This window comes from Anaerotaenia torta (genome assembly GCF_050433395.1).
In the GTDB taxonomy this organism is placed as follows: domain Bacteria; phylum Bacillota; class Clostridia; order Lachnospirales; family Lachnospiraceae; genus Mobilitalea; species Mobilitalea torta.
In genome coordinates this window covers 57,672-115,342 of sequence record NZ_JBNPXH010000017.1, presented here as the reverse complement: position 1 = coordinate 115,342, position 57,671 = coordinate 57,672, and the positions used below count along the sequence as shown (strand labels likewise).

General features: G+C 47.9%; 48 protein-coding genes and 7 tRNA genes (2 of these 55 cut by a window edge). 44 read left to right on the top strand and 11 right to left on the bottom strand.

Features of this window, described 5'->3' with window-relative positions:
- The 13 genes from HNQ56_RS22570 to HNQ56_RS22510 form a co-directional block, all read left to right on the top strand.
- On the top strand, positions 1–1,248 hold the 3' portion of the coding sequence (locus tag HNQ56_RS22570; protein ID WP_429150627.1) for an N-acetylmuramoyl-L-alanine amidase family protein. It extends 36 nt beyond the left edge of the window; 1,248 of the gene's 1,284 nt are visible here — the last part of the coding sequence; its start codon lies beyond the left edge, outside the window; its stop codon occupies positions 1,246–1,248.
- A gap of 38 nt (positions 1,249–1,286) precedes the next feature.
- On the top strand, positions 1,287–1,880 hold the full coding sequence (locus HNQ56_RS22565; protein ID WP_429150625.1) for an XTP/dITP diphosphatase: 594 nt from the start codon (positions 1,287–1,289) through the stop codon (positions 1,878–1,880).
- 21 nt (positions 1,881–1,901) lie between these two features.
- Entirely contained in the window at positions 1,902–2,384 is a 483-nt protein-coding gene (locus tag HNQ56_RS22560; RefSeq protein WP_429150624.1) for a YfcE family phosphodiesterase, read from the top strand.
- A gap of 174 nt (positions 2,385–2,558) precedes the next feature.
- Positions 2,559–2,633 (top strand) — tRNA-Pro (locus tag HNQ56_RS22555).
- 75 nt (positions 2,634–2,708) lie between these two features.
- Positions 2,709–2,779: transfer RNA gene (locus HNQ56_RS22550), tRNA-Gly, on the top strand.
- Positions 2,780–2,824: 45 nt separating this feature from the next.
- Positions 2,825–2,898, top strand: a tRNA-Arg gene (locus tag HNQ56_RS22545).
- Positions 2,899–2,933: 35 nt separating this feature from the next.
- Positions 2,934–3,007, top strand: a tRNA-His gene (locus HNQ56_RS22540).
- A 60-nt stretch (positions 3,008–3,067) separates the two neighbouring features.
- Positions 3,068–3,140: transfer RNA gene (locus tag HNQ56_RS22535), tRNA-Gln, on the top strand.
- A gap of 13 nt (positions 3,141–3,153) precedes the next feature.
- Positions 3,154–3,226: transfer RNA gene (locus tag HNQ56_RS22530), tRNA-Lys, on the top strand.
- Between the two features lie 25 nt (positions 3,227–3,251).
- Positions 3,252–3,331 (top strand) — tRNA-Leu (locus HNQ56_RS22525).
- A 322-nt stretch (positions 3,332–3,653) separates the two neighbouring features.
- Complete coding sequence (locus HNQ56_RS22520; protein WP_429150622.1) at positions 3,654–4,073, top strand: VOC family protein; 420 nt, start codon at positions 3,654–3,656, stop codon at positions 4,071–4,073.
- A gap of 330 nt (positions 4,074–4,403) precedes the next feature.
- Positions 4,404–6,074: a 2-oxoacid:acceptor oxidoreductase subunit alpha gene (locus HNQ56_RS22515; RefSeq protein ID WP_429150620.1), complete on the top strand. Its 1,671-nt coding sequence runs from the start codon at positions 4,404–4,406 to the stop codon at positions 6,072–6,074.
- On the top strand, positions 6,074–6,925 hold the full coding sequence (locus HNQ56_RS22510; RefSeq protein WP_429150619.1) for a thiamine pyrophosphate-dependent enzyme: 852 nt from the start codon (positions 6,074–6,076) through the stop codon (positions 6,923–6,925). Before HNQ56_RS22515 ends, HNQ56_RS22510 begins: the two co-directional genes overlap by 1 nt.
- A 113-nt stretch (positions 6,926–7,038) precedes the next feature.
- Here HNQ56_RS22510 and HNQ56_RS22505 read toward each other — a convergent pair whose 3' ends face one another.
- Together HNQ56_RS22505 and HNQ56_RS22500 are read right to left on the bottom strand one after the other, a co-directional pair.
- A complete protein-coding gene (locus HNQ56_RS22505; protein WP_429150618.1) occupies positions 7,039–9,360 on the bottom strand; it encodes an ABC transporter permease in 2,322 nt (773 codons plus the stop codon).
- Positions 9,354–10,055: an ABC transporter ATP-binding protein gene (locus tag HNQ56_RS22500; RefSeq protein WP_429150617.1), complete on the bottom strand. Its 702-nt coding sequence runs from the start codon at positions 10,053–10,055 to the stop codon at positions 9,354–9,356. The genes HNQ56_RS22505 and HNQ56_RS22500 overlap by 7 nt, the downstream gene beginning before the upstream one ends.
- A gap of 149 nt (positions 10,056–10,204) precedes the next feature.
- Between HNQ56_RS22500 and HNQ56_RS22495 the strand changes: the two genes are divergently transcribed.
- From HNQ56_RS22495 to HNQ56_RS22455, 9 genes are all read left to right on the top strand, one after another.
- Positions 10,205–10,816, top strand: a complete 612-nt coding sequence (locus HNQ56_RS22495; protein WP_429150616.1) for a TetR/AcrR family transcriptional regulator — start codon at positions 10,205–10,207, stop codon at positions 10,814–10,816.
- A gap of 332 nt (positions 10,817–11,148) precedes the next feature.
- The gene (locus HNQ56_RS22490; protein WP_429150615.1) at positions 11,149–12,120 is read left to right on the top strand and encodes an ROK family protein; all 972 of its coding nucleotides are present in this window, start codon (positions 11,149–11,151) and stop codon (positions 12,118–12,120) included.
- A gap of 10 nt (positions 12,121–12,130) precedes the next feature.
- A complete protein-coding gene (locus HNQ56_RS22485; protein WP_429150614.1) occupies positions 12,131–12,772 on the top strand; it encodes a D-sedoheptulose-7-phosphate isomerase in 642 nt (213 codons plus the stop codon).
- Positions 12,773–12,800: 28 nt separating this feature from the next.
- Positions 12,801–15,116, top strand: a complete 2,316-nt coding sequence (locus HNQ56_RS22480; RefSeq protein ID WP_429150613.1) for a glycoside hydrolase family 2 protein — start codon at positions 12,801–12,803, stop codon at positions 15,114–15,116.
- Positions 15,113–16,783 carry an extracellular solute-binding protein gene (locus tag HNQ56_RS22475; RefSeq protein ID WP_429150611.1) on the top strand — a complete coding sequence of 557 codons (1,671 nt, stop codon included), beginning with the start codon at positions 15,113–15,115 and terminating at the stop codon, positions 16,781–16,783. The genes HNQ56_RS22480 and HNQ56_RS22475 overlap by 4 nt, the downstream gene beginning before the upstream one ends.
- Positions 16,784–17,002: 219 nt before the next feature.
- Positions 17,003–17,812: an ABC transporter permease gene (locus HNQ56_RS22470; RefSeq protein WP_429150609.1), complete on the top strand. Its 810-nt coding sequence runs from the start codon at positions 17,003–17,005 to the stop codon at positions 17,810–17,812.
- Positions 17,806–18,750, top strand: coding sequence for a carbohydrate ABC transporter permease (locus HNQ56_RS22465; protein ID WP_429150608.1), 945 nt, complete (start codon positions 17,806–17,808; stop codon positions 18,748–18,750). The genes HNQ56_RS22470 and HNQ56_RS22465 overlap by 7 nt, the downstream gene beginning before the upstream one ends.
- Before the next feature lie 45 nt (positions 18,751–18,795).
- Entirely contained in the window at positions 18,796–20,937 is a 2,142-nt protein-coding gene (locus HNQ56_RS22460; RefSeq protein WP_429150607.1) for a glycosyl hydrolase, read from the top strand.
- A 15-nt stretch (positions 20,938–20,952) separates the two neighbouring features.
- On the top strand, positions 20,953–22,911 hold the full coding sequence (locus HNQ56_RS22455; RefSeq protein ID WP_429150606.1) for a glycoside hydrolase family 36 protein: 1,959 nt from the start codon (positions 20,953–20,955) through the stop codon (positions 22,909–22,911).
- A gap of 150 nt (positions 22,912–23,061) precedes the next feature.
- Here the strand turns inward: HNQ56_RS22455 and HNQ56_RS22450 are convergent, their stop codons facing one another.
- A complete protein-coding gene (locus HNQ56_RS22450; RefSeq protein ID WP_429150604.1) occupies positions 23,062–23,961 on the bottom strand; it encodes an EamA family transporter in 900 nt (299 codons plus the stop codon).
- A 5-nt stretch (positions 23,962–23,966) separates the two neighbouring features.
- The gene (locus HNQ56_RS22445; RefSeq protein ID WP_429150603.1) at positions 23,967–25,949 is read right to left on the bottom strand and encodes an alpha-galactosidase; all 1,983 of its coding nucleotides are present in this window, start codon (positions 25,947–25,949) and stop codon (positions 23,967–23,969) included.
- A 281-nt stretch (positions 25,950–26,230) separates the two neighbouring features.
- On the opposite strand from HNQ56_RS22445, the gene HNQ56_RS22440 reads away from it, so the two are divergent.
- The 4 genes from HNQ56_RS22440 to HNQ56_RS22425 all read left to right on the top strand — a co-directional run bounded on the left by HNQ56_RS22440 (position 26,231) and on the right by HNQ56_RS22425 (position 30,710).
- The gene (locus HNQ56_RS22440) at positions 26,231–27,250 is read left to right on the top strand and encodes a PHP domain-containing protein (protein ID WP_429150602.1); all 1,020 of its coding nucleotides are present in this window, start codon (positions 26,231–26,233) and stop codon (positions 27,248–27,250) included.
- Between the two features lie 21 nt (positions 27,251–27,271).
- Entirely contained in the window at positions 27,272–28,129 is an 858-nt protein-coding gene (locus HNQ56_RS22435) for a ComEC/Rec2 family competence protein (protein WP_429150600.1), read from the top strand.
- 51 nt (positions 28,130–28,180) lie between these two features.
- Positions 28,181–29,350: a serine hydrolase domain-containing protein gene (locus HNQ56_RS22430; protein ID WP_429150598.1), complete on the top strand. Its 1,170-nt coding sequence runs from the start codon at positions 28,181–28,183 to the stop codon at positions 29,348–29,350.
- Between the two features lie 142 nt (positions 29,351–29,492).
- Complete coding sequence (locus HNQ56_RS22425) at positions 29,493–30,710, top strand: ROK family protein (protein ID WP_429150597.1); 1,218 nt, start codon at positions 29,493–29,495, stop codon at positions 30,708–30,710.
- A gap of 7 nt (positions 30,711–30,717) precedes the next feature.
- Here the strand turns inward: HNQ56_RS22425 and HNQ56_RS22420 are convergent, their stop codons facing one another.
- The gene (locus HNQ56_RS22420) at positions 30,718–31,665 is read right to left on the bottom strand and encodes an AEC family transporter (protein ID WP_429150595.1); all 948 of its coding nucleotides are present in this window, start codon (positions 31,663–31,665) and stop codon (positions 30,718–30,720) included.
- 202 nt (positions 31,666–31,867) lie between these two features.
- Between HNQ56_RS22420 and HNQ56_RS22415 the strand changes: the two genes are divergently transcribed.
- Both HNQ56_RS22415 and HNQ56_RS22410 read left to right on the top strand, forming a co-directional pair.
- Positions 31,868–33,820 carry a collagen-binding domain-containing protein gene (locus HNQ56_RS22415; protein WP_429150594.1) on the top strand — a complete coding sequence of 651 codons (1,953 nt, stop codon included), beginning with the start codon at positions 31,868–31,870 and terminating at the stop codon, positions 33,818–33,820.
- Positions 33,821–33,897: 77 nt separating this feature from the next.
- Positions 33,898–34,461, top strand: a complete 564-nt coding sequence (locus HNQ56_RS22410; protein WP_429150592.1) for a DJ-1 family glyoxalase III — start codon at positions 33,898–33,900, stop codon at positions 34,459–34,461.
- On the opposite strand, the gene HNQ56_RS22405 is transcribed toward HNQ56_RS22410, so the two are convergent.
- The 3 genes from HNQ56_RS22405 to HNQ56_RS22395 all read right to left on the bottom strand — a co-directional run bounded on the left by HNQ56_RS22405 (position 34,446) and on the right by HNQ56_RS22395 (position 38,306).
- Positions 34,446–35,765, bottom strand: a complete 1,320-nt coding sequence (locus tag HNQ56_RS22405) for an alanine/glycine:cation symporter family protein (protein ID WP_429150591.1) — start codon at positions 35,763–35,765, stop codon at positions 34,446–34,448. The two genes, HNQ56_RS22410 and HNQ56_RS22405, sit on opposite strands and share 16 nt — an antisense overlap.
- An 82-nt stretch (positions 35,766–35,847) precedes the next feature.
- On the bottom strand, positions 35,848–37,233 hold the full coding sequence (locus HNQ56_RS22400) for a UDP-N-acetylmuramoyl-tripeptide--D-alanyl-D-alanine ligase (RefSeq protein WP_429150589.1): 1,386 nt from the start codon (positions 37,231–37,233) through the stop codon (positions 35,848–35,850).
- 47 nt (positions 37,234–37,280) lie between these two features.
- Positions 37,281–38,306 (bottom strand): D-alanine--D-alanine ligase family protein, encoded by a 1,026-nt coding sequence (locus HNQ56_RS22395; protein WP_429150587.1) that lies wholly within the window; start codon positions 38,304–38,306, stop codon positions 37,281–37,283.
- Between the two features lie 320 nt (positions 38,307–38,626).
- On the opposite strand from HNQ56_RS22395, the gene HNQ56_RS22390 reads away from it, so the two are divergent.
- From HNQ56_RS22390 to yihA, 6 genes are all read left to right on the top strand, one after another.
- The gene (locus HNQ56_RS22390) at positions 38,627–38,842 is read left to right on the top strand and encodes an alpha/beta-type small acid-soluble spore protein (protein WP_429150585.1); all 216 of its coding nucleotides are present in this window, start codon (positions 38,627–38,629) and stop codon (positions 38,840–38,842) included.
- Between the two features lie 210 nt (positions 38,843–39,052).
- Complete coding sequence (gene glmM / locus HNQ56_RS22385; RefSeq protein WP_429150583.1) at positions 39,053–40,402, top strand: phosphoglucosamine mutase; 1,350 nt, start codon at positions 39,053–39,055, stop codon at positions 40,400–40,402.
- 271 nt (positions 40,403–40,673) lie between these two features.
- The gene (tig, locus tag HNQ56_RS22380) at positions 40,674–41,954 is read left to right on the top strand and encodes a trigger factor (RefSeq protein WP_429150581.1); all 1,281 of its coding nucleotides are present in this window, start codon (positions 40,674–40,676) and stop codon (positions 41,952–41,954) included.
- Positions 41,955–42,079: 125 nt separating this feature from the next.
- On the top strand, positions 42,080–42,682 hold the full coding sequence (gene clpP / locus HNQ56_RS22375; protein WP_429150639.1) for an ATP-dependent Clp endopeptidase proteolytic subunit ClpP: 603 nt from the start codon (positions 42,080–42,082) through the stop codon (positions 42,680–42,682).
- Between the two features lie 51 nt (positions 42,683–42,733).
- A complete protein-coding gene (clpX, locus tag HNQ56_RS22370) occupies positions 42,734–44,029 on the top strand; it encodes an ATP-dependent Clp protease ATP-binding subunit ClpX (RefSeq protein WP_429150579.1) in 1,296 nt (431 codons plus the stop codon).
- A 107-nt stretch (positions 44,030–44,136) separates the two neighbouring features.
- Positions 44,137–44,760, top strand: a complete 624-nt coding sequence (gene yihA / locus HNQ56_RS22365) for a ribosome biogenesis GTP-binding protein YihA/YsxC (protein WP_429150577.1) — start codon at positions 44,137–44,139, stop codon at positions 44,758–44,760.
- Between the two features lie 47 nt (positions 44,761–44,807).
- Here the strand turns inward: yihA and HNQ56_RS22360 are convergent, their stop codons facing one another.
- From HNQ56_RS22360 to HNQ56_RS22350, 3 genes are read right to left on the bottom strand one after another with little or no spacing between them, the layout of a single operon-like run.
- Positions 44,808–45,323, bottom strand: coding sequence for a DUF4364 family protein (locus HNQ56_RS22360; RefSeq protein ID WP_429150575.1), 516 nt, complete (start codon positions 45,321–45,323; stop codon positions 44,808–44,810).
- A gap of 36 nt (positions 45,324–45,359) precedes the next feature.
- A complete protein-coding gene (mnmL, locus tag HNQ56_RS22355; RefSeq protein ID WP_429150574.1) occupies positions 45,360–46,295 on the bottom strand; it encodes a tRNA modification radical SAM protein MnmL/YtqA in 936 nt (311 codons plus the stop codon).
- 5 nt (positions 46,296–46,300) lie between these two features.
- Positions 46,301–47,455 (bottom strand): NAD(P)-dependent malic enzyme, encoded by a 1,155-nt coding sequence (locus HNQ56_RS22350; RefSeq protein WP_429150572.1) that lies wholly within the window; start codon positions 47,453–47,455, stop codon positions 46,301–46,303.
- A gap of 80 nt (positions 47,456–47,535) precedes the next feature.
- Between HNQ56_RS22350 and HNQ56_RS22345 the strand changes: the two genes are divergently transcribed.
- From HNQ56_RS22345 to HNQ56_RS22300, 10 genes are all read left to right on the top strand, one after another.
- Positions 47,536–47,706, top strand: a complete 171-nt coding sequence (locus tag HNQ56_RS22345) for a hypothetical protein (RefSeq protein ID WP_429150571.1) — start codon at positions 47,536–47,538, stop codon at positions 47,704–47,706.
- A gap of 118 nt (positions 47,707–47,824) precedes the next feature.
- Entirely contained in the window at positions 47,825–49,873 is a 2,049-nt protein-coding gene (gene rho, locus HNQ56_RS22340) for a transcription termination factor Rho (protein WP_429150569.1), read from the top strand.
- Positions 49,874–49,978: 105 nt separating this feature from the next.
- On the top strand, positions 49,979–50,188 hold the full coding sequence (gene rpmE / locus HNQ56_RS22335) for a 50S ribosomal protein L31 (protein WP_429150568.1): 210 nt from the start codon (positions 49,979–49,981) through the stop codon (positions 50,186–50,188).
- Between the two features lie 145 nt (positions 50,189–50,333).
- Positions 50,334–51,962: a DUF1385 domain-containing protein gene (locus HNQ56_RS22330; protein WP_429150567.1), complete on the top strand. Its 1,629-nt coding sequence runs from the start codon at positions 50,334–50,336 to the stop codon at positions 51,960–51,962.
- Positions 51,963–51,986: 24 nt separating this feature from the next.
- The gene (gene prmC / locus HNQ56_RS22325; protein ID WP_429150566.1) at positions 51,987–52,835 is read left to right on the top strand and encodes a peptide chain release factor N(5)-glutamine methyltransferase; all 849 of its coding nucleotides are present in this window, start codon (positions 51,987–51,989) and stop codon (positions 52,833–52,835) included.
- Between the two features lie 22 nt (positions 52,836–52,857).
- Entirely contained in the window at positions 52,858–53,931 is a 1,074-nt protein-coding gene (prfA, locus tag HNQ56_RS22320; RefSeq protein WP_429150564.1) for a peptide chain release factor 1, read from the top strand.
- 99 nt (positions 53,932–54,030) lie between these two features.
- A complete protein-coding gene (locus tag HNQ56_RS22315) occupies positions 54,031–54,825 on the top strand; it encodes a TrmH family RNA methyltransferase (RefSeq protein ID WP_429150562.1) in 795 nt (264 codons plus the stop codon).
- A 98-nt stretch (positions 54,826–54,923) separates the two neighbouring features.
- Positions 54,924–55,382, top strand: a complete 459-nt coding sequence (locus HNQ56_RS22310; RefSeq protein ID WP_429150561.1) for an NfeD family protein — start codon at positions 54,924–54,926, stop codon at positions 55,380–55,382.
- A gap of 65 nt (positions 55,383–55,447) precedes the next feature.
- The gene (locus tag HNQ56_RS22305; RefSeq protein ID WP_429150559.1) at positions 55,448–56,386 is read left to right on the top strand and encodes an SPFH domain-containing protein; all 939 of its coding nucleotides are present in this window, start codon (positions 55,448–55,450) and stop codon (positions 56,384–56,386) included.
- Between the two features lie 266 nt (positions 56,387–56,652).
- A protein-coding gene (locus tag HNQ56_RS22300) for an LTA synthase family protein (RefSeq protein WP_429150557.1) crosses the window boundary here: on the top strand, positions 56,653–57,671 show its 5' portion. The gene runs 871 nt beyond the window's last position; 1,019 of the gene's 1,890 nt are visible here — the first part of the coding sequence; it begins with the start codon at positions 56,653–56,655; the stop codon falls past the right edge of the window.

Sequence of the window (57,671 nt, the reverse complement as noted above, 5' to 3'; positions counted from 1 at the left end):
AGCGTAGCACTGATGATTGCGATTATTACGGCCTCTTATGCTTTGCAGCAGTATCGGCTGGAGAGGATTTCTGCCAGTGATATAATCAATACGGATACTTATCAAAAGAATGATATTGTGGTTGAGACAGTAAATAAAGCGGTTGCTATGCCGATAGAGGAGGAGCAGGCGCCTGAGCCTGCTGCTGAGTCCTTTAAAATGGATCAGTCCCTGGCGGAGCTGGAGTCACAGGTGGAGGAAAGCCTGATGAACCAGCTGGGGGATCGTTATCTGGTGATTGAAAAGCCGGAATCCGGGGAGAGTACCCTATCACTGGAGGATCTTTATATGGAGCACAGCATCAGACTGCATATTACAGGGTTGTCCGATGACAGCTTTGACTGCTCCGGCATTATGAGAGTACGTGGCAGCGATGTTTTTCTTGGAGAGCCGCGCTATCAGGAGATTGTGACCCTGGAGACGGATGAGGAGGATGGCACGGTTACCCAGGTGGTTACCCGGGATTATGGGAAGGACCTCAGTCATGGGGCGACCCTTCATCTGGAGAAGAACGAGACTACAGGGCTGTTTGACTGTGATATGCTGATGGTGCTGGATCAGGTATATGCCTATATTATCCATGAGGATGAGAATTACTATTTCATTGATCTGAGAAAGCCCTCCGAGGTCTATGATAAGGTGCTTGTCATTGACCCGGGACATGGGGGTAAGGATGCAGGAGCTGTTTCCAAAGATGAAAAGTATTATGAGAAAAATATTAATCTTAATGTTGCTCTGGCGTTAAAGGAGATGCTTGACAAGGAGAATATCAAGGTGTATTATACGCGTACTGCAGATTCCAAGGTGTTTTTAAGACCCAGGGTAACGATGGGCAATGCGGTGGACTGTGACTATTATATCAGTATTCATTGTAATTCCAGTACGGTAACCTCTCCCAACGGAGCCGAGGTGCTGTATTATGACAGAGAGTATTATGGGGTATCCAATAAGAAACTGGCACAGCTTTTCTCTGATGAGCTGGGGGAAATAACGGACATAAAGCAGAGGGGCGTAGTCTTAAAGAGGGATAAGGAGATTTTTATCATGGACAAGGCACAGGTGCCCATGATATTAATTGAAATTGGATATCTGTCCAATCAGAAGGATTTGGATTATCTGATCGATGCTGGCAACCAGCAGCTGATTGCCAGGGGAATCTATAATGGCATCATGCGGGCCTTTGAGGAATTGCCCGCTGTAAGAGAATGATATACGGCAGAACGAATGGAATACTTGCGGAGGTTTTCATGAAGAAGGTAATATTTGCCACCTCGAATGAGGGCAAAATGGGAGAAATAAGAGAGATACTAAAAGATCTGGATATTGAATTGCTGTCCATGAAGGAGGCGGGGGTCAATACAGAGATTGAGGAAAATGGTAAGACTTTTGAGGAAAATGCGGTAATTAAGGCCAGGGCCGTGATGGAGCTGACCGGTGAAATTGTTTTGGCAGACGATTCAGGCTTGGAGGTGGACTATCTGGATAAGGCTCCGGGAGTCTATTCGGCCAGATTTATGGGAGAGGATACCTCCTACGATATTAAAAATCAGTATATCATCGACCAGCTCAGGAATGCCCGGGAAGAAGAGCGCAGAGCCAGGTTTGTATGCGTGATTGCCTGTGCCTTTCCCCACGGGGAGATCATAACAAGAAGAGCTGATATCGAGGGACTTATTGCAGAGAAGATCGCCGGCTCCAATGGCTTTGGCTATGACCCCATCTTCTATGTTCCCGAATATGGCTGTACTACAGCCCAGATGTCCGGTGAGCAAAAGAACAGGATCAGCCACAGAGGGAAGGCATTGAAGGCCATAAAAGAAGCAATAAGGGATTATTTATAGAAGCAGGAATGGTGATATAGGATGAAGATACTGATTGTTAGTGACACCCATGGCAGAAACCAGTGCTTAATTGATACGGTTAACCGGATCGGCCCCATTGACCTGCTGATTCATCTCGGCGATTTTGAGGGCGGGGAGGAATATATCCGTTCCAGTATGACCTGCCCGGTAGAGTTTGTATCGGGAAATAACGATTTTTTCAATGGTCTGCCGGGAGAAAAGCTTATCACCATCGGCAAATACAGAGTACTGCTGACCCATGGACATCGCTATGGTGTGAATTTTGGCAGGAACGGAGTGCTGGAGGCGGCAAAGAAACACAATGCGGATATCGTAATGTTTGGACATACCCATGTTCCGCTGATCGATGTCACCGGCAGCATATGGACCATTAACCCGGGGAGTCTGGCACTGCCAAGACAGAATGGCAGGATTCCTACCTTTATTATTATGGAGATAGACGCCAAGGGGGAGGCTCATTTTACATTGAATTACCGGAAATAAAAAAGTTATAAAAATGTGTTGACAATAACGGAATGCTATTATATAATAAATCTTGCGTCACGGCTGGAACGAGTAGAAAACCTTGAAAGTACAGATTACAGGGCATGTTCGGAACGTGTAGTCAATAACAGTCAATACATTGACAGCCAGTGTGTGATTTGGAAATTGCCAATTCGGGGTGTGGCGCAGCTTGGCTAGCGCGCTTGATTTGGGATCAAGAGGTCGCAGGTTCAAATCCTGTCACCCCGATGAAGAACCAATGAAGCCCTGGCATAACACCCGGTCCCATCGGCCGTTTGTACAAATTAATATAGTAATCCTTATGCGGGTGTAGTTCAATGGTAGAACACTAGCCTTCCAAGCTAGATACGTGGGTTCGATTCCCATCACCCGCTTGATATTTGGAATTATGCAGAACATAAGACCGTATCACACCATATGTGCTAGTAGCTCAGTTGGATAGAGCAATGGCCTTCTAAGCCATGTGTCGGGGGTTCGAATCCCTTCTGGCACATTTTTCATCTTAAGGATGAAGACAAGGTGTTTATGGTGGGTATAGCGCAGTTGGTTAGCGCGCCAGATTGTGGCTCTGGAGGCCAAGGGTTCGAATCCCTTTACCCACCCTATATTGAACCTACAGAAAAGTCTGAAAAGACTTTTCGTTTTCAATAGGGGCAATTTAATGGGCTATCGCCAAGCGGTAAGGCACAGGACTTTGACTCCTGCATTACGGTGGTTCGAATCCACCTAGCCCAGTAGTTTTATTTATGGGATATTAGCTCAGTCGGTAGAGCACATGACTTTTAATCATGGTGTCCCGGGTTCGAATCCCGGATATCTCATTGCTTTAGAAAGAATTGCAAATCAGCGGATGTGGCGGAATTGGCAGACGCGCCAGATTTAGGTTCTGGTTCGAGAGAGTGGGGGTTCAAGTCCCTTCATCCGCATCAAAAAGATATAGCTTCTCCATCAAGGAGAAGCTATATCTTTTTTTATGCAATAAAACATGGTACTATGAGGATATATATTATTTATGCTATACAGGTGAACAGGAATTTGTATATTGGTTTTTGAGGTAGTAGGCCAATCAGAGGCAAAGTTTGATTATAATTAAACTTTAATTTGTTTTGATATTTTCTGTATGCTATAATGTAAATCAAAAAAATCTATATTATAAGTATTAGTAAAGCTAATATAGAGCATGGAACGATTGTCCGTTATGGGATATAAAAATGCAGATAATTTGTTGATTATGAAGGATGGGCAGATATGATTTATGTAACCCCGAATTTTCACTTTCCAGGAAATTGCAAACAGGCAATAGAATTATATAAAGTAGCTTTTGGAGCAGAAATCAAAATATTATTGTGTAACTCGGATGCAAACCCAGAGGATTGCATATCTGATGATGGTGATAATAATTTGGTTTACCATGCGGAAATAATAATTGGAAACCAACGTATTATGATGACTGACGATACCGGTAATGCTGCACCAGAAGGCAATACGGTATCCTTGGTACTTACTTTTGAAACAGCTGATGAGGTTAAAGCAGCATACGAAATAGTGTCAAGAGGATGTAAAATTATTCATCCAATGCAGAGTACATCGTATAGTTCGTGCTTTGTTTCATTGATTGATAAGTTTGGTATGCGATGGGAATTGATGACAGAACAAACCGAAAAATAAAGAAGGTCTGGGCTTTTCGTCTTCCGCCAACAGTATTTTCACGGTTTGCCACCTCCTTTAATATCTCAAAACCGCACAGCTATTGTGCGGCTTTGAGACGATTATATCCTTTTTTTGTAGCTTGGCTGCATCCTGAGTATAACGAAACGAAAGTTAGATGAAAGTTAGATTGGAAGAATACCTCACATGTTTTGGCAAAGCAGAAGATTTTCAACAATCGGCTGCTTTTGTTTTGTAAATGAAAGAAGACTGTATATTACCGGATGTCTATGATATAATTTTTATAAGCACTTCACAAAACTTTAAGGCTAAAGAATAAAGGAGGGCATTATGTACAATCTTTTAATTGGCGGAGCTGCAGGCCAAGGCGTGGATACTACTGCGGCAATATTGGAACGTTGGATTAAGCAGTCGGGCAGCAGGGTATTTACAGTGCGCGATCTGATGTCCCGTATTCGGGGCGGACATAACTTTTCGCGTATTCGTTTTGGGGCGCAGGTCCCTCGCTGCCACAGCGAAAGTCTGGATGGCATTATCGCTCTCAATGAAGAGACCGTAGCCATCCATCGGGAGTATTTGCGGCACGGCGGATTTATCCTCTGCGACAGCTCCGTCAAAACGGAGGATGATTTCGTTATCAAGCTGGATATGAAAGCCATAGCGCAGGAGCTGGGTAACCCGCGTGTGGCGGGCAGCGTGGCTGTCGGCGCTGCGTTGAAGTTATTCGGCATCCCCATGAGCACGGAGCAGGCAGAAAGTGTTTTCCGAAAATCTGTGAAAGCGGAATATGTCGATATCAACGTCCAAGCGGCGCAGGCCGGATATAATGCGGTGCCTCAGAAATTTGAGCATGCCGGAGGGGATGCCTCCGATCACATGATTATTTCCGGCAACCAGGCACTGGCGCTGGGAGCCCTGACAGCGGGATTGAAGTTTTATTCGGCATACCCGATGTCGCCCTCCACTTCCATTATGGAGTACTTATCACTAAAGTCTGCGGAAACAGGAATTGTTGTGGAACAGGCCGAGGACGAAATTGCCGCAATTAACATGGCCATCGGCGCTTCTTTTGCAGGCGCGCGGGCAATGACGGGCACTTCTGGCGGCGGCTTCAGCCTGAAAGTGGAGGCCCTTGGTTTAGCCGGCATGGCTGAAATCCCGCTTGTTGCGGTGGATGTGCAGCGTCCCGGCCCTGTTACCGGTTTTCCTACCCGCACCGAACAGAGCGATTTGAAATTTGTCATTTCTGCTTCGCAGGGAGAGTTCCCGCGCATGGTCATCGCGTTGCGTCATCATGAGGATGCGTTTTACCAAACCATTCGTGCTTTCAATATGGCAGAAAAATATCAAATCCCGGTGATTTTGCTCAGTGACCAGTATCTGGCCGACTCTACGGCGGCTATTCCGATGTTGGATTCTGGCAAGATTGCGCTGTACCAACCGGAAGACGGACCTGCCGAAGGGGATTACGCCCGTTATCGTTTTACGGAAAACGGCATTTCTCCGCGCAAGTTCCCTGGAACGAGAGAGGGTTTTGTTGCCGCAGACACCGACGAGCATGACGAGTATGGACATATTGTAGAGGACAGCGAGACTCGTATCCGTATGATGAACAAACGTATGGGCAAGCTGGCGCTGATAGAGCAGGAGCTTCAGGAGCCGGAATTACTGGGAGATCCGGCTCCGGATGTATTGCTTCTGGGTTGGGGTTCCCTGTATGGTCCGCTGGAGGAAGCCGTACATCTGCTCAACCAAGAAGGCGGAAAGCGTTATGGCGCATTGGTGTTTGGCGACGTCTGGCCGCTGCCGCAAAAATTGCTGAAACAAACGGCCGCATCGGCCAAGTACCTTATTCATGTTGAACAGAACTATACCGGTCAGCTTGCATCGCTGATTGCCGAAGTTACCGGGATTAAAACGGATGCCGGAATATTGAAATATGATGGCAGGCAGCTTAGCGGCGAGGAGATTGCGGCTCGAATCGTAAAGGAGGGATTTTGATGGGAGGACATGTGTTTGAAACCTATGAAACAGCCTGGTGTCCGGGCTGCGGAAACTTTAGTATATTGAATTCTCTCAAAAAAACGCTGGAGGTGCTGGAAAAGGATCCGCATGATGTGCTGATTGTGGGCGGCATCGGGCAAGCTGCAAAAACGGCCCAATACATCGGCACAAACAGCTTTTGCGGGCTTCACGGACGCGCGGTGCCGCCTGCCGTGGCGGCAAAAATCGTGAACCCCAAGCTGACCGTCATTATTAACAGCGGAGACGGTGACAGCTACGGGGAAGGCGGCAATCATTTTATTCACAATATCCGCCGTAATGTGGATATTGCGCATTTCATCCATGATAATCAGGTATATGGTCTGACAAAGGGGCAGGCTTCTCCCACTGCGGACGAAGGCGCTGTAAACGACGTACAGGTGGATGGAAACAATAATATTCCCTTCAACCCGGTTCTTATGGCCATTGCATCCGGGGCAGGCTTTGTGGCGCGCAGCTTCAGCGGTAAGCCGCAGCATCTGGAAGAGATGATGAAACGGGCTATTTTGTTTAAAGGCTATGCCATGGTGGATATTTTGCAGCCGTGTGTCAGCTTTAACAAGGTCAACACCTTTGCCTGGTATAATAAACGCGTTTATGAATTGGATGACACCCATGACGCAGGCAACCGCCTGGCGGCTATGGAAAGGGCCATGGAATTCGGCGACCGTATCCCCATCGGCGTATTGTATGAAAAGGAGCAGCCCACCTATCACGAAAAGCACCGTTCATTGAAAGATGGGCAGGTTTTGGCAGCACAACGTAACAATCCTGCTCTTATCGACAAGTATATGCAGGAGATGGTTTAATACAGGCAAGCCGAATGGTCTTATAGAGCTTGAGAATGGTAACGCTTAAAGATTCATAGCTTGTTGAGAAAAGGAGCAGCGGTAAGCTGCTCCTTTTCTCTAGGAAATCGCAATTACTCCACGCTTTTCAGCGAGGACACCATATCAATACCTTTGAACTTTCTGCCCATGATGTAGTTTACAAGCAGGGTGAAAGCCAATATCAAAGCACAACCAAAAACAATGCTGGAGATTGAAATAAAAGGAGATATTTCCATATCGGGATTTGCTGTCTGTGCCTGCATCATATAGATTAACCCAAATCCGGCAATTATACCAAAAGGTAATCCGAATATGGTAATCCAGATGTTTTCGCGCAGTACCAACCGTTTCATTTCTTTCTGATAGAATCCCAAAACCTTTAATGTGGCAAGCTCGCGGATTCGTTCATGATAATTCATGATTCCAAGCACCATCATAACGGCGAAGGCCAAGAGTCCCGCGAAGAGGATTAAAATCATTTGAAGACTTTCCAGCAGCTTCAGAATAGTCATCATGTTTGCTTGCATCTCGGACTTGGTTTCAATCAGGGCAACACGCGGGTCGTTATGCAAAAGGCTAAAGTCCAATTCCTGGCCTTTTATGAAAAACACGCTGATAGTAAAAGGGAGGGATGTTACCTTTGAAAAAGCAGTCCGGCTGATATAGATTTCATTCCCCACGGGAAAATCGATAATATTCGCAACCTCAAGGGGAATGACAGTTCCATCGGGGCGTTCTGCCATCATCATGCTTCCAATCCCCACCTTAAGAGCTTTTGCCATTCGCGGAGTAATCAACACGCCGTTGTTCGGCAAGTTTACCTCTTTTCCGTCCATGTCCATAAAATGCAAGCTGCTCTGATTGTCATCCATTGCCACCAGATAAGGATTCTGCACACCGCCATCCTCTCCGTAAATATAAACGCCAAACGCCATTGCGGCGTCAATGGACTGTGCATCTTGCAGTACTTCATAGATATAGGAGGTGTCCTCCGGGGGCATGGGTGTTTTTAGCTTCATTTCAGCATCGTAACGCATGGTTTTGGCAAAGGCCCTGTCAACCGTGGCATCCGTGGAGTCTTTCATACCGAAACCACACAAAATAAGAGCGGTTGACCCGATAATGCCCATAAGTCCCATTAACATCCGGGCTTTATTGCGAAAAAGATTTCTTGTAACAATTTTCCCGCTGAAACTTAAGTTTCTCCAGAGCCAGGGTATTTTTTCTAATAAAATGCGGCGCCCCTGCGCAGGAGGCTTGGGCCGCATAAGAGCCGCCGGTGTACTCTTTAACGACCGTTTACAAGAAAGAAAGGCTGCGGCGCAGGTCGCAAAGGCAACGCCAATGGTTCCTGCAAAAAAATGCACGGAGAAAGTGTCGGCTCTGCTTTCCTTTATTGTGTAGCGCAGGCTTCCGAGTCCATACAAAAATTCTGCAAGATACCGGGAGATAAGCCATCCCAAAAGGGTACTCGGAATAGTAATCAGGACTCCATAAAGCGAATATGTGCCCATTATCTCTCTTTTGTAAAAACCCAAAGAGCGCAGCGTTCCTAAATGCTGGCGTTGGTTTTCTATCATTCTGCTTACGGTTATCCATGTAATAAGGGCCGCTGTCAGGAAGAAGGCAATCGGGAACAACGCTCCTATTTGCCTGATGCCCTCAAGATCGTCCGCGATATAACTGCTGCTTGGCTGATTCTGGCGGTCTATGATATTAACGATTCCGAGAGTGTCCCGCAATTCCTCCTTGATTTCTCTATTCGTATTTTTGGTATTCTCCTTTAAAGAGAGGATTAGCTCATTGTAAGAAGCGTCGGGCAGCGCGGAAGCATTCGCATAGGCAAAGCCGTATTTTTGGTAGTCAGGCACGGTCAACCCATCCGGCGCGTAATAAATGTATTCTGCGTTACGGATGATTCCCTTTATCAGCCAGTCCTCTTGCTGCTCTCCAATAGAAAATCGAATCGTATCACCGGGCTTCAATCCGTTCGCCTGGGCAAAACGGCTGTCCAGTAAAAGAGATTTGCTCTCGGTTTGGTCAAGCAGCTGCCCTTCCGCCAATTCCGGAATATTGATTTTCGGCTGACCCTCGACGGCGTGCAGCCGCAATGTGGCGTTAATGCCGCCGGATAAACCGACTTCCATCAATTTGCGCCGCTGGGCAAATTCTACATCCGGTAAAGCCTGTACCTTCTCCAAATCCAATTCTGAAAAATCGGTTTTGTAAACCCAATAATCAGCCAAAATAAAACTTTGATAATTTGCTTCCACACTGTTTTTCATTGTGCTGACATATAGGTTTAAGCCGCTGAACAAAGCAATTCCGAGGGTGCAGACGCATACGACGGCAGCAAAAGACCAGCGGCTTTCTTTAATATCCCGGAAAACCTTTTTTTGAAGCATATTTACCATTTGATTCCCTCCAAATCCACGGGCTCACTCTGCACAGTATTCGCAACCACCCTGCCGTTTTTCATTTTGATTACGCGGTCAGCAATAGGGGCTAAAAGAGAATTGTGCGTAACGATAATCACTGTTTTGCCCATCTTATGGCTGATATCGGATAAAACCCCCATAACGGTTTTTCCGGTTTCCGTATCCAGTGCACCGGTAGGCTCGTCGCAAAGCAGCAAATCCGGATTTTTACAAATAGCCCTGGCAATGGCGACCCGCTGCTGCTCCCCGCCCGAAAGCTGCGCCGGAAAGTTATGAATCCGATCCTTTAAACCTACGATCCGCAGAGCTTCCTCCGGCTTCAGCGGGGATTTGCACACCTGCTTTGCCAGCTCGACATTTTCAAGAGCGGTAAGATTAGCTATCAGATTATAAAATTGAAAGACAAATCCGATTTTATAGCGCCTATAGTCGGTAAGCTTTAAATCGTTCATGGAAGTAATCTCTTCACTGGCGGAAAGGATTTTCCCGGATGTGGCGGTTTCCATTCCTCCCAGCAAGTTCAGTACCGTGGTCTTGCCCGCACCGCTGGGGCCAAGTATGATGCAAAGCTCACCGCTTTTTACGGTAAAGGAGACTTCTCTTGCAGCATGGATGATTACCTCACCCATGTGATAATCCTTGTTTACGTTTTCAAAAATAATATTTGACATAGCAATTCCTCCCCATAGATATAGACTTTTAAAACCAATATTGTCTATATAGTATAATAAAGTAAGCATCTTGACTTGTCAAGTATAAAGTGATATATTATTTACATATTAGATCTATAAAGTCTATAACTTTAAAGAGGTGATTTTTCGTGGACGGATTTGAAAAAAGAAGAGATGATAAGAAGAAAGCCATTATGCAAACGGCTTTGGAGCTGTTCGACCAATATGGCTTTGAAAAAGTATCGATGACTGATATTGCAGAAAAGGCGCGTGTTTCAAGGGCGTCCATATATAATTTTTTTGAAAGCAAGGACAATCTCAGACGAATTATAATAAAAGATATCCTGGATGACAGCGTTGGAAAGGTTCAAAAGCTGTTGGAAGAGCAGTGCAGCTTCATTGATAAAATCAGTGAGTATATTAAAATCCGCACATGGTATTATGGCAAGCACAGCTTGAAGTTCTTTTTTGATACGGTTGAAAGTGATCCTGAACTCCGGCAATATCTTGACGATTTCACTGCCATCCATAGACAGCTTTTAATGAAATTTATAGACGAAGGAAAACAGTCCGGAGTTTTTTCACCGGAGATATCCAACATCGCAATAGAAATGTATATCGATATCTTTCAAACATACTTTCTCCAAAATATGAACAAGAGGGAAATTCATGACAGACTGGAGCGTAATCCCAAATTGGCAGAAGAGATAAACAGGCTGCTCCTGGACGGATTGATCCGGGACAATAGCAGGAAGAGATGATTGATAGAAGTAAAATGGCAGGTCTTTATATCTGAGTTTACTATAGAGAAGGAGCCGGTAACTGTGAGCAATCTCATATGTTACCGGCTCTGCTTCTTTGTGCCCGGTTATTCTGTTTATCCATCACAATCATTCAACAAAGTAAATTAATATTATTATAATACAACAATGTGGTTGTATAATGAGCTAATTAAAAGAATAAATTGGACATAATGTCAGATTAAAATTAAATTATTTAAAAATAAGTAAAGAGTGTTGACTTTATAGAGATGTTGGAGTATTATATAAATATGAATTGAGATCTGTACCAATGAGCGAGAGTGGGTGTGGTGATGAAATATAGATTTGGGATTGATATAGGCGGGACAAAATGCGCGGTTATCCTTGGGATGGATGAGAACAGTGCGGACAAAAAAGCGACACTCCTAAAAAAAGTAGTATATGAAACAAAGAAGACCAGCGGTCCCGATGAAATGATTTCCTTGTTTATTCAATCCATTGAAGAAATAATGCAGGAATTTGACATTGACAAGAAAGAAATTGCGGGAATTGGAATTAGCTGCGGCGGGCCTTTAAGCAGCAGGGAGCGTGTCATTCTGGCTCCGCCGAATCTGCCGGGCTGGGTGAATGTTCCCATCGGCAGGCTTCTGGAAGACCGGTTTGATGTTCCCGTGATTCTTGGTAATGATGCCAATGCCTGTGCCATGGCAGAATGGAAATACGGCGCAGGCAGAGGATATAAGAATGTAGTGTTCTTAACCTTCGGTACCGGTCTTGGAGCGGGTCTGATTCTGGATGGCAAGCTATATCGGGGAACCAATGATATGGCGGGAGAGGTAGGACATATCCGGCTGACGGAATGCGGGCCGGTAGGCTTTGGCAAGATGGGAAGCTTTGAAGGCTACTGCAGCGGCGGCGGCATCGACCAGATTGCCGGCATGAAAGTGAGGGAACAGACGGAAATTGGGATTTTCCCCGAGCTTTATACAAGCGGTAAGCCATTGGACACAAAGCATGTAGCAATAGCGGCTGATGCCGGAGATCCTCTGGCGAAGGAGATATTTGCCATGAGCGGCAGGTATCTCGGCAAAGGTCTTGCCATTATTGTTGATATCCTGAATCCGGAAGTGATTATTATCGGCAGCATATTTGAAAGAAGCCATCATCTTCTGTGGCCCTATGCCAAGGAAGAACTGGAAAAGGAGAGTCTGAAGGTGGCGAGGGATGTCTGTAAAGTGGTGCCCTCGCAGCTGGGAGATAATATTGGAGATTACGCGGCGCTTGCACTGGTGGAAAGACAGTAGGAGGGGCAGAATGAAACCGGAAGAAATTTTAGACGAATTATTGGAACATTATCCAAAGCTTGCAGCCTGCAAGGAAGAAATACATAGAACCTTTGAAGCCTGGATTTCCTGCTTTGACAAAAAGGGAAAGCTGATGATATGCGGTAACGGAGGAAGTGAAGCGGACTCCCAGCACATCGTAGGCGAGCTGATGAAGGAATTTTACAAGAAGCGCGGAATGGACGAAGCCTTTGCAGCCAGGCTGGACGGTATGTTTCCCGGAAATAAGATTGCATCAAAGCTTCAGTCCCCGCTGACGGCCATATCCCTCGGAATCAATCAGGTGCTGACAAGCGCATATTCCAATGACGTGGCTCCGGAGATGATATTTGCCCAGGAGGTCTATGGGTATGCCAGGGAGAATGATATCCTGCTGGCATTGAGCACCTCGGGGAATTCTGGAAATATAGTAAATGCCATCCAGGTTGCCAAGGCGATGAACGTCAAATGCATCGGCATCTGCGGTGCGGGGGATGGAACGAAGAGCAGCAGGCTTACACAATTGTGTGATATCTGCATTGTGATTCCGGAAAGGGAGACATATCTGGTGCAGGAGCTGACTCTTCCTGTATATCATGCCCTTTGCCGTATGGCGGAGGCATATTACTGGTGAAGATAAATTTTGTGTTTGGGAGGAGCATATGACGCACAATTGGAAAAGAACAACCCTGAACGGCGATTGGGAATTGTTTTATCAGAAAAACAGTGAATATCTGGCAAGTGGGGAGCATCCCGTAACGGTTGATGCAATCTGCAGGGAACCGGGTCACATTCCGGCAAAGGTGCCAGGCAATCTTGAGATTGATCTGCAGAGAGCCGGCCGCATCGAAGATCCCTTCTTCGGGCAGAATCCCTTAAAAATGCAGGCGCTTGAATCACTTCATATGTTTTACGGACGTAAATTTGAATATTACAGAACCGCCGGGACGGTTCCCATACTTACCTTCGAAGGCCTGGATACTGTGGCTGAGATCTTTTTGAACGGACAGCCGGTTGGAAGCTGCGAGAATATGCTGATTACACAGACCTTTGTGCTGGCAGAGGTGAAAGAAGGGGAAAATGATTTGGTGGTACATATCATCCCGGCCTGCATTGCTGCAAGGGGCAGGAAGATGTCGGCTCTCAGCAATGCGCTGAAGTATGATTATGAAAGCCTTCGCTTGAGAAAAGCTGCCTCTATGTTTGGCTGGGACATTATGCCGCGTATTGTTTCCGGCGGAATCTACAGACCGGTTTATATTGAAGACAGACCGGAGGAAGCGCTGAAGCAGGTATATCTCATGACAAGCTGTGTCAGTGCGGAGGACAGGACGGCAGAGCTGATTCTGTTCTACGAAGCGGATGTAAAGGGAGACGATATTTCCGAATATCGGGTGACTCTTCGCGGGCGGTGCGGTGACAGTGTCTTTGAAGCAAGTGACAGACTCTGGTACACGGCGGGGAAGCTTTTTGTACATTTGGAGGATGCAAAGCTCTGGTGGCCCAAAGGCTATGGAGAACAGCCGCTTTACGATGTGGAGGTTACCATCGCCAGAAACGGGGAATTAATTGATACCTGGAAGACCAGGACCGGTATTCGTACCGTGGCACTGGAAAGAACCGCTCTGACGGACCAGTTCTTAGGGGGTAAGTTCCAGTTCTATGTCAATGAGAAGAAGATATTTGTGCTCGGCACTAATTTTGTGCCGCTGGATGCATTGCATAGCCGTGACCGGGAGAGACTTCCGAAGGTGATGGCGCTGCTGGAGGACTCAGGCTGCAATACCATCCGCTGCTGGGGCGGCGGTGTGTATGAGGATGATTATCTGTATGATTTTTGTGATGAAAAGGGCATTCTCATCTGGCAGGACTTCATGATGGCCTGCGGAACTTACCCCGTGGATTCAGAGTTCTGTGAAATCATGAAAGAGGAATCGGAGTTTATTATCAGAAGGCTTCGCCAGCATCCCTCCCTTCTTCTCTGGTCGGGCGACAATGAATGTGATATGGGAGCGTTTAAGAAAAATCCTTCCGGCAATAAGATCACAAGAGATATTATTCCAACCGTAGCGGAATATGAAGATCCGGTAAGGCCCTTCCTTCCCAGCTCCCCTTTTGTTGATAAGGAAGCGGAAGGGTATCCGGAGGAATATCTCCCGGAAAATCATCTCTGGGGCCCCAGAGATTACTATAAATCAAATTATTATAGAAATTCACTGTGCAGCTTTGCCAGTGAAATCGGGTACCACGGATGCCCGTGCAGAGAGTCCATGGAGGAATTTCTTCCGGCAGATAAGCTCTGGCCGTGGCAGGGCAATGATGACTGGATGGTGCATGCATCCAGCATGGAGCTTGGCAGCAGCGGGAATTTCAATTACCGTATCAAGCTGATGGCGGATCAGGTGAAAGAGATGTTTGGTCAGGTGCCGGATAACCTGGATGACTTTATTCTGGCGAGCCAGATTTCCCAGGCAGAAGCGAAGAAGTTCTTTATTGAGTTATTCCGTACAGGCCAGCCGAAGCGTACGGGAATTATCTGGTGGAATCTGATCGATGGCTGGCCTCAGTTTTCGGATGCGGTAGTGGATTACTACTTTCGTAAAAAGCTGGCTTACTACTATATTAAACAGGTTCAGCAGCCCATTCTTCTTTCCGTCAGGGAACCGGAGAACTGGAGCCTGGAGATGGTGGCGGTAAATGACACGGATGAAACGATTGCTCTTGCGTATACCGTGACAGAGCTGACGGCCGGCGAAACAGTTTGTATGGGTAAAGCTTCTGTGCCGAAAGGCATAAAGCACCTTATTAATATACCCTACAGTCAGGGCGAAAAGAAAATGTATATGATGCAGTGGGAATACAACGGAGGTACGGGCCGGAATCATTATCTGGCCGGAAACCCGCCATTTTCATTGCAGGAGTATCGTAAGTTTTTATCAGCCCTGACAAAAAATAATATGGAGGAGGAATTAAAATGAAAGCAAAAAAACTAGCAGCACTCTTAATGGCAGGTACGATGGCAATGTCCTTACTTGCAGGATGTGCACAGCAAAAAGCTGAGAATGAGGGAAGCGAGACAACACCATCACCCGTAGTATCTGACAATAACCCGGCTGACAATGCGGCAGGCGATGGAAAGGTTACCTTCCCTCTGGCGGAGCCGATCGAAGTTACGGTATATTGCTGTTCCGGTGATTCGTCTTATAAGCTGGAAGATACGGCAATCTTCAAGTACATGGAGGAGATGACCAATGTTAAGCTGAAGGTTACCAATGTTAACCTGACAGAAAATGATGAAAAACGAAATGTTCTGCTTAACTCCGGTGATTATCCTGACGTTTTCATCAAGGGCGGCATGTCTCCGGATGAGTTGTTTAAGTATGGATCAGAAGGTATCTTTGTTGCGCTGGATGATTATTTAAAAGAATATGCACCTAATTACTGTGCCATTATTGATGAGAGAAATGCATGGCCGGAGGTTACCTCCATTGACGGACATATCTATTCTACCTATGAAGTCTCCGAGCCCAATACAGGGAATACCCCTCATATGTGGATCAACCAGCAGTGGCTTGATAACCTGGGGCTTACCATGCCTTCCAATTCAGATGAGTTCTACAAGGTGTTAAAGGCATTCAAGGAGCAGGATGCTGACGGTGACGGCGATCCGAACAACGAAATCCCCTGGATTGCATCCAGCGATGTCACGCCGGTAGAAGATATTCTCCCTTATTTCGGATTCAATATGCAGGGATGGTGGGATCCCTGGTGTGTTTCCCAGGACGGTGAATCCATCGAATTCTTCCCCGCTACAGAAAGATACAAAGAAGCGCTTGCATTCATTGCCAAGTGTTATGATGAAGGTCTCCTGTACAAAGACAGCTTTAGTATTACAACGGAGCAGATTGGTGCAATGGGTCAGACCGGCGGTTCCATCGGCGTATTCTGTCAGTGGCATCCGGGCGGAGCGGTAGGCTACTATGATAAGTCCAAGTCTGCAGAGGAAAACAAGATTTTACAGTATGTTGCAATGGTTCCCTGGGATGGTGCGGCTGCTCCCACGGCAGGCGGTCTGGTTCGCGGCGGCTTTGCCATTACCGATGAGTGCAAGTATCCGGAAATCATGGTTGCATGGATCGACTATCTGTACAGCGAAGAAGGGGCAAGAATTGTCAACTACGGCATCGAGGGTGATACCTATGATCTGGTGGATGGCCAGGTGAAGATGAGAAATACCAATAATCCTTCTGAAACATGGGGTCAAAATGTAGACCATGCATTAATGCAGATGGGCGGCGGTACCTTCCGGCCTTCTAAGACTTATACTGATCTGGAGATTTATGTAGATCTTGAAGAAGATCCTACCGGACGTATTCTTCTGGATACCTATGATAAATTCAAAGAAATGGGCAAGCTCTATCCCGCATGGCCCAGTCTGGCACTGACAGAAGAAGAAATTGCTAAGAATGCCGACATCAATGCAGATACAGATGCTTATCGTCTTACTTACCGCGCGGAGGTTATTACCGGCAAGAAAGATCTTAATGCAACCTGGGACGAATACCTTGTGACCTTAAATAAGATGGGGCTTCAGACTGCTATCGACAACATGAACGCTGCATATGACAGATATAAGATGGACTAATCAACAGGCAAACAGGCAGTAAAAAGAAATTGTATGGGGGTATCCCATGTTGGGATACTCCCATACATAAGCGGAGGATTTGCATTGAAAAAAGAAAAAAATCCTAAAGGTAAACAAAGTTTTTTGGTAAGAATAAGGCATGAATTCAAGCATAATTGGTGGTTATGGTTAATGTTCGCACCGGTCATCCTTTATTATGCTATTTTTAGCTATGCACCAATGTATGGTATCTTGCTGGCTTTCAAGGATTATAAGGTAAAGAAGGGAATCCTGGGAAGCCCGTGGATCGGCTTTAATTATTTCAAGCGTTTCTTCTCGGGCTATAATTTCTGGGATCTGATCAAGAATACCCTGGGGATCTCCGTATATTCCCTGGTAATAGGCTTCCCGCTGGCGATTGTTTTTGCGATACTGCTGCATTATCTCACCGTCGGCAAGCTGAAAAAGATCGTTCAGATGGTTTCCTATGCGCCATATTTTATTTCAACTGTAGTTATCTGTGGTATGCTGACCATTTTCATGGATCCCACCAATGGGGTGTTCAATAATATTATCGGCTTCTTCGGGCATGATTCCATTGCATTTTTATCCGTACCGGAATATTTTAAGTCCATCTATGTATGGTCCGGCGTATGGCAGGGCATGGGCTGGAGCGCCATTATCTATATTTCCACTCTGGCGGGTGTGGACTATGAGATGCACGAGGCAGCCATTATCGACGGAGCCTCCAAGCTTCAGCGCATCCACTATATCGACCTGCCGTCCATGAAGCCCACGATAGTCATGCTGTTGATTTTGAATCTGGGTAATTTAATGAGTGTAGGTTTTGAAAAGGTTTATTTGCTGCAAAATGACCTGAACTTCCCGGCATCGGATATCATTTCCACCTATACGTACCGTGTTGGTCTGATTAACAGTGATTTTGGTTATTCTACAGCGGTTGGTCTGTTTAATACAGTAATTAATTTGATTATTCTTGTGACTGCCAATAATGTAGCAAGAAAGGTAACAGGTGACGGATTATGGTAAAGAAGAAAGAGAATATCGTAAAGGAAAAGAAGGAGAAGATTCTCAGTAATTCCAGATCCGATAAAATATTCGATATTACAAATATCCTGATCATGGCCGTTCTGCTGTTTATATTTGTCTGGCCCCTATGGTTTGTGGTGGTCGCATCCTTCAGTGATCCTTATGAGGTATGGAAAGGAAATGTGTTAATCTGGTTAAAGGGGTTTACCCTGAAGGGCTATAAGGAATTGTTTAAGTATGATCCTATCTGGATCGGATACCGGAATACCATCTTCTATACCGCATTGGGAACTGTCATTAATATGGTCATGACGGTGCTTTGTGCCTATCCGCTGTCCAGAAAGGACTGGGGGCCCAGGAGATTCTGGCTGAAATATTGCATGATTACCATGTACATCAGCGGCGGTCTGATTCCTACCTATCTGGTTATTAAAAATTTGCGCATGACCAATACCATATGGGTCATGATGATTCCCTGCGCATTGTCGTTCTACAATGCATTGATCGTGAGAAATTATTTTATGAACAGTATTCCGGGTGAGCTTCAGGAGGCCTCGGAGCTGGACGGCGCCAACCCCATGCAGTATCTGATCAAGGTGGTAATCCCATTGTCAAAGCCGGTGCTGGCGGTAGTATGCCTTTACTATGCGGTAAGTCATTGGAATGATTACTATACTGCTTTGGTCTATATCAGCGGCCGCAATTTGATTCCGCTGCAGACCGCCTTGCGTGAGGTGCTGATGTCATCCTCCTCCATCGCGGATCTGCTGCACAACACGGATGCCAATACCGCCATGCAGATGCAGCAGAGGCAGGAGCTGGCTATGAGCTTGAAGTATACCTCCATCATCGCCGGAATTATCCCGATGATGATTATTTATCCTTTTATTCAGAAATATTTTGTTAAGGGTGTTATGATCGGTGCCATCAAGGGCTGATGCTGCCGTAAGGATCGGAATCTTATATTAAATGGAGGAAGCATTATGGAGATTGACAGAAAACGGTTTTCAGAACCGGATAGACGCTATGCAATTTATCCGATTTACCATCAGGGGATTATCAACAGGGCGAAGGACAGCGATGAAATGCTGGAGTACGGTTATGCAGGCGCCGTAGGTAATCTTCCCTATACCCAGGATTTCCCGAAGGATGAAGAAGCCTGGGAGATGACGGAAAAGGCATATCGTGAATTGATAGGGAAGGGCATGTATACATGGATCTACGATGAAAACGGATATCCCTCCGGTTCGGCGGGCGGAGCGGTCATAGATGAAAATCCTGATTATGTAGCGGAAGGGCTTTACTGTTATGAATACTGGAGGACCTTGACCGGTCCATGCAGATATCGCGCGGATGTACCGGGCGATAAGCTGTACAGCGCGTTATTGCTGCCCCTGGACGGCGGAGATCCGGTGGATGTAACCTCTTCCCGGGATAGCAGGGGAACCCTGCGTATGCAGATACCGGAAGGCACCTACCATCTTTTCATGATGAGCAGCAGAAGGCTCTTTGACGGTACCCATGCGGCGGAAAGCTATTCAGAGCCCCGGGATTATATCAGCCTGAGTGATAAGGAGGCCACGGAAGCGTTTATCCGCATCACGTATGAAGGCTATGCGAAGAAGCTTCGGGATGAGTTCGGCAAGGGGATTCTTGCGTTCTTCACGGATGAGCCCTCGCTGATTTCCTGGAATATCCGGCAAGGGGTATATCCTATTGTTCCCTGGCACCGGACCTTCCCGGACGAGTTTTTAAAGCGATACGGCTATCCCATTGAGCTTGCGGTAGCTGCTGTTGTGACAAAGAGGGGCAATCAGGTGGTTAAGCGCAGATGCGACTTCTGGGATTTCGTATCCGATACTGTTGCGGATGGTTATTTTGGAACCATCCAGGACTGGTGCCGCCGGCATGGCATTAAATTCTCCGGCCATATGCTGGAGGAGGAGAGGCTGTCCGCCCATGTGATTAATTATGGCTCCTTTTACCGCAGCATGAGCCGCATGGACTGGCCGGGCATCGATCAGCTGGACAGTGAACCTCAGAGGCTGATGGAGCGTGACAAGCTGCCCATTGCGCGCCTGGTGGCATCCTTTGCGGATATCAACGGCGAAAAGGAAAGCTTTACGGAGTTTTCCGATCATACCTCACGAATGGAAAACAAGCAAATCGGCATCGAGTGGATTTATTCCAGCGTAAACTGGCATCATGCCATGGGAATCAATAACTTTACCAGCTATTACAACTTCAGCGCATTCTCCAAGGAGCAGATTCAGAAGCTGAATGCTTATACGGCAAGGCTGGGGTATCTGCTGAGAATGGGGAAGAGGAATTCCAGCGTGGCTCTTCTTTATCCGGAAGCGACGATCTGGGCGGCCTATACACCCACGGTTGCAGAAAGGGCAAGAGATTTTTCGGAGGCCACCCTGAAGGTGGAAAATACCTTTAGAGATATCTCCTGGGAGCTTTTGGAGCGTCAGATTGATTATGATTATGTTGACGAGAAGCTGATCCAGGAAGGGGAAATCAAGGAGGGCTGCATCAGCTACAGGGATAGAGCGTACCGTTCGGTGGTATTACCGGCAGTAAAAATCTTAAGCAGGAAGACCATGGAGAAGCTGGAACAGCTGCTTATCAGTGGAGTGAGCGTGATATTTGCGGGAGAAATACCTTCCGTGGAAAGGGAAAACGGGGAAGCCTGTGACTTTCCCATGACTATGATGAAGTACCGTGACAATCCCAATTTCTACTACAGTGAAGAAAGAAGCCTGCCGGGAAAGAGCAGGATTCCCGCACTGACCAGGGAGTTGGTTCTGGTACCGGATTATCTGGACTGCGTCTTGACGGGGGCGGAGGGCTCCGGTAAGATTGCGGACGGGGAAATCATCTCTGCTTCCATGCTGTCCCATATGAGGGCGGACGGGGATAGGAGAATACTATTCCTGACCAATATGGGCGGAAAGCCGTATGAAGGAAAGGCGATTCTTTGCGGTGCCCGGAAGGTGGAGCTGGCAAATCCGGAGGACGGAAGCATTACGGAACTGGATGTGGCTTATCAGGGGGACGAATGTTATATTCCGGTGAAGCTAAAGCCTTATAAGGGTGTTTGTTATATTATAGATAAGTAGATAGGGGAGGCGGCTATGAGATTAAATGATCTGGTATGTAAAAAAAGCTTTTCTCTGAAATTGGACGGCGTCAGGGTGGAATTGCCTGACCCTGAGAAAAAAGTGATTTCAGACAGCAGATGGGATGAGATTTACAGACTTCCGGGAAAACTGACCATCATCCGCGAAGTGACCTGCTATGAACCCTTCGATGCCGTTGACTGGGTACTTCGTCTGAGGAATGAAGGAACTGAGAATACGGGTATCATTTCCGAACTGATGGATTGTGATCTTACCCTGCCCTTTGCGGCGGATAAACCATTACGTTCCGGCTTCCGTCCCTTTGATCCTGCCTTTAAGGTGATCAATGCAATCGGCGGCGCGCAGTCCCCGGAAGATTTTACGCCAAGGGAATTCTTCCTGACGGACGGAGAGTCAAAGGAATTCCGAACCGTTGGCGGACGTTCCTCCAGCCCGATTATGCCGTATATCGAAATGGTAAGAGAAGAGGAAGGTGTGATTGCCTCGATAGGCTGGTCCGGTGACTGGCAGGCCTTTGTAAGCAGAAGTGGGACGGTAAATTATCGTGCGGGTATTCCGGATACCAATTTCAGACTGTATCCCGGAGAGGAGATCCGCACAATCCGCACGGTCTTGCTGGCATATGACAATGGCCCCATGTATGGCCATAACAAATTCCGCCGTTTTATGAAGAAGCATTTCTGTATCATGGGTCAGGGGGAACGCGAGGACAAAGGGCCTGTTTCCATGTCTCTATGGGGCGGTGTCAGCTCTGAGGAATGTATTAGAAGAGTCCGCAAGGTAAAAAAATATGATATTGGGTTCGAGTATATCTGGATGGATGCAGGCTGGTATGGCAATTCCACACAGGACTGTCCGGATGAATTCAGCGGCGACTGGGGAGTTCACGCGGGAACCTGGACCGTGAATCCCAATTATCATCCCGACGGCTTAAAAGAGCTTGCAAAGGAAATTAAGGACGCCGGCATGAAGTTCATTCTCTGGTGCGAGCCGGAACGTGCCCTCTTAGGCACCAAATGGCCCGAGGAGCATCCTGACTGGTTCCTTCAGTCTTCCGATCAGGGCTGGCTGCCGACGGTGCATCTGAATCTCGGCAATGAAGAAGCAAAGAGCGCATGTATTGAGCTGATTGACCATCTGATTACAGAGCTGGATCTGGATTGCTACCGCCAGGATTTTAATATGATGCCGGATACCTTCTGGAGCAACAATGATACGGAGGACCGCAGGGGAATTACCCAGATCAAGCATATTATGGGGCTGTATGAGTTCTGGGACGCATTGCTGGAGCGCCATCCGAAGCTCTTTATTGACAACTGCGCCTCCGGCGGACGCCGCCTGGATATTGAATTGATGAAGAGATCCATGCCGCTGTGGCAGACCGACTATACCTGTGTATGGAACTATGACGCGGAGGATGTTCAGAGCCATACCTCCGGCGCCATGTGGTGGCTGCCGTATACCGGAACAGGAACCGGTTCCATAACCGGCAACACCTACCGTTACCGCTGCAGCTACGCAGCAAGTCTTGGAACCACACGCTGGTCCTACTCGTGGCAGGATATGGAGGAGGATCCGGAGGCTATTAAGGAGATGGAGTGGGTAAGGGAACGTCTTGCGGAATACAAGCGGGCACGTACTTATTATACGGCGGATTACTATCCGCTGACCACGCCGACCTTAAGTAAACATACCTGGGCGCTGCAGCAGTTTGACCGACCGGAAGAAGGGGATGGTATGGTGGTAGCGTTCCGCCGTTCCCGGAGCAGCCTGTTCGCTGCCGCTCCGGAGCTGTATGCTCTGGTGCCGGAAGCAGCTTATGAGATGGAAAACATCGATACCGGGGAACGCCGTGTGTATACAGGGAAAGAGCTGCAGGAAGGCAAATGGTCCATCGAGATTCCCAACAAAGGGGAATCCAGAATGCTGTTCTACAGACGCATTGATAAATAACACTTTCAAACTCTTTATTGAAGCAGTATCACAAACTTTGCTTGTGATATGCAGGGGTATAAGAATAAAAGATGAAAAGCATTCCATGCTTCCTGTAACCCGGAACCGTAGAATGCTTTTCTGTTATCCTGTTATAGTTGAGAGGATGCGCTAGAAAATATTGCACAGCAGTAAAATCGCAATACCGCCCATTACAAGGCCAAACCATTGTTTTGCGGAAAGTCTCTCCCTCCAGAGGAGGATGCCCGCGGCGGCGGTCAGGATCATGGAAGCGCCGTTTAACACAGGGTATAGGATGATGGAATCCATGGTGCCTGCCAGGTACATATTAATCTGATTGCATAGGGCGATGCCGATACCGCAGACAATGGAATAGGCAACGAATTTGCATGTTTTCCCCTTGCTCAGAACAGTGATACTTTCATTAGCTGCCTTTTTATAATATACTGTAAGGCAGCAGGAGAAGAGTGCGGAGACCCCAAAGGCGATAATCAGGAATATTCCCAGTTCATTCTTGTGAATGGAGTTCTGATGCACCTTCTGCATTACACCCACGGCTCCGGAGAACAGGAAGGCTCCCAGGCAGAAGAGCAGCCAGCGCAGGGATGCTCCGGAGCTGCGGTTTTTGTTATCAACCGCACAGACAAAGGAAGTAACCATCAGTACGATGCCTGCAATCTGCCATGGAGATACGGTTTCCTTGTACAGTGCCATACCGGAGAGTGCCGGAATGACCATGGCACAGGAAACAATTACATTTGTGTAGGATAAGGGGCCGCTTTCCAGTGCTTTCATATTTAAAATGGCGCAGAATGCGGTACTTAGGCCAAAGACAATACCTAATAATACGGTGTACATGGAAGGAACGGAAAGGGCGGAGGTAACAGCGCATATTACAGTCAGAGCTGCCATGGAAACCAGGCTGGAGACCGCGTTAAATGCATTCAAGTCAGAATTGCTTTTAACCTCCTTTTTACAGAATTCGTTGCGGACGATTCCGTAGGAAATCAGATTCATGGTAATGGATATGGTTAATAATAGAGCATTCATTTGTGTTATCCTCTTTCATAAAAATAAATAATGCCGGAACGTTTTTGAAGCTCAAAGGCAACACCCTTTTTGAGCTCGGCACCGGTATGGCGGATGGAGGAATGATCCTCGCTGCTGGTCAGGATATAGCATTGGTCATCCTTAAGGGCTTGCAGGCGGGCATGATAAATGGTTTCCGGATTCTGGTTGTTGCTCATCATCAGCAGAAGCCCTTTTTGCGTATCCGGGTTATGGAACTGCAGGGCAAAAAAGTCTTTTGAGGACTTGCGGCACTCTGTCAGGGGATAGTAATCCGAATCGACCATGATTTCGGCGGCCCTGCGCCAGATAGGAAGCATGGTGCGTGCCAGTTCAAAGCCCTCGGGATCCGCATCGTGTTCGGTGGTATCGGTAAGCGCGGGAGCCATAGCCGCATAATAGGAGTATTTATCCGGAGCATGAGCCGGACCGTTGTAAACGCTGTCACCGTAGGAGCCGGTTGCCGGATCGTCCCAGTTGGAATTATGCGCTCTAAAATAAGGAAGCCAGGCAAACATCTGTTGATGCTGTTTCTGTTTGATGGGATGATTGCCATAACCCACATCCGTATAATGAAGCGGAACGGCCCTCCGCATGGATTCCAGATCGTTGCGTCTGCCGCCGGAAGCGCAGGAATCAATCCAGAGACCGGGATTGCGCATCAGAAGAGTATCCCAGAGTCTTAAATAGCCCTGGACATGCAGGTTCTCTATGGCTCCGATCCGATCCCCGGCCTCAAAGAATTCCCAGCAGGGAGCCGGATCACAGTTGAAATCCTGGCGGTAGATTTTGACGTGGCTTTCTTTGATGTTTTTATCAATTATTTCGATTGCCGCGTCGCAGCATTCCGGAATTCCCAGATCCAGCAGACTGTCATAGCAGTCGCTACCGTCATTTCGCTTCAGCCGGAGCAGCCATTCCGGATGTTCGTTGAAGAGATCGGTTCCGTCAATGATGCGTTCCGGCTCAAACCAGAGAAGAAAACGGATATTGTCCTCCTCACATTTCTGGCCGATGGGTTTAAGCCCATTGGGAAAGCGCTTGGGATCGGGATACCAGGAGCCGGTGGTGGTCCATACCTCATCGCAGGGATACCATCCGGCATCCATCCACCAGATATCGGGATGCAGACCATGCTTCAGATAGTTGTCAATTCCCTGCAGTTGGTTTTCTTCTGTTGCAGTGGTATGTACGCCGTTATGATCCAGTACATGAAGACAATACTTGGGAGGAATAGGCCGGCCCTCCTCCCGGGGGATAATGTGAGCAAAATACCAGCGCCGCCACATATTTATTCCGCGGGTTTCATCACCGGTAAAGGCCAGAAAATTGACCCTTGGGGTACGCATGGTCTCACCGGGATGGATCACCATGCGGCATCTGCTCTGCCCTATGGAAACTTTTACGCCCTTTTCATCAGGAGAAAATGCGGCCTTCCATGGTGCGGGCCAGCCGATGCCGATATTGACACCCCAGCCTTCAAACATCAGGCGCATATAGGGGAACGCTCCCTTGCAGGCAGTTCCGTCGGCAGGAGTCTTCTCCAGGGTTCTGTCCACCGGATCACGGAACCATTGGTAGCCCTCCGCGTCCACGGTATCGCCGTTGCCGTGAATCAGCAGTCCGCGGCCGCCCTCTATGACGCCGTCGATGATTTTAATATCGGAAAGAATTCCGGTATCCGTACTGCCGTGGTTGGTAAAATATGCGACAAATTCTGTGGCGGAATAGTCACAGTACTCCAGATATTCCACGCGGATTTCCAGGCCGTCCTGGTTGCGGCCGCATATCGTATATTGAAAAATATTGGCGTCAACGATGTGAAAGGTGGTCTCGGGAGCAAATTCGTCGGGGATTCCCTGTATGAGACATCCGTTATAACGGAAGGACAGGGGCAGAGATTCCGGAACTGTGAACCGGAACAGCCTGTTTTTTAACTGCATGTCAGCTGCGGTAACAATGCTTTTCATAATCTTTCCTCCTTTATATATGAAGCTGCGGCTTGTGTTTCAAACGTAGCATGGACGAATTGCCATGTCAAGGGAAACTTGGCATAAAAGTAATAAAATATTATTAATTAAAATAAAATGGTAAACATAAAAACTTTTACTAAGAATAAATTATAATAATATAGCGAAATACTTTGCAATAAATTTGAATAAGTAAAGATACTTGACCATCGAGGAAAATAGTGATACTTTAATGATATAGATTAAATTGTTTGTAAAACAAATCGGAAAGGGGAGTAGCAATGAGAAAGCATCTAATTAACAGTAGGAAACCATCCTTTAAAGCCAATCTGCATTGTCACAGTAATATATCGGATGGGCTGCTGTCTCCGGAGGAATTAAAAAAAGCCTATAAGGCGAAAGGCTATTCTGTTTTATCTATCACCGACCATGAGGTTTTGATCGCTCATCCGGAATTGAATGAGGATGGCTTCCTGGCCTTGCCGGGATATGAAATGAGTATTGATCAGCCGGGGCCGGGACCTTTTTACAAGACCTGTCATATGAACTTATTCCCGAAGAAGAAAGGACATCTGACACAGGTATGCTTTCATGAAAAATATGTATTTGGCGAAGCGAGAAATCACCTGGATAAAATCAAATGGAGCGGGGAGCCGATGGAGAGAACCTACTCCCCGGCCTGTATTAATGAAATTATTAGGATGGCCGGTGAGCAAGGCTTCCTCGTATCCTACAATCATCCCACCTGGTCACAGGAGTGTTACAACGATTACATAAATTATGAAGGCTTTTTTGCAATGGAGGTATACAACACTTCCTGCAGAATCTGTGTGCCGGAAAATAATATCCGGGTGTACCGGGAAATGGCACAGGCAGGGAAACGGCTGTATTGTATCGCAACAGACGACAACCATAATTACGACGGACTGGAACACTATAAAAATGATTCCTTTGGCGGATTCACCATGATTTCTGCGGAGAGTTTAACCCATGAGGCGGTTACGGCGGCATTGGAACGGGGAGATTGTTACGCATCTGCCGGGCCGCTGATCCATGATTTGTATATTGAGGAGGGAAAAGTATATGTATCCTGTTCTCCGGCAAAAGCCGTCTATATTTATGACGCGGGAAGAGCGGGAGACTGTATCATTGCCCGGAAAGTCGGAACCATTACAGAGGCTGTTTTTTGGCTTCCCACAGCGGATAAGAAATTCTTCATAATTGAAGTTGTAGATGAAGAAGGCAATCAGGCATATACGCGGGCGTACTTTGCGGATGAGTGGGAAAATAAAACCTTTTAGCACAAGGGGGGAACCTTTGAATTGAAAATAATACAATTGCACAACACCACAAGCTCACAAATGATGGGCTATCTGCTGATTACAAGGAATGGAAAGGTCATCGCCGTAGACGGCGGGACAAAGGGCGATGCAGGGGAATTTAAACAATTCGTATACCGCCATGGCGGCCATATTGACCTGTGGCTTCTAACGCATCCTCACAGTGACCATGTGGGTGTGTTCTGGGAACTGGTTGAGCACCCTGCGGATATTACGGCGGACTGTGTTTGCTACAGTCCGGCGGAGGAAGATTTTATCGCAGTTGACGGGGAGTTTCGGAAGGATATCCCTTATTTCAGGGATATCCTGAAGCGTTCCCAATATTCCATGAGGGTGCTGAAGGAAAATGATACGTTCCGCATGGATAATCTGACCATAGAAATATTGCGTGTCGTTAATCCGGCAGTGAAAAAGGATTATATCAACAATCTTTCCGTGGTTTTTAAGGTTACGGAGGAGATCTCCGGGATACGAAGCTTTACCATGATGTTTCTGGGAGATCTGGGTGAAACCGGAGGCGAGGAGCTGTTGGAAGCATATGCTGGCAAATCGTCTGTTCTAAAAGCGGACGCGGTGCAAATGGCGCATCACGGACAGTGTGGTGTCGGGTTGCCGGTGTATCAGGCGATTGCCCCAAAATGGGCTTTTTGGCCAACGCCCGATTGGCTCTGGAGCAATACCCCGGAGGGCGGCGCTCCGGGCACGGGCCCTTGGAAGACCCTGGAGGTCCGAGGCTGGATGAAGGAGCTGGGCGCGACACCGGTTACCTGCTTAGAAAACCATGTGGAATTTGAGAGTGACGAGTGCGGTACAGTATGCAGAGGTATGGTAAAGGCATAAGGATGCCATGGCAGGCAATGAAATACCATAAGATTGGGAGGCGGCATAAAGATGTTGAAGGATAAGGTACAGGAACAAATGGACCGGGCGGTGGAGGCGGGCGATAATGCAGGCTGCAGCCTGCTGGTGCTGAAAGAGGGCGAGGAAGTCCTTTACTGTCAGTCGGGTTATGCGGACATAGAACAAGAGAGGAAGATAGAAAGAGATACCATCTTCCGAATATTTTCCATGACAAAGCCGGTTACGGCAGCAGCTGTAATGATGCTTGCGGAAGAAGGGAAACTGAGTTTGCTGGAACCGGTCAGCGCATATCTGCCGGGATTTAAGAATCAGAAGGTGGTAAAGGGAGGGACCTTGGTTTCTGCCGAACATGAGATGTTTATCCGGGATCTCATGAATATGACAGGGGGATTGGTGTACCCGGATGATGCTACGGTACCCGGCAGGGCAACGGGGAAGGTCTATGAGTCAATCGAAAAAGATGGGGTTTCCACCTTGGATGCCGCAAACCGGTTCGGACAATGCCCGCTTCTGTTCCAGCCGGGAGCGGAGTGGCGGTACGGCGTTTCTGCGGATGTGCTGGGAGCTGTTGTAGAGGTGGTTTCCGGAATGAAATATGGAGATTTTCTAAAGGAAAGGATATTTGACCCTTTGGGCATGAAGGATACCGCTTTTTATGTGCCGCAGGAGAAACAGGCAAGGCTGGCAAAAACATACTCTCTGACGGAGGAGGGGCGGCCCATGGAAGAAACCGGAGGACTTCTTGCAATTCCTGCAAGGATGGAGAAGGAGCCGGCTTTTGAATCGGGAGGAGCAGGTCTTGGCTCTACTGCGGATGATTATGCGCGTTTTGGAGCTATGCTGATCCATGGAGGAACTGTAAACGGACATCAGCTTCTTCGCCCCAGAACAGTGGACTTTTTAACGAAGAGCAGTCTGACGGAGAGGCAGCAGAAAGATTTTACAAGGATGATTTTGAATAATCCGGGATACACCTATGGAAATCTTATGAGAGTGTTGAAGTACCGTCCATGCTCCGGATGTATGGCTTCTCCGGGAGAGTACGGATGGGGCGGCGCCCTGGGAACAGGCTTTGGCAATTCACCGAAGGAAAAAATTACGATGGTTTATATGATGCAAAGAATGAAGGGCGGAAAGGTCGATCTGTTCCTTCGATTATATAATATGATTATGAGTGAGCTTGGCGGCCCCATAGAGTAAAAGCGGATTAATTGGCGGTGCCGGATTTTAATGACATTTTAGACATTTTATGGTATAATGTTGAAAATATTATAAATGACTGAAATAGCATACGGCAGAAACATATTATTTAGGAAAACATATGAATTTAAGGAGAAATCAAATGAGCAGCCAGCATGGTACCAACCTTACCAGCATTAAAGAAAATAACAGAGCGCTTGCCCTGCAGCTTATTGCGACAGAGCAATCTGTTTCCCGTGTTGATTTGGCCCGGAAGATGCATCTGACCAAAACAACCCTGGGTAATATTGTTTCAGAATTGATCGAGAAAGAAATCATTAATGAGTATGGCGGTCAGGAAAAGACGGCAGAGCTATCCCTTGGACGCCGTCCCATTACCTTGGATTTATCACCGGCCTCCCCTCTTATCGCAGGAATGCTGATTAAAAGAAATCTGCTTACGGTAATCCTTGCTGATTTAAAGGGGAATATTAAAGAACAGGCAAATTATGAATACAGCACACTGGACAGGGATCTGCTGGTGAATGAACTGATTACCATGTATGAGGAGCTTTCTGCGGGACAATCAAGGAAGATTGTTGCCATTGGCATATCCTCCATCGGTCCTGTTGATACGGTAAAACAAATGATTCTGTCACCGGCAAATTTCTGGGGCATTCATGATCTGCCTATCGGTTCCATTATCAGCGAAAAAACAGGTCTGCCGACCTTCCTGATCCATGACTGCAGTGCCGGTGCTTTGGCGGAAAAGCTTTACGGAAATAAAATGAATTCATACAGTAATATGCTTTACCTTCATATTATGAATGGTATTGGTGTTGGCTATATCTTATACGGAAAGGTTTATGACGGGGATTCCGGCCAGAGCGGTCAACTGGGGCATATGTCCATCCATCTGGACGGTCCAAAGTGTAATTGCGGCAACACCGGGTGTCTGGAATTGTATGCGAACATTGAAAAGATGAATGAAAAGATCCGCGCGCTGCGTGAAACCTACCCATTATCTTCGAGTCTTCCTGCAAAGCCGTATTATACATGGGAAGATATTATTGGCGCTGCCGCTTCCTCTGATTTTCTTGCGTTATCAGCCTTAGACGATTTCTGCACCTACCTGGTCCGCGCGCTTCGCAACACTTTAAATCTTCTGGATATTCACAATATTATTGTGGGTTACAATGCGCCCTGCCGAACCGCTATATTGGAGGATGTGCTTAGCTCCAAATTAAATGCCCGAATTCATGATACGTTCACGCATCCCATCGTAATTGAGAAATCCACCTTCAGCGGCGATGCCCCTCTGATTGGTTCTATTGCTGTTGTGGCGAATAAAATTTTTAACGGCAGCTTGAATATATTTTAGTAAGAAATCATATAAACTGCAGGTTTTTCAGGATAAGAACCCACAGAAACAGAGTGAGGATGCTGATCATTGTGGTAAGAACCACAATCTGGCCGGCCAGTTCGCCGTCGGCCCCTGTTTCTACCGCCATGGTAAAGGAGGATACGGCCGTAGGTGCGGCAATAGCCCCGATCAGAGCTACAATAGCTTCTCCCCGGTAGCCTAATAAAATAGAAGGTATTATAACCGCCAGGGGGAATAGAACCAGTTTACCCAGGACGGTAGGGATCAGATATTTTAAATTGCCGGAGAGCCTGTTGAACTGAAAGCTTCCTCCGAGGACGACAAAGGCGAGGGGAGTGGCTGCCTTGGACATAGCCGACACAGGCTCCAGAACCAGGGCAGGAAGCTGGATTTTAAGAAACAGCAGGGCAAGAGCCAGGACAGAAGCTATGATCAAAGGATTCCGGAAAATACTCGTCAGAACCTTTCTGTAATTGACGGTATTACCGCGGTAATATTCCAGGACAATGACAGCCAGTGCATTGAACAAAGGCACTGTAAAGGCGGCCAGCAGGGATACGGTCCCGGTCCGGTCCGCGCCGTAGACAGATACGGTGATGGGTATTCCAAAGAGAACCAGATTGCTTCGGAATACCCCCTGTATCATGACACTGCATTTCTTCCTGTCCTTAACAAAAACAGGATAGAGCAGATGCATCAGAAGAGTAATCAGGAGAATACCGGAAAAGGTCATTAGCAGGAGCCTTCCGTTTCCCGGATTTAAGGCTTCCTCCGGTTTAAGGGAATAGATATTCAAAAAGAGCAGCATGGGAAGAAACACACGAAAGACCAGCTTGTTCATTGTGTTCAGCGAATGGTCGTCCGTGATGTTTCTCTGCCGCAGGAAATAGCCGATGGACATTTGCAGGAGCAGAGGAAAGACAACGCGAAAGGACAGGATTATATTATTCAAGAGTTTCAGCTTCCTTTTCATGTGTAATGCAGATATTTTAGCATAAAAGGAGGAGAAATTCCATACAAGTTTTGGACGGAGAAAAAGATCAGAAAGGAGAGATAAATTAATGTTCCGGTAACATGGCACGAATGCCTGGATTCTGAATAAACTGTAATGAGATCAGATTATAGCAATTCTCTACGTTTATAAGGAGGTTACCATGAATAGTAATTACAGGAGGGAGGCACAAGTTCAGGCAGGAATTCCCTACGACGACATAACCTGGTATGACGTTGTGGGTCAACCCTTCGGAACGGCCTCCCATTTTAATGCAATTGTATTCGGAGATGCCAATAATATTGTAGATACGCAGGGTGCCATGGCTGTCGGCGGAAATTTTGTAAGTCCGAGAGGACTCAGCCTGGGATACGGCACCGACGGAAAGCTGACCGGAACGGGATACAGCCCGGATCTCGTAAGATTTCTGGCAGGCGGAGATGTGGCAATGCAGGGGCCGTTGGTAGTGATCGGCCACGTGGTTGGAGGAGGCAATTTCAGAGCCGCCAACGGAAGCACATATATGATAGGAAAGGATGGAAGCGCCAATCAGGCACAGCAGCTGGCGGAGCTGTACAGGGCTGACAATGGAAGCCGGTATTGGAGGGTGAGCGACAGGGATAACCACTATGTGGTTTCCAGCTATGATGTGCCCAGATACATTCCGGCATCCAGAGTTAGCGCAGATGTCCGGGGCTTCTTCAATGATGCGGAGGAAAGCATTCGCAATTTCCATTCCTGCATTGTTAATCTGCAGCCCAACGGAACCTCAACCCTGCATTATCATGAATGGATTCTGAGAGGAACGGATCCTCAGCAGAATGTATTTGTGATTGATGCGCGCCCCAACGGAATACTCAATAAGGAGATACGCTTTGAGATACCGGAAGGAAGCCGTGCCATCGTAATTCTCCGCACCGGAAGCAACGCGCATCTGCAGTATGGTCTGTGGGGAGACCGGAATCTGACAGAGCGCACCCTGTATGTGTTTGAGGATGCAAGGAACATCTTTATGGAGGTTCCGGCAGCGATCTGGGGCAGTATTCTTGCTCCCCAGGCAATGTTCCATGCGCACCAGACAGGAGGAACCGTCAGCGGTAATGCTGCATTGGGAGGCTTTGCTGTAAATCCGTCCAGCGGATTTGAGTTTCATCTTCATCCCTTTATCGGAGGAGTAGTATGCGGGGAAGTAGCACCTCAGCCCCAGCCGCAGCCACAACCACAACCACAACCGCAACCGCAACCGCAGCCACAACCACAACCACAACCGCAACCGCAGCCGCAGCCACAACCGCAGCCGCAACCGCAGCCGCAACCCCAGCCTCAACCCCAGCCTCAACCCCAACCGCAGCCCCAGCCGCAGCCACAGCCGCAACCGCAGCCGCAGCCACAGCCGCAGCCGCAGCCGCAACCGCAGCCGCAGCCGCAACCGAGGCCCCAGCCACAACCGCAGCCGCAACCGAGGCCGCAGCCCCAGCCGAGGCCGCAGCCCCAGCCGAGGCCCCAGCCGCAACCGCAGCCGCAACCGAGGCCCCAGCCACAACCGCAGCCGCAACCAAGGCCCCAACCTCAGCCGCAGCCAAGACCCCAGCCGATGCCTCAACCCCGGCCGATCTGTCCGCCCTGTGAAGAGTGCCCTCCGCCTGTGGTTCCCCAGCCTTGTCCGGTATGCCCGACTTGTCCCACCTGTCCCACTTGCCCTACCTGTCCCGAATATACCCCTTGTCCCGACTGCCCGGTCTGCGAGGAGTGTCCTCCTCAGGAGACCAGAGTCATTATAGAGCCGGTACCCTTCCCTGTTCCGATTCAAATGCCGGAAACCGAATGCATCTGCAACTGCAAGGTAGAAGAGGGTGTTGTCTTCGGATGTATCTGGGGCTGCAGCCGCTGTCATAACCACGATTGGGAGGTAAATCTTTATAAAGTATGTGACAACAGCAGAGAATTGCTATGCTGTGAAACAATTTGCTGCTGCGGATGCTTTGAGTTCAAGGTGCCCTATGAAGATTACTATCTGTTAGAGGTCTGTCCCATAGGAAGGAATTCGAATAACGTTACCTGTAAACCGATGCTTACCTTAAGAAATGTCGGCGTTATGAGCCTGATGCTGGAATAAACGAATACTTCCTATTGATTTGGTGAAAGAAAATAATTATAATAAATACCAAATACAATAGGAAAGGAAGTATTCCAATGGCAAAGGTTTATCTATTTTTAGCGGACGGTTTTGAGGAAATAGAAGGCTTGACGGTGGTTGACCTGCTTCGCAGGGCTGAGATAGAAACAGTGATGGTATCTGTTACCGGCAATATCCAGGTGGCAGGAGCCCATCAGATCACCGTCACAGCCGATGCTTTATTTGAGGAGACCGATTATTCGGATGCCGGGCTGTTGGTACTGCCCGGAGGAATGCCGGGAACCATTCATCTTCTGAAGCATGAGGGGCTGGACCGTCTGCTGCGGAAGGCTGCTTCCGAAGGCACACGGCTGGCGGCAATCTGCGCCGCTCCCAGAGTCCTTGGACAAAAAGGCCTGCTCCGGGGCAGAAAGGCAACCTGTTATCCGGGAAATGAGGAATTTCTGGAGGGCGCCCAAATCATTTCGTCCCCGGTGGTATGCGACGGAAATATCACGACCTCCAAAGGAATGGGTACGGCAATCGATTTTTCTCTATCGCTGATCAGAACCCTGAAAGGGGAGGAGGAAGCATCCCGTATTGCGGGATCCATTCAATACCCGCATTACAACGGGGTCTGATAAGGAAGCACCTTCTTGCGGAGATAGAAGAGGCAGACCAGGTTGGGCAGCGCCATAAATGCATTGACCAGATCGGTAAGCTCCCATACCAGCTCCAACGACATGACGGAGCCGACGAAAATCATAACAATATAGCAGATGCGGTAGGTACCTATTCCGGATTTTCCGAATAGATATTCTACCGCCTTTTCACCGAAATAAGACCATCCGATCAGCGTCGCCACAGCAAAGGCCACCAAAGACAGGCCCAGGATCACACTTCCGAAGGGGACGGCATCAAAGGCCGCGGTGGTCAGCTCGGTAAAGGAATAGCCCTCCAGGGAGGATGGATTCCGCAGCAGATTAGCCACAATGACCAGTCCGGTGACGGCACAGATCACAACAGTATCCCAGAAGGTGGCACTCATGGAAATCAAGGCCTGTCTGGAGGGACTGGAGGTCTGCGCTCCGGCAGCAGCGATGGCGGCTGTGCCCAGCCCGGCCTCGTTGGTAAACAATCCGCGGGCAATGCCGTATCTGGCGGCGGTCTTAATGGTACTTCCGATAAAGCCTCCGGCAACCGCGGCAGGCAGGCTGGCAGGAAGGAATGCGCTCTGCAGGATCAGCTTTATTGCCGGCAGCAGATAGGGGAAGTTAAGGATCATCAGAATGCAGCAGCTCAGAATATAGAAAATTCCCATGGCAGGAACCAGTCTGCTGCAAATCCTTCCGATGGATTTGATTCCGCCGACGATGACCAGACCCACGATGAGCGCAACAACAAAGCCGGTGATATATTCCGGCAGATTCCAAAGAGTGTGCAGGGTCTGGGTGATGGCCCTGGCCTGGGTGGAACAGCCCACACCATAGGAGGCGATCAGAGTGAAGAAGCAGAAGAGTACAGCCATCCATTTCTGCCCGAGGCCCTGTTCCAATACATACATGGGGCCTCCCAGAAAAGTGCCGTCGGAGGTTTTTCTGCGGTACAGAACGCCCAGAAAGCATTCGGCATAGGTGGTAGCCATACCCAGGAGGCCTGTAAGCCAGCACCAGAAGATGGCTCCGGGGCCTCCCAGAGCGACGGCGGTAGAGATGCCGATAATATTTCCGGTTCCGATGGTTGCCGCCAGGGTGGCGGAGAGAGCGGCAAAGCCGCTTAAATCGCCCTCTGCTCCGTGATCGGGCAGAAAGGAAAGCCGGACAGCCTTCCCGATATGCCTTTGAACACCCTTTAAGTGGATGGTGTAATAGATATGCGCACTGAAAAGGAGCACCGGCAAAGGCACACCCCAGAGAAAATTGTTGATATTTTTTATAGAATCCATTGGACCAAATCCCATACTGCAATTTTTACATGTATATGTCAAAAGAGGGAAAAGTAGTCCTGTATATCACCGGACAGCGGAGCTATGCCGGTTGGTTTGGGCCGGAAAGAAATTTTACCACCTCTTCGAAGCCCATAAAATGAGAAGCCTTGACCAGGAGGGTGTCACCTTGCTTTAACAGACCCGGCAGAGCCTTCAGCAGTTCTTCGCGGGTAGCGCAGTATACGTTACCGGCAAGAGGGATGCTGCCAGGCTGTTCCTGTGCGCCCTCATACATATTCAGGGAAAGAGCGCCGACGCAGATCAGGAGATCGATCCCGGAAGCCGCGGCATATTCACCGACCTCCCTGTGCAGAGCTTTTTCATTATCACCCAATTCCCCCATATCACCCAGTATAGCCACCTTCCTGGTGTCCGCGGTACCAAGGAGATCAAGGGCTGCTTTCATGGAGACCGGATTTGCATTATAGCAATCATCAATAATGGTCCACTGCTCCAGATGAAGAATATTGCTCCTGCCGCCAATGGGTTTTACGGAGGCAATTCCTGTAAAGATTTCCTGGATTGTCATATCCAGCAGGGAGCCGACGGCGGTTGCCGCCAGAGCATTGAATATCATATGGCCTCCCGGCAGGGGAATCTCAGCAGAAAAGGACTGGGCACCCATCCGGATCGTGCAGCTGCTGCCCCGAAGACCCTTGGCGCTGATTTCGGAAGCGGTAATATCATTATCCCGGCCCAGACCGAAACGAACCGGAGGAATTCCCTTTACTTCCGAAATGGTGGCCAGCATATCATCGTCACCATTGACGCATACCCTGCCGTTTTCGCTCATAAAATCAAAGATTTCCGTCTTGGCCTTCAGAATCCCTTCCCTGGAACCCAGGTTCTCAAGATGGCATTGGCCGATATTGGTAATAACACAGATATCCGGTCTGGCAATTTTGCTGAGACGGTGCATCTCGCCAAAATCACTGATTCCCATCTCCAATACGGCAATGTCATGGTACTCCCGGATGTTCAGGACGGTAAGGGGCAGGCCGATTTCATTATTAAAATTGCCCTCTGTCTTTAACACCCTGTATTTCTGTGACAGAACGCTGCTGATAAACTCCTTCGTGCTGGTCTTGCCTACGCTGCCGGTGATGCCTACCACCTTGATATCCAGCTGCGAGCGGTACCATGCGGCAATGCTTTTTAAGGCCTCGAAGCTGCTGTCCACCAGGATATAGGGACCCTTGGGAGAAACAGGAATTTTCTCGCAGAGGACAGCCATAGCTCCCTTTTCAAACACCTGGGGAATGAAGCTGTGGCCGTCTACCCGTTCGCCCACAGAAGCAATAAAGAGATAGTCCTTTTCTATTTTTCTGGAATCCATGGCGGCACCGGCAATCTCATATCCGGGATCATCGCCGTACAATTTCCCATTGCAGGCATTTGCTATCTGGGTCAATGTCATATTCTTCAAACCGATATCCTCCAAATCGAATCAAGATGAACAGCATAAAAACAGCGTTACTGGTACTTTTTTAGCGATATTTCAATAATTTTCTCGCACAATTCGGGAAAATCCATCCCAATTACCCTGGCTTCCTGGGGAAGCAAAGAGGTGGGTGTCATGCCGGGAAGCGTATTGGCTTCCAGACAGAAGATTTCATTGCTTTCGCTGAGCATAAAATCCATCCGGGCATAGGTCTTCAGACGGAGCGCCCGGAATACCTCCACAGCAATCTCCTGCATACGCTGTGTCAGCTCCTGGCTTAATTCTGCAGGGCAGGTCTCTATGGCGCTGCCGGACTGATATTTATTCTTATAATCATAAAAACCGGTCAAAGGTGCGATCTCAATCACCGGAAGAGCGGTGCCGTCAATCACGCCTACGGAGAATTCGCGGCCTTTGATGAATTGCTCAATAATAACCTCATTTCCGTAAGCAAACGCGTTGGACAGGGCTGCTTCCATTTCATTTGCAGAGGAGGCAATGGATACGCCCACGCTGGAGCCTCCGTTGCATACCTTTACGGCACAGGGATAGAGATTCCATTCAAAGGACTCCCCGTTTCTTACATGAATTCCCTTTGGAGTGGGAATATTATAAAAAGCAAAGAGTTCCTTGGCGATGGCTTTGTCCATGGCCAGGGCGCTGCTGGTATAATCGGTTCCGGTATAGCGGATTCCCATTAAGTCAAAAGCAGCCTGAAGCTTGCCGTCTTCGCCGTTCTCCCCGTGAAGTGCCAGGAATACGATATCGGATTGCCGGCAGATCTCGATCACGCCGGGACCGAAGAAGCCGGTATCCTCTCCTTTTCGCAGGGCTTTGATCTGAGCGATATCGGGATTGCTTTCTTTAATCGTTCCGCCGGCAGCCCAATCCTTTTCCATATCGAATATGCCGTCAGTCTCACCCTCATAGCCTAAGTATACATCCAGCAGAACCGCATTATGCCCTTTTTCCTTCAAGGCTTTGTAAATCATACTCCCCGTGGATAGGGAGACATCCCTTTCCGTACTGGTTCCGCCTGCTAATACCGCGATTTTCATAAATAAATCCTCCGTTTTGCCCATCGATAATCATTTCCAAAATAGTATAACGCAAAGAAACCGGCAAGTAAAGCGGAGAAAGTATACTTAGCACTATCATAGCAATAAACAGCACTAAACAGTGGTAAAACAAACAATAATTACCATAATAAAATTTTATTATTTGTTAACAATATGATTACAGGCAATACAAAACGAAATCACGTGCGGCAACATTACATTGAGAACAATGTATACCGAAAGGTAGGAGCCGCTGAACCTACAATCAGCTGATTTTGTACTTGGTTGCTTTGATAAAAAAAACGGAGGTGAAATTTAATATGGCAAGTAACAACACTGGATCAAACAGGGCAGAAGTCCCTCAGGCAAGAGAGGCTCTTGATCGTTTCAAAATGGAAATTGCTAACGAAATCGGTGTTCCGTTAAAGCAGGGTTATAACGGCGATTTAACAAGCAAGCAGAACGGTTCTGTAGGCGGAGAAATGGTTAGACGTATGATCAGACAGCAGGAACAGCAGATGTCCGGCCAGCAGTAATCAGTAAACTGGAATTAATCAGATAAAAAGCATCACTGTTTTATATGGCATCGCCGTTAAATCGGTGATGCTTTTTTTCTGGGGTGAAATTTTTATTTCCAAACACATAATAGTTGTGTTAAAATAAACGTGATTATTTAATGGGTGTGCCGGGTATATGCTTAAATGGAAGCATATACTTATATAAAATATAGAAAGGATTTGAAACAAATGGGAAAATATTTTGGGACGGATGGATTTCGGGGGGAAGCAAATGTTGATTTAACAGTAATGCATGCATATAAGGTAGGAAGATTCTTAGGGCATTATTACGGAAAGGATCATAAAGCTAATATTGTAATCGGAAAGGATACGCGCCGGAGCAGCTACATGTTCGAATATTCCCTGGTAGCCGGACTCACGGCCAGCGGGGCGGATGTGTATCTGCTCCATGTTACGACAACACCCAGCATCTCCTATGCGGTCCGCACGGAGGGCTTTGACTGCGGTATCATGATTTCTGCCAGCCACAATCCGTATTATGACAACGGGATTAAGGTAATTAACGGCAGCGGCTATAAGCTGGAGGCAGAGGTGGAGGAATTAATTGAGGCCTATATTGACAGCGAAACCGATGATATTCCGTTTGCCACCAAGGAGAAGATCGGAAGAACCGTGGATCATGCCATGGGAAGAAATCGTTACATAGGCTACCTGATCTCTCTGGCCACCCGGTCCTTCTCCGGCAGGAAGGTGGGGCTGGACCTGGCTAACGGTGCGGCAACCACCGTTGCAAAGGGGGTATTCGATGCCCTTGGCGCCAAGACCTATGTCATTCACAGTGAGCCGGACGGAACCAATATCAACCGGAACTGCGGCTCCACCCATATTGAGCAGCTGCAGAAATACGTAGTGGAGAACGGACTGGATGTGGGCTTTGCATATGACGGTGATGCAGACCGCTGCCTGGCAGTGGATGAAGCGGGAGCGATTATTGACGGGGATATGATTATGTACCTGTGCAGTGTATATATGAAGAAGCGCAACGATCTGAAGGATAATACGGTGGTCACCACCATTATGTCCAATATGGGACTTTATAAGGCATTGGATAACAAGGGAATCCGTTATGAAAAGACGGCGGTGGGTGACAAATACGTCTATGAAAATATGATGGCCAACGGTTATTCCATCGGGGGAGAGCAGTCGGGACATATTATTTTCAGTAAACATGCCACCACCGGGGACGGTGTCCTGACCTCCCTGAAAATTATGGAGGTTATGCTGGAGAGCAAGGCTCCCCTGTCCGAGCTGCTGAAGGAAATCACGATTTTCCCCCAGCTGACCATTAACACCAGGGTTCATGATAAGAAAGCCGTGAAAGAGGATGCGGCGGTTATGAAGGTAGTGGCCGAGGTGGAAAAGGAATTAGGAGATGACGGGCGTATCCTGGTTCGTGAAAGCGGAACGGAGCCGGTAGTTCGTGTCATGGTGGAGGCAGCTACGGATGAGATCTGCCGTACCCATGCAGAGCGGGTGGTTGATGTGATGAAGAAGCAGGGGCATGTAGTGCCTGCGTAGAGGTTTCTGGTTACAGCTCAGTCGGCGGTGCCGCAGTAATCTTTCCTTGTCAAAAAAATAAGAATAAATAAGAATAGTATTTACAGAATGAGTATGTTATAATATACTAATGTCAAAATATCTGCCGATATGGATACAGAAGCGCTTTGCGGGTATAATCAAAAAAAGGAACAGAATGGCAGACGACAGTATGATACAGCATAAGCTGGGGACTTTCCCCGGGAAATAATAACAGGGATGAAATCGTCCCCAAATACTAGGAGGATTTAAAATGAGTTTACAGGTTGAGAAATTAGAGAAGAACATGGCAAAGCTTACGATAGAGGCTTCCGTTGAAGAGTTTGAAGCTGCAATAGAGAAGGCTTACCATAAGAATAAGGGCAAGATCAATGTCCAGGGCTTCCGTAAGGGTAAGGCACCCCGCAGCATCATTGAGAAGATGTACGGCGCGGGCATTTTCTATGAGGATGCAGCCAATGAAGTAATTCCCGGGGCATATGAGAAGGCAGCCGAGGAGAGCGGTCTTGAGATCGTATCCAGACCGGAGATCGATGTGGTTCAGATTGAGAAGGGCAAGCCCTTTATCTTCACCGCAGAGGTGGCTTTAAAGCCGGAGGTTACCTTGGGCAGCTATAAGGGCATCGAGGTAGAGAAGAAGGAAGCAGAAGTGACCGAAGAGGAGATTATGGCTCAGATAAACAAAGAGCGTGAGCAGAACTCCAGAACCATTTCTGTGGAGGACAGACCGGTGCAGGATGGAGATATCGCAGTCATTGATTACGAAGGCTTTGTGGACGGGGTTGCATTTGAAGGCGGCAAGGGCGAGAATCATTCCCTGACCATCGGCTCCCATTCCTTTATCGACACTTTCGAAGAGCAGCTGATCGGTAAGAATGCAGGGGAAGAGGCGGAGGTCAATGTTACCTTCCCGGCAGAGTACCATGCCGCGGAGCTGGCAGGAAAGCCCGCATTATTTAAGGTTACTGTCAAGGAAATCAAAGTAAAAGAGCTTCCTGAGCTGGATGATGATTTTGCACAGGATGTATCCGAATTTGATACCTTGGATGAATATAAAGAGAATATCAAGGCTACAATTAAGGAAAACAAAGAGAAGGATCTGAAAACAGCCAGAGAAAATGAGATAGTGGATAAGATTATCGAGGGAGCGGTTATGGAGATTCCCGAGCCCATGATTGACGGCCAGGTAAGCCAGATGGCGGAGGATTTCGCACAGAGAGTACAGTACCAGGGTCTTTCCATCGAGCAGTATTTCCAGTTCACCGGAATGGATTCCAGGAAGTTCCGGGAGAGCTTACGTCCCCAGGCGCTGAAGAGAATCCAGAGCAGACTGGTGCTGGAAGCAATCGCGAAGGCAGAGCAGATCCAGGTATCCGACGAGGAACTGGAGAAGGAAATGGAGAATATGGCTTCCATGTATCAGATGGAAGCAGATAAATTAAAGGAATTAATCGGTGAGAAGGAAAAAGAGCAGATGAAGGCTGACATTGCCGTTCAGAAAGCCGTTGATCTTGTGGTTGCTGAGGCGAAGTAGTGTGAATTGTTGAAAGGTACAATTCGCATAGAAAGAATTTTAAAATGAAAACCATTGGAATTTCATTCTGAATTTCTTTCGGATTTTGCGTCGCCGCAGAACGGCGGAATGTATAAACTACAGCAATTAAAAAGGAGGATAACGATATGAGTTTAGTGCCTTATGTTATTGAACAGACCAGTCGTGGCGAGAGAAGCTACGATATTTATTCCAGATTATTAAAGGAAAGAATCATTTTCCTTGGAGAAGAAGTAAATGATGTTACCGCCAGCCTGATCGTGGCCCAGATGCTGTTTCTGGAGTCAGAGGATCCGGGCAAGGATATCAGCTTCTATATTAACAGCCCCGGCGGGTCGGTAACCGCGGGTATGGCAATCTATGACACAATGAATTACATCAAATGTGATGTTTCCACTATTTGTATCGGTATGGCGGCCAGCATGGGCGCATTCCTGTTAGCGGGAGGCACGAAGGGCAAGAGATTCGCTCTTCCCAATGCGGAGGTGATGATCCATCAGCCCTCCGGCGGAGCCAGAGGCCAGGCCACCGACATCAAGATTGTGGCGGATAACATCATCAAGACCAGGAAAAAGCTCAATGAAATCCTGGCGAAGAACACCGGAAAGCCTCTGGAGGTCATTGAGGTTGATACGGAGAGAGATTATTATATGAGTGCTGAGGAAGCGAAGGAGTACGGGATTATCGACGGTATTTTTGTGAGCAGATAATTTGGTGTCACCCGAAAGCTTTACCAGGCGGAGAGAAGAGGTGATAAAGCAGTGGCAGGAAAAGTAGAAGACAGAAAGCCGTTGAGATGTTCTTTTTGCAATAAAACACAGGACCAGGTCCGCAAGCTGATTGCAGGGCCGGGGGTCTATATCTGTGATGAGTGTATTGAGATCTGCAGCGAGATCATTGAAGAGGAATTCGATGGTGAGCCGATTGTCAACAGCGATATTAATTTATTAAAACCTACAGAAATTAAGGCATTTCTGGATCAGCATGCCATAGGACAGGATGAAGCCAAGAAAGTGCTTGCTGTTTCTGTATATAATCATTATAAAAGGGTGCTTGCAGAGAAGGATTTGGATGTAGAGCTGCAAAAGAGCAATATTCTTATGATCGGGCCTACCGGTTCCGGTAAGACCTATCTTGCCCAGACCCTGGCAAAATTATTGAATGTACCCTTTGCCATCGCAGACGCCACCGCATTAACCGAAGCAGGTTATGTGGGTGAGGACGTGGAAAACATCCTGTTAAAGATTATTCAGGCGGCGGATTTTGATATCGAGCGCGCGGAATATGGCATCATTTACATTGATGAGATAGATAAGATTACAAGAAAATCAGAGAATACCTCCATTACCAGAGATGTATCCGGTGAGGGAGTACAGCAGGCATTGCTAAAGATTCTGGAAGGCACCGTAGCTTCGGTTCCTCCCCAGGGCGGCAGGAAGCATCCCCACCAGGAATTCATCCAGATTGACACTACCAATATATTGTTCATCTGCGGCGGAGCCTTTGACGGGCTGGAGAAAATCATTGAGGGACGCATCGGACAGAAGTCCATCGGCTTCAATGCACAGATTGCCGAGAAGGAAAAGAGGAATGTGGGTGAGCTGTTCCGTCAGGTAATGCCCCAGGATTTGATTAAATTCGGTCTGATTCCGGAGTTCGTAGGGCGTGTTCCCGTTACGGTGGCTCTGGATATGCTGGATGAGGCGGCGCTGATTCAGATTCTTACCCAGCCCAAGAATGCAATTACGAAGCAGTACAAGAAGCTGTTCGAGCTGGATGGTGTTGAACTGGAATTTGATGAGGGCGCCCTGGAAGAGATTGCAAAGCAGTCCTTTAAGAGAAAAATTGGTGCCAGAGGATTGCGTGCCATCATAGAAAAGGCGATGATGGATACCATGTACAGCATTCCCTCGGAAGCCAGAGCCGTCAAATGCATTATCACCAGGGAAGCGGTTCTTGGAACAGAGCAGCCGGTGATTGTGCTCTCAGATGATACGGTTGCAAGAAAGCCGATTGCAAAGCGCAGTTCCAAGAGAAGCCACGATGAAATAGCATAGAGTTGAAATGCCGGGAAGGCATATTATAAGGGGGCATTGCGAATTGTATTACTACATTTGCATTGTCCCCTGTTATATTTGTCGAAGGGCAGAATGGAGGTAATGAGTTGATAATAAAAAGTGTAAATCTGGAGACGGTGTGCGGAATTACAAGTGCATTGCCGGAGAATGAGATGCCGGAGGTGGCATTTGCGGGTAAATCCAATGTGGGTAAGTCCTCTCTGATCAATGCCCTTATGAATCGCAAATCCCTGGCAAGAACCTCGTCCCAGCCGGGGAAGACGCAGACAATTAATTTCTATAATATTAATGAGGCTCTTTATTACGTGGATCTGCCGGGATATGGCTATGCCAAGGTATCCGGCGTGACAAGGGAAAAGTGGGGTAAGATGATTGAGAAATATCTCAAAACCTCGAAACAGCTGAAAATGGTATTTCTGCTGCTTGACATACGGCATGAGCCTTCCGCCAATGATAAGAGTATGTACGATTGGATTGTATATCAGGGCTTTCATCCGGTGATCATAGCGACAAAGCTGGACAAGATCAACCGCAGCCAGATCCAGAAGCAGGTCAAAGTGCTTCGGGAGGGGCTCCAGGTGGTTCCGGGGACAAAGATTTTCCCTTTCTCCGCCGCATCAAAGCAGGGCCGGGAGGAGATATGGAACTGCATTGAAGAGATTTGCTTCCCTCCTCAGGAGCTTGTACAGGAGCCCGGACAGGAAGAGTAATTCCGGCGGATATCCGCGGCCTTCGGACACAAAGGCCGGCGCGGCATCTATAATAGAGCGGACATCAGATAGGCGTAAATATCGGAGCTTTTTTCCTTCCAGTTGTTGCACAGGCTGGCGGCTTCCTCCTCGGTGGGTACCAGCAGGGTCAGATCAATAATGGGCGACTCCCGCTCCACAACGCTGAGATGTGCTGCAAACTCTCCTTTCCTGACCTGATAGAAATCCGCCAGGGTGGAGACTTCTTCTTGAAGCTCATACTTGTTCTCCTGAAGATAGGTTTCGATATCCTCCTTGATTCCGGAAGAAATCATATGATCAAAGAGAAGCAGAGTTTCCTTTCCGCTGTCCGTGATCCGGTACATGGTGCTGTTCCGGATGGTCCTTGTGTCAATATAGGCATCGTCAATCAGTTCCGAGAGTGCTCTCTGAATATTAAAATAATTCGTATATTCCTTCTCCAGAATAAATGCGGTCAGCTGTGCATTCGTCAGGGGGAAGTTCACTCGGCTGAGAATGTAGAGTATCATAAGCTTATATAACATAAAGGTATCAGACTGCATGGTAGACCTCCTTAACATAATACAGGGAATGAAGTGTCAGATATCTGCGTATTTTCCCTGATAGGTATCTCTTTCCTTCATCTGGCTGTGAATCCGGTTCAGAACCAATTTCTTATTACGGCTCCAGACAGGAGACAGCAGCAGTTTGCCCGGCCCGTCTCCGGTAATGCGGTGGATCACCAAATTCTTTGGAAGACGTTCGAGGCAGCAGATAACAATGTCAACATATTCCTCCAGCGACATGGAAGGCTCCAGGCAGCCTTCCTCATAGAGCTGTCCAAGATCCGTTCCCTTTAATATATGCAGCAGCTGCAGCTTAATTCCTTGAATTGGGAGCCTGGACAGATATTCCATAGTTTTTAACATATCATGTTTTGACTCCTTTGGCAAGCCCAGAATTGTATGGACAATGACCGGAATGCCGCGGGAATGCAGAAGGTTTACGGAAGCTTCAAATACGGGAAGGGGATATCCGCGGCGTATAAAGGCGGCGGTTTCCTCATGAATGGTCTGGAGGCCCAGCTCAATCCATACCGGTTTTATCTGAGACAGTTCGGCCAGCAATTGGCAGATCTCTGTGCCGAGACAGTCCGGCCGGGTTGCGATGGATAGCAGAACAATCTCCGGCTGCAGAATGGCCTCCAGGAAAATCCCGCGCAGATATTCCACAGGCGCATAGGTGTTGGTGTAAGCCTGAAAATAAGCGATATAGCCTGCTTTCTCCGGGCCGGCGATTTTACGGGCTACCTGCTGTTTGGCCTCCCGGATCTGGTCTGTAATGCTGGAGCGGGGTGCGGCGGCATAGTCCCCCGAGCCGCCCTGGGAGCAGAAGATGCATCCCCGGTTGTCCAGGGTTCCGTCCCGGTTGGGACAGGTCATTCCCCCGTCCAGGGAAAGCTTATAAATCTTTCTTCCGTAAATCTTCTTTAATTCATAATCCAGAGAATGATATCTCTTCTGATCCCACATCATATTGGTTACCTTCTGATATTAGCCTTGACTGCGTTGCTCACCGCATCGCTCACTCTGGGGTCGAAGGGCTGGGGCATGATATTATTCTCCGTCAGCTCCTCCTCAGCCACCAGTCCGGCAATGGCCGCGGCAGCGGCCAGCTTCATTTCATCCGTAATCTGCGTGGCTCTTCCTTCCAATGCTCCGCGGAAGATACCGGGGAAGGCCACCACATTATTCACCTGGTTGGGAAAATCGGAACGTCCCGTAGCGACGATGCGGGCACCTGCTTCCTTGGCGAGATCCGGCATAATCTCAGGGGTGGGATTTGCCATGGCAAAAATAATAGAATCCTTGTTCATAGATGCCACCATGTCCCGAGTTACAATATTGGGTGCGGATACGCCGACAAACAGATCGGCACCAGCCAGGGCATCCGCCAGGGTACCGGTTTTATTTTCAAGATTCGTAACCTGGAGCATCTGCTTCTGCATCCAGTTCAGATTCTTATACTCACTGGACAGGATACCGTTGATGTCACATAAAATGAGATGCTGGAATCCGTAGGTAAGCAGGAGCTTTGATATCGCCAGTCCGGCAGAGCCTGCGCCGTTTACCACAACCTTGCAGTCCTCCTTCTGCCTTCCTGTCACCTTGAGTGCGTTGATGGCGGCAGCCAGAACGACGATGGCGGTGCCGTGCTGGTCATCATGGAATACCGGAATATCCAGCATCTCCTTTAGACGATCCTCAATCTCAAAGCATCTGGGAGCGGAGATATCCTCCAGGTTAATGCCTCCGAAGGCAGGGGCGATAGCGGCGACAGTGCGGATAATCTCCTCCGTATCCTGGGTGTCAAGGCAGATGGGAATGGCATTCACCCCGCCGAATTCCTTGAAGAGAACCGCTTTTCCCTCCATCACCGGCATTGCCGCGTGGGGGCCGATATTGCCAAGACCCAGGACGGCGCTGCCGTCGGAGACAACGGCTATGGTATTAGCCTTCATCGTATAGCGGTAGACCTCCTCCTTATCCCTGGCAATGGCCAGGCAGGGCGCCGCGACGCCGGGCGTATAAGCCAGGGAAAGATCCTCTCTGGACTTCACCGGGCATTTCGATCTGATTTCCAGCTTTCCGTTCCATTCCTCGTGCATCTTTAAAGCTTCTTCATTTCCATTCATTCTTTTATCCACCTTGTACTATTATGAGTTGTTATAAGCTATCATAACACTATGAAAAGGGTTAATCAAGTGGCAGGCGTTTGGAAATGGCGGTGAGGGGCAAAGCATCATTTATCCTATTAAGGGGTAAAAAAGCTGCAAGTTTCCCTGATGTAAGAGAATGTTTGGATGTTTTCAACAAAGAAAAGGGAAAAAGTAGGAATAATCTCACAAAAGAAAACACTTTTAATTCTGAATTATCTAGTGTATAATATCGGTAGATGTCAAATAGGATAATCTTTGGATAATTCCATCAATGTAAGTATTTCTATCTCACTTCTGTAACTAATTCCGTAAGAGAATCCAATCTAAGAGAAAAGGAGCTGCAATATGAAGAATCAGTATGAAACAATGACTCTTGCTAATCTGCGGGAGCTGGCAAAGGAAAAGGGGCTAAAGAATATCTCCACTCTGAAGAAAGGTGAGCTCGTTGAGGTACTGGCAAGAGCGTCTTCGGAAGAGGCGGTTCCTGTTGAAAAGACAGAACCGGAAAAGGCAGAGGTAAAAATAGAAGAACCTAAGGCAGCAAGAACGAGAGCAGCCGGAGCCAGAGCGGAAGAACAAAGAGCAACAGGGACGAGAGCGGCCAGGACGAATGAGGCGGATCAGAGAATAACAGAAACAGGGGCAGCAGGAGCAAGTGCTGCAGATCAAGGAACAACAGAGACGAGAGCGGCTGGATCAAATACCGCAGATCAGAGAATAACCGGAACAAGAACAACCAGACCGGGAGCGGCAGATCAGAGAGCAGCAGAGACAAGAACAGCCAGACCGGGAGCGGCAGATCCGAGAGCAGCAGAGACAAGAACAGCCAGACCGGGAGCGGCAGATCAGAGGACAGCAGAGGCAAGAGCAGCCAGACCGGGAACGACAGATCAGAGGACAGCAGAAGCAAGAACAGCCAGACCGGGAACGACAGATCAGAGGACAGCAGAAGCAAGAACAGCCAGACCGGGAACGGCAGATCAGAGGACAGCAGAAGCAAGAACAGTCAGACCGGGAGTGACAGAGCAAAGGGCAGCAGAAGCAAGAACTGTCAGGCAGGGAGCAATGGAACAGAGAGCCGCCGAGATGAGAGCTGTTCAGGGAATGCCGGAGGTAAAAGCGGAAGACACAGTAGCTATGGAGCACCGAGCCGCAGAGGCAGGTGGGGCAGAGATGAGAACCGCAGAGCCTGGAGCAGAGCAGAATTCCCCTATGGGAAGAGAGGAGAGACGGCCTGCCAACCCCAATGAAATGGATCAGCTGGACAGCGGTGAGACCAAGGTAGGAATTCTTGAGGTCCTGCCGGATGGGTATGGCTTTATCCGCTGCGACAACTATCTCCCGGGAGAGAATGATGTCTATGTGTCTCCTGCGCAGATCCGAAGATTTAATCTGAAAACCGGTGATATTATTGCAGGCAATACCAAGATCCGCAGCCAGAATGAGAAGTTCGGTGCCTTGCTGTATGTTAAGAGCATCAATGGCTTCCATCCTGCCGAGGCTCAGAAGCGGAAGCGTTTTGAGGACCTGATACCGGTCTTCCCCAATGAGAGGATTCATCTGGAGACTCCGGGAGCGGGTGTATCTATGAGAATGGTGGATCTGATTTCCCCCATCGGTAAGGGCCAGAGGGGTATGATCGTATCCCAGCCGAAGACAGGTAAGACAACCCTGATGAAGCAGATCGCGAAGGCGGTTACCCGCAATCATCCTGAGATGAAGCTGATTATACTGCTGATCGACGAACGTCCGGAGGAAGTGACGGATATCAAGGAATCCATTGAAGGAAAGAATGTGGAAGTCATCTATTCTACCTTTGACGAGCTTCCGGAAAACCATAAGCGGGTATCCGAAATGGTAATTGAGAGAGCCAAACGTCTTGTAGAGCATAAACAGGATGTTATTATATTGCTGGACAGCATCACCCGTTTGGCAAGAGCCTATAATCTTACAGTCCAGCCCAGCGGAAGGACCCTGTCCGGCGGCCTTGATCCGGCAGCCCTTCACATGCCGAAGAAATTCTTCGGTGCGGCCCGTAATATGCGTGAGGGAGGAAGCCTGACGATTCTGGCAACCGCCCTGGTGGATACCGGAAGCAGGATGGACGATGTAGTATTTGAGGAATTTAAGGGAACCGGCAATATGGAGCTGGTACTTGACCGCAGCCTGTCGGAGAAGCGGATCTTTCCTGCCATTGATCTTCCGCGGTCCAGCACCAGAAGAGAGGATCTTTTGCTTACCCAGTCGGAGCTGGAAGCCACCTTCTTAATGAGGAAGGCTCTGGGCGGCATGAAATCGGAAGAGGCCCTGGAACGGATCATTGATATGTTCCTCCGCACCAAGACGAATTTTGAATTTATTGAGATGATCAAAAAGACTAAAATCGTCTTTTAGGTATTGCGCTTCCTAAAAACCTATGCTATAATTAGTAAGCTGTTTATTAGATTGGAAGTATTTAGTGCCAATAGATAAAACGATTCGAGTTAAAGAGGTGAGAACATGAAAGAAGGAATCCATCCCAAATATCATCAGGCTAAAGTTGTTTGCAACTGCGGTAACGAATTTGTAACAGGATCAACCAAGAGCGATATCCATGTGGAGATCTGCTCCAAATGCCATTCATTCTACACAGGACAGGTGAAGGCTGCGGCGGCTCGTGGTGCAATCGATAAGTTCAACCGTAGGTATGGTTTAAACCAGGATAAATAATAACAGATAACTTCTGTTCATAACAACTTGTACCATAAATATTTGTTAAAAATTGGGTTGAGGTATACTTCCTCAGCCTATTTTTAAATACTTTAACAAAATTTCAGTCCAAAGTACGATTTTAGAGAAAGGTTCGGGTGCCAGAATGAAACCATCAGGAATTGGGGGCATGGCGGTAATGGAAGGCGTGATGATGAAGAACAAGGACATCTACGCCGTTGCAGTACGCAAGCCGGATAATGAAATTGCAGTAGAGACGAAATCCCATAAGGATTTTTCTGATAAAGTAAAGCTTTTTAAATTGCCGATATTCCGGGGAATGCTGGCATTTGTAGATTCTCTGGTGATCGGTATGAAGGTTCTGAACTATTCCGCCAGTTTTTTTGACGACGAAGAGGACACCAGGGCCCCTAAGAAGACGAAGGAGACAGTCGGGCCGGAAGAGGATTTTATCGTAGAAGAGGTGGAGACAAGCCATCCTTCCTCTCATGTTAAGCCGGAGACGGCAGGCAGCAGGAGCAAGAAGGAGGATAAATCCAATGTTTTGCTTATGGCGGCGGCGGTTCTTCTTTCCATCGTTCTGAGTGTGGCATTGTTCATGGTGCTTCCGGTGATTTTAACTAATTTCTTTTCCCGTTTCATCAGCAGCCGTTATCTGATTTTGTTCCTTGAGGGTGTGGTACGTCTCGGGATTTTTATCGGCTATGTGTTTCTGGCTTCCAGAATGAAAGAAATAAAAAGAGTGTTCATGTACCACGGGGCGGAGCATAAGACAATTAACTGCCTTGAGAATGGTTTGGAGCTGACGGTGGAGAACGTCAGATGGCAGACAAAACGGCATAAACGCTGCGGAACCAGCTTCATGCTGCTGGTAATTTTGATCAGCCTTATATTTTTCCTGTTTGTACCCATCAGCAATCTGATATGGAAGATTGTCAGCCGTATTCTTATGGTTCCGTTTATTGCAGGGGTATCTTATGAATTTATTCGCCTGGCGGGTAAGAGTGACAGTAAGGCGGTTCATATTCTGAGTCAGCCCGGTTTGTGGATGCAGGCGCTTACAACAAAGGAGCCGGACGATTCTATGATTGAGGTGGCGATCCAGTCGGTCAGTGCGGTATACGATTGGAGGGCCTTTTTAGAGTCCTCTGCTTCCGGGAAGAAGAAATCGGGAAAGAAGGCGGCGTCTGTCCGTCATGCAGCAGGACAGGGAAGTTCCCAAGAGAAGAGCGGCAAGGTAAGTACTGCTAAAACAGACAGCGTGAATCAAAAAGAGCTTAGAAGGGGCAATGCAGAGAAAAATAGCACAAAGCAGAGCAACGGAAAGCAGAATGGCGTAAAGCAGAGCAGTGAAAAGCAAAATAATGAAAAGCAAAATAATGAAAAGCAGAGTAATGTAAAGCAGAATAGTATAAAACAGAATAGTATAAAGCAGAACGATATGCAGCGGATAGACGAAAAGCCTGGCAGCATAAAACAGAGTGGCGTAAAACAGGGTAATGCGGGACAGAAGGATGCAAAGGCCGAGAGCATCAGAAGCAATACGGCCCAGGAAAGTCTGTTTGATGTGAAGCCTCAGGCCGGAGGACTGGCTTACACAGGGAAGGTGAAAGAGGACAGCTCTGCGGCTCCTCAAGGTTCCCGAAGCATTTCCAATCGCAATAAGGGAATAGCGCCCGTAACTCTGAAGCCTGATATTTCAAGGCTGGAGGACGAGGATGATGATATTTTAAAAGCACTTGACCGTTTTTTTGATGATAAGAAAGAGGCTTAGGAAATAGGGTTGTGAGGGATTGGAATGAGCACGTATAAACAGTTACTTCAGACCGGACGGGAACTGCTGAAACAGCAGGGAATAGCAGATGCCGATGTGGATGCATGGTATCTGCTTGCCCATGTCTGCGGGATAAATCGTACGGATCTGCTGCTCAGGGGGGATACATCGGTAGAGCAGCCTTTGGAGGATCGGTACCTGGAGCTGGCCCGGCAGCGGGAGAGGCATATTCCCCTGCAGCATATCACGGGAGTCCAGGAATTCATGGGTCTGGAATTCGAGGTAAACGGAAATGTTCTCGTTCCGAGGCAGGATACGGAAGTTTTGACGGAGGAGGTTTTAAAGGTATGCAAAGATCGTTCTATTCTGGATATGTGTACCGGATCCGGGTGCATCATTATTAGCCTTGCCAAATTGGGCAGCCCGAAGCTGGCAGTCGGAGCGGATCTATCCGAGGAAGCTCTTGCGGTGGCGGCCAGGAATATAAAAAGACATGGAGCAGAGGTAAAGCTGGTACAAAGCAACCTTTTTGAGAAGATAGCAGAAAGCCCGGGATTGCCGGTAACGTATGATATCCTGGTATCCAATCCCCCTTATATACCTTCCGGAGAGATTCGGGAGCTGATGCCGGAGGTCAGGGATCATGAACCCAGAATGGCCTTGGACGGAGGCGGGGATGGGCTGTTGTTTTATCGCAGAATCAGTGAAGCCGCGAAGCGCCATCTGAACCGGGAAGGCTACCTGTTTTATGAAATCGGGTATGATCAGGGAGAGGCGGTAAGGCAGATTCTGCAGCGGGAAGGCTTTGCCGATATTGAGATAAAAAAAGATCTCAGCGGACTTGACCGGGTGGTATCCGCAAGAAGATGGTAATAGATATGGAGGAATTGTTGTTATGTTTGATAAACTGGAAGATCTTCTAATTCGTTTTCAGGAGCTGGAGGATGAGATGATGAGTCCTGATGTCCTGAACGATCAGAATAATTACAGGAAGATTCGTAAGGAGCATGCCGATCTGAGCGAAATTGTTGAGAAGTATAAGGAATATAAGGCGGTTCAGAACAGCATGGAGGAGAGTCTTGCAATCCTGGATGAGGAGAGTGACGAAGAGCTGCGCGAGCTTGCCAAAGAGGAATTAAACGAATGCAAGCAGCGTATCCCGAAAATTGAGGAAGAGCTGAAGATATTACTGCTTCCCAAGGACCCCAATGATGAGAAAAACGTTATCGTAGAAATCAGAGGCGGAGCAGGCGGGGATGAGGCGGCCTTATTTGCGGCTGAGCTATACCGGATGTATGTAATGTATGCGGAGCGGTTCCGCTGGAAGATTGATGTCATGAATATAAATGAGAACGGGATTGGCGGCTTCAAGGAAGTTATATTCATGATTAACGGAAAGGGAGCATACTCAAAGCTGAAATACGAAAGCGGTGTCCATCGGGTGCAGCGTGTTCCCGTAACGGAATCCGGCGGCCGGATTCACACCTCCACCTCTACGGTAGCCATTATGCCGGAAGCGGAAGAGGTGGATGTGGAGCTGGATCTGAATGACTGTAAATTTGATGTTTTCCGCGCCTCCGGCAATGGGGGACAGTGTGTTAATACCACGGATTCAGCGGTTCGTCTGACCCATATTCCCACAGGAATCGTGATCTCCTGCCAGGATGAAAAGTCCCAGCTAAAGAACAAGGATAAGGCTATCCGTGTATTGCGGGCGAAGCTGTATGATCTGGAGCTGGAGAAATCCCGTAGTGCGGAAGCGGAGGCCAGGAAGAGCCAGGTAGGTACCGGAGACCGATCGGAGAAAATCAGAACCTATAATTTTCCCCAGGGCCGTGTAACAGACCATAGAATTAATCTGACCATATATCAGATTGACAAGGTGATGGACGGCGACCTGGATATGCTGATTGATAGTCTGATTGCAGCAGATCAGGCCGCGAAGCTGGCTAATCTCAACGAACATTAATAGTTGGTTTTTGAAAAAGGGAGCGAAGTCTGGAAGACGGAGCTCCTTCGGTCTATTCCGCAAGCAGACCCTTTATTGTAATAAGGGAGGAGGAATGCAATGATTAGCAGTATGAGCAATGCCCAGGTAAAGAAGCTGACCCTGCTTCAGAAAAAGGCCAGGGAAAGAGAAGAACAGGGAGTATATGTGATAGAAGGCATAAAAATGTTTGAGGAAGCAAGGGAAGCCGGGCTTCTTTGCAAGGCATATGCCTCCGAGCACTTTTATCTGGAGAAGGGGAAGGAACAGCCGGAGTATTTTGACGGCCTGGAATGTGAGGTGTTGACGGATTCCGTGTTCAAAGAAGTCTCTGAGACGAAAACACCTCAGGGGATTATGGGACTGGTGAGGATCGTCCGGCATTCCCCGGAGAAGCTGCTCCGGGATCGGAATGCCTGTCTGATGTTGTTGGAAGATATCCGGGATCCGGGGAATCTGGGAACCATAATAAGAACAGCAGAGGGAGCAGGGATAAGCGGGATTATTCTCAGTGCATCCTCGGTGGATCTATACAATCCCAAGGTGATTCGGGCTACCATGGGCTCCGTTTACCGGGTTCCTATCTGTCAGGCAGAAGACTTTTACGATATGCTGCAGATGGTGAAGGATCAGGGAATAGAGATCTATGCCGCGCATCTTCAAGGCATTCCCTATGATACGGAAGGAAGCTTTTGCAGGAAATGTGCCTTTTTGATCGGTAATGAGGCGAACGGCCTGTCTGACCGGGCTTCCTCCTACGCCGGAACGCTGATAAGGATTCCCATGGGAGGCAGAGTAGAATCCCTGAATGCGGCGGTTGCCGCGGCCATTCTCATGTATGAGGCAGCCAGACAGAGAGGGTTTAAGATGCAGTAAATATTAAAGTATTATTAGAAAACCAGAAAGCCTATTGTGGAATATTTCAAAAGCTAGTAAACTATAGTATATAAATATATAAGAAAGGGGGCATTCCATTGACGAATTCAATTCTATGGCTGATTATTCTGGCATTATTAATTATCGTTGAGATTGTGACATTGGGACTGACCACGATCTGGTTTGCAGGCGGGGCATTGGTTGCATTTATCGTATCCCTGTTCTATGATAACCTGATGGTGGAGCTAATCCTCTTTATTGCTGTTTCCATGGTGCTGTTGTATTTTACAAGGCCGCTGGTACTAAAGTACTTTAACCCCAAGAGAATTAAGACGAATTATGAGGGGCTTATCGGCAAGGAGGCGATGGTAACAGCCACGATTGACAATATGAATGCAATGGGTCAGGCAATTGTAAATGGGCAGGAATGGTCCGCCAAATCTTTGGACGGAAGTATCATTGAAAAGGGTACCAGGGTGGTAATAAACAGTATCACAGGAGTTAAGCTGGTAGTAAGTGTAATTCGGCAGGAGAGCCGAACGGATGACAATAGGTAGCATGATGGCGCCATTGTTACATTGCCGGTAACTCTTGATATTAAAAAATAAGGAGGATTCATAAAATGAATTTAGGGCAGGTTCTTGTTATTATTTTGGCAATACTGATACTGTTAATCGTAGCTTCCTGTATCAAGATTGTTCCCCAGGCCAATGCCTATATTTTAGAGCGGCTGGGAGGCTATCAGGCGACCTGGGATGTAGGTCTTCATCTCAAGATGCCGCTGATTGATAAGATTTCCAGAAAGGTGCTGCTGAAGGAGCAGGTAGCGGATTTTGCTCCCCAGCCGGTTATCACGAAGGACAATGTAACAATGAAGATTGATACGGTAGTATTCTTCCAAATCACCGACCCGAAGCTGTTTACTTACGGTGTGGAGCATCCACTGATGGCCATTGAGAATTTGACGGCTACCACCCTTCGTAATATCATCGGTGACCTGGAGCTGGATGAGACCCTGACCTCCAGGGAAATCATCAATACCAAGATGAGGGTGACCCTGGATGTGGCAACCGACCCTTGGGGCATCAAGGTAAACCGGGTTGAATTAAAGAATATTGTCCCTCCGGCGGCAATTCAGGACGCCATGGAGAAGCAGATGAAGGCGGAACGGGAACGAAGAGAAGCGATCCTGATTGCCGAGGGTCAGAAGAAGTCGGCGATTCTGGTGGCAGAAGGTAAGAAGGAATCGGCAATTCTGGAGGCAGAGGGCGAGAAGAGTTCCGCTATTCTCCGGGCGGAAGCGAAGAAGGAAGCGACGATCCGGGAGGCCGAAGGTCAGGCAGAGGCTACGGTTACCGTGCAGAAGGCCATGGCAGAGGGATTGCGTTTTCTCAATGAAGCTGCTCCCAGCAATGCGGTAATACAGTTGAAGAGTCTGGAGGCATTTGCTAAGGCGGCGGACGGTAAGGCGACAAAGATTATTATTCCTTCCGAAATCCAGGGATTGGCCGGTATGGTCAAAGCATTGACCGAGGTTGGCAAAGAGGATGGCAGTAACTAGCCTTGCTTCAGCAGAGAATAGATATAAAACGAATGCGGTGACCGGATTCCGACCATAACTAATGGACAGAATATTCCGGTTATGGCATTCGTTTGATTTTATGGAAATATCAGCGGCAGAATAAAAGAATAGTAAGAAAAATGTAAGAAATTTAGTTGTTTTTTATCTTGATTCTGTCAGAGTGATGAAGTATAATGGCGCAGACATCATACTTGTACGGATCGAATGTATGTTTTGCGCTTGTGTTAGAGATTTAGGGAGGCTTTATGAAAAAGTTAAAAGAAATTCTGGCATCACCGTATCTTATTGCACTCCTGTTTGTGGGGAAGATGGCGGTATATTATTCACTGATCAGGGTTCATCGGATGGAAATCGTTATGATTGCTTTCAGCCTGATTGTGTGGGCAGTAATCTTTTTAGGCTTTGGCAGATGCGGTCTGAAGAGGAAGAGGGGGATCTTCCTGATCGTTTATTTTCTGCTGAGTCTGCTGATGTTTGCAGACACCATGTACTATAATTATTATAATCAGACGGTATCCATTAAGCAGCTATGGCAGGCAAAGAGTGTGACGGCGGTTCCCAAGAGCTTTATTGCGACCATCATACCCTCCAGCTTTTTGCTGTTTTTGGATATCCCATTTGCATATCACAGCTTTCAAAAATACGCATCGAGGGATATTTTGAAAAAAATTTATTCCTGGCGTAAGCTGAAATATCTGGTCTATGTTCTGACGGCAGTGATGATTACTCTGTGTGTAAACCCCTTCCGTTCTGCTGCAATTGAACGGGTGAACAGTATGGAGTTTTTTACAAGCCATGTGACCGATATCTATGAGACGATTTCTGATCATCTGGGGCCGGAGAAGATGCAGCAGGAGGAGATTCTGGAGGTATTGGACCAGGTGGTGCCGGAGCCTGAGGCTCCCCGCTACCGAGGAATCGGTGAGGGCAAGAATCTAATTGTTATCCAGTTGGAGGCAGTGCAGGATTTTGTCATAGGAGCGAAGTATCAGGGACAGGAGATCACTCCTAATCTGAACCGCCTGGCGGAAAGAGATACCTTATATTTTGACCATTACTATACCAATGTCGGTAAGGGGAATACGGCGGATGCGGAATTTACCAGTATGAACAGCCTGTATCCGGTGGCGGACGGGGAGAGCTATCGCTTATATGAAGCCAATACCTTTCATGGACTGCCCTGGCTGCTGCGCGAGAAGGGCTATTATGCATTTGCCGTTCATGGCTTTGAAGGCAGCTTCTGGAACCGTGAGAATGCTTATCC

Bases quoted from the DNA above. Each gene is read 5' to 3' on its own strand.
- HNQ56_RS22565 (WP_429150625.1), top strand. From the start codon at position 1,287: ATGAAGAAGGTAATATTTGCCACCTCGAATGAGGGCAAAATGGGAGAA.
- HNQ56_RS22560 (WP_429150624.1), top strand. From the start codon at position 1,902: ATGAAGATACTGATTGTTAGTGACACCCATGGCAGAAACCAGTGCTTA.
- HNQ56_RS22520 (WP_429150622.1), top strand. From the start codon at position 3,654: ATGATTTATGTAACCCCGAATTTTCACTTTCCAGGAAATTGCAAACAG.
- HNQ56_RS22515 (WP_429150620.1), top strand. From the start codon at position 4,404: ATGTACAATCTTTTAATTGGCGGAGCTGCAGGCCAAGGCGTGGATACT.
- HNQ56_RS22510 (WP_429150619.1), top strand. From the start codon at position 6,074: ATGGGAGGACATGTGTTTGAAACCTATGAAACAGCCTGGTGTCCGGGC.
- HNQ56_RS22505 (WP_429150618.1), bottom strand. From the start codon at position 9,360: ATGGTAAATATGCTTCAAAAAAAGGTTTTCCGGGATATTAAAGAAAGC.
- HNQ56_RS22500 (WP_429150617.1), bottom strand. From the start codon at position 10,055: ATGTCAAATATTATTTTTGAAAACGTAAACAAGGATTATCACATGGGT.
- HNQ56_RS22490 (WP_429150615.1), top strand. From the start codon at position 11,149: ATGAAATATAGATTTGGGATTGATATAGGCGGGACAAAATGCGCGGTT.
- HNQ56_RS22485 (WP_429150614.1), top strand. From the start codon at position 12,131: ATGAAACCGGAAGAAATTTTAGACGAATTATTGGAACATTATCCAAAG.
- HNQ56_RS22480 (WP_429150613.1), top strand. From the start codon at position 12,801: ATGACGCACAATTGGAAAAGAACAACCCTGAACGGCGATTGGGAATTG.
- HNQ56_RS22475 (WP_429150611.1), top strand. From the start codon at position 15,113: ATGAAAGCAAAAAAACTAGCAGCACTCTTAATGGCAGGTACGATGGCA.
- HNQ56_RS22470 (WP_429150609.1), top strand. From the start codon at position 17,003: ATGTATGGTATCTTGCTGGCTTTCAAGGATTATAAGGTAAAGAAGGGA.
- HNQ56_RS22465 (WP_429150608.1), top strand. From the start codon at position 17,806: ATGGTAAAGAAGAAAGAGAATATCGTAAAGGAAAAGAAGGAGAAGATT.
- HNQ56_RS22460 (WP_429150607.1), top strand. From the start codon at position 18,796: ATGGAGATTGACAGAAAACGGTTTTCAGAACCGGATAGACGCTATGCA.
- HNQ56_RS22455 (WP_429150606.1), top strand. From the start codon at position 20,953: ATGAGATTAAATGATCTGGTATGTAAAAAAAGCTTTTCTCTGAAATTG.
- HNQ56_RS22450 (WP_429150604.1), bottom strand. From the start codon at position 23,961: ATGAATGCTCTATTATTAACCATATCCATTACCATGAATCTGATTTCC.
- HNQ56_RS22445 (WP_429150603.1), bottom strand. From the start codon at position 25,949: ATGAAAAGCATTGTTACCGCAGCTGACATGCAGTTAAAAAACAGGCTG.
- HNQ56_RS22440 (WP_429150602.1), top strand. From the start codon at position 26,231: ATGAGAAAGCATCTAATTAACAGTAGGAAACCATCCTTTAAAGCCAAT.
- HNQ56_RS22430 (WP_429150598.1), top strand. From the start codon at position 28,181: ATGTTGAAGGATAAGGTACAGGAACAAATGGACCGGGCGGTGGAGGCG.
- HNQ56_RS22425 (WP_429150597.1), top strand. From the start codon at position 29,493: ATGAGCAGCCAGCATGGTACCAACCTTACCAGCATTAAAGAAAATAAC.
- HNQ56_RS22415 (WP_429150594.1), top strand. From the start codon at position 31,868: ATGAATAGTAATTACAGGAGGGAGGCACAAGTTCAGGCAGGAATTCCC.
- HNQ56_RS22410 (WP_429150592.1), top strand. From the start codon at position 33,898: ATGGCAAAGGTTTATCTATTTTTAGCGGACGGTTTTGAGGAAATAGAA.
- HNQ56_RS22405 (WP_429150591.1), bottom strand. From the start codon at position 35,765: ATGGATTCTATAAAAAATATCAACAATTTTCTCTGGGGTGTGCCTTTG.
- HNQ56_RS22395 (WP_429150587.1), bottom strand. From the start codon at position 38,306: ATGAAAATCGCGGTATTAGCAGGCGGAACCAGTACGGAAAGGGATGTC.
- HNQ56_RS22390 (WP_429150585.1), top strand. From the start codon at position 38,627: ATGGCAAGTAACAACACTGGATCAAACAGGGCAGAAGTCCCTCAGGCA.
- glmM (WP_429150583.1), top strand. From the start codon at position 39,053: ATGGGAAAATATTTTGGGACGGATGGATTTCGGGGGGAAGCAAATGTT.
- tig (WP_429150581.1), top strand. From the start codon at position 40,674: ATGAGTTTACAGGTTGAGAAATTAGAGAAGAACATGGCAAAGCTTACG.
- HNQ56_RS22360 (WP_429150575.1), bottom strand. From the start codon at position 45,323: ATGCAGTCTGATACCTTTATGTTATATAAGCTTATGATACTCTACATT.
- mnmL (WP_429150574.1), bottom strand. From the start codon at position 46,295: ATGATGTGGGATCAGAAGAGATATCATTCTCTGGATTATGAATTAAAG.
- HNQ56_RS22350 (WP_429150572.1), bottom strand. From the start codon at position 47,455: ATGAATGGAAATGAAGAAGCTTTAAAGATGCACGAGGAATGGAACGGA.
- rho (WP_429150569.1), top strand. From the start codon at position 47,825: ATGAAGAATCAGTATGAAACAATGACTCTTGCTAATCTGCGGGAGCTG.
- rpmE (WP_429150568.1), top strand. From the start codon at position 49,979: ATGAAAGAAGGAATCCATCCCAAATATCATCAGGCTAAAGTTGTTTGC.
- HNQ56_RS22330 (WP_429150567.1), top strand. From the start codon at position 50,334: ATGAAACCATCAGGAATTGGGGGCATGGCGGTAATGGAAGGCGTGATG.
- prmC (WP_429150566.1), top strand. From the start codon at position 51,987: ATGAGCACGTATAAACAGTTACTTCAGACCGGACGGGAACTGCTGAAA.
- prfA (WP_429150564.1), top strand. From the start codon at position 52,858: ATGTTTGATAAACTGGAAGATCTTCTAATTCGTTTTCAGGAGCTGGAG.
- HNQ56_RS22315 (WP_429150562.1), top strand. From the start codon at position 54,031: ATGATTAGCAGTATGAGCAATGCCCAGGTAAAGAAGCTGACCCTGCTT.
- HNQ56_RS22305 (WP_429150559.1), top strand. From the start codon at position 55,448: ATGAATTTAGGGCAGGTTCTTGTTATTATTTTGGCAATACTGATACTG.